This is a genomic window from Paenibacillus sp. JDR-2 (assembly GCF_000023585.1).
Taxonomy (GTDB): Bacteria; Bacillota; Bacilli; order Paenibacillales; family Paenibacillaceae; genus Pristimantibacillus.
Genome location: NC_012914.1, coordinates 556,027 through 613,697, shown reverse-complemented (window position 1 = coordinate 613,697; position 57,671 = coordinate 556,027). Strand labels below are relative to the sequence as shown.

General features: G+C 51.9%; 47 protein-coding genes (1 of these 47 running past the window's edge). 12 read left to right on the top strand and 35 right to left on the bottom strand.

Features of this window, described 5'->3' with window-relative positions; genetic code table 11:
- The 4 genes from PJDR2_RS02750 to PJDR2_RS02735 form a co-directional block, all read right to left on the bottom strand.
- Positions 1-1,507, bottom strand: partial view of a chitinase gene (locus PJDR2_RS02750; RefSeq protein WP_012772519.1) — the 5' portion only. The gene continues 92 nt to the left of window position 1, outside the view; only the first 1,507 of its 1,599 coding nucleotides appear in the window; the start codon lies at positions 1,505-1,507; its stop codon lies off the left edge, out of view.
- Complete coding sequence (locus PJDR2_RS02745; protein ID WP_012772518.1) at positions 1,504-3,819, bottom strand: glycosyltransferase family 2 protein; 2,316 nt, start codon at positions 3,817-3,819, stop codon at positions 1,504-1,506. The genes PJDR2_RS02750 and PJDR2_RS02745 overlap by 4 nt, the downstream gene beginning before the upstream one ends.
- A gap of 254 nt (positions 3,820-4,073) precedes the next feature.
- Entirely contained in the window at positions 4,074-5,432 is a 1,359-nt protein-coding gene (locus PJDR2_RS02740) for a YheC/YheD family protein (protein ID WP_012772517.1), read from the bottom strand.
- A 2-nt stretch (positions 5,433-5,434) separates the two neighbouring features.
- Positions 5,435-6,775 carry a YheC/YheD family protein gene (locus PJDR2_RS02735; RefSeq protein ID WP_012772516.1) on the bottom strand — a complete coding sequence of 447 codons (1,341 nt, stop codon included), beginning with the start codon at positions 6,773-6,775 and terminating at the stop codon, positions 5,435-5,437.
- A 153-nt stretch (positions 6,776-6,928) separates the two neighbouring features.
- On the opposite strand from PJDR2_RS02735, the gene PJDR2_RS02730 reads away from it, so the two are divergent.
- On the top strand, positions 6,929-7,999 hold the full coding sequence (locus tag PJDR2_RS02730; protein WP_012772515.1) for a YheC/YheD family protein: 1,071 nt from the start codon (positions 6,929-6,931) through the stop codon (positions 7,997-7,999).
- A 65-nt stretch (positions 8,000-8,064) separates the two neighbouring features.
- Here PJDR2_RS02730 and PJDR2_RS02725 read toward each other — a convergent pair whose 3' ends face one another.
- Both PJDR2_RS02725 and PJDR2_RS02720 read right to left on the bottom strand, forming a co-directional pair.
- A complete protein-coding gene (locus tag PJDR2_RS02725; protein WP_012772514.1) occupies positions 8,065-9,105 on the bottom strand; it encodes an NADH:flavin oxidoreductase in 1,041 nt (346 codons plus the stop codon).
- A gap of 147 nt (positions 9,106-9,252) precedes the next feature.
- The gene (locus PJDR2_RS02720; protein WP_012772513.1) at positions 9,253-10,146 is read right to left on the bottom strand and encodes an AraC family transcriptional regulator; all 894 of its coding nucleotides are present in this window, start codon (positions 10,144-10,146) and stop codon (positions 9,253-9,255) included.
- Positions 10,147-10,326: 180 nt separating this feature from the next.
- Between PJDR2_RS02720 and PJDR2_RS02715 the strand changes: the two genes are divergently transcribed.
- Positions 10,327-11,160, top strand: a complete 834-nt coding sequence (locus tag PJDR2_RS02715) for a phytanoyl-CoA dioxygenase family protein (protein WP_012772512.1) — start codon at positions 10,327-10,329, stop codon at positions 11,158-11,160.
- Between the two features lie 263 nt (positions 11,161-11,423).
- Here the strand turns inward: PJDR2_RS02715 and PJDR2_RS02710 are convergent, their stop codons facing one another.
- Entirely contained in the window at positions 11,424-11,987 is a 564-nt protein-coding gene (locus PJDR2_RS02710; RefSeq protein WP_012772511.1) for a hypothetical protein, read from the bottom strand.
- Positions 11,988-12,967: 980 nt separating this feature from the next.
- On the opposite strand from PJDR2_RS02710, the gene PJDR2_RS02700 reads away from it, so the two are divergent.
- From PJDR2_RS02700 to PJDR2_RS02690, 3 genes are read left to right on the top strand one after another with little or no spacing between them, the layout of a single operon-like run.
- Positions 12,968-13,858 carry a ParA family protein gene (locus PJDR2_RS02700; RefSeq protein ID WP_012772509.1) on the top strand — a complete coding sequence of 297 codons (891 nt, stop codon included), beginning with the start codon at positions 12,968-12,970 and terminating at the stop codon, positions 13,856-13,858.
- Between the two features lie 4 nt (positions 13,859-13,862).
- Positions 13,863-14,282 (top strand): hypothetical protein, encoded by a 420-nt coding sequence (locus PJDR2_RS02695; protein ID WP_041613263.1) that lies wholly within the window; start codon positions 13,863-13,865, stop codon positions 14,280-14,282.
- Positions 14,283-14,297: 15 nt separating this feature from the next.
- A complete protein-coding gene (locus PJDR2_RS02690) occupies positions 14,298-16,097 on the top strand; it encodes a hypothetical protein (protein ID WP_012772508.1) in 1,800 nt (599 codons plus the stop codon).
- A 559-nt stretch (positions 16,098-16,656) separates the two neighbouring features.
- On the opposite strand, the gene PJDR2_RS02685 is transcribed toward PJDR2_RS02690, so the two are convergent.
- Positions 16,657-17,493 (bottom strand): sulfurtransferase, encoded by an 837-nt coding sequence (locus tag PJDR2_RS02685; protein WP_012772507.1) that lies wholly within the window; start codon positions 17,491-17,493, stop codon positions 16,657-16,659.
- 185 nt (positions 17,494-17,678) lie between these two features.
- Between PJDR2_RS02685 and PJDR2_RS02680 the strand changes: the two genes are divergently transcribed.
- From PJDR2_RS02680 to PJDR2_RS02665, 4 genes are all read left to right on the top strand, one after another.
- The gene (locus PJDR2_RS02680) at positions 17,679-18,542 is read left to right on the top strand and encodes a hypothetical protein (protein WP_012772506.1); all 864 of its coding nucleotides are present in this window, start codon (positions 17,679-17,681) and stop codon (positions 18,540-18,542) included.
- A gap of 181 nt (positions 18,543-18,723) precedes the next feature.
- Entirely contained in the window at positions 18,724-19,170 is a 447-nt protein-coding gene (locus PJDR2_RS02675) for a hypothetical protein (protein ID WP_012772505.1), read from the top strand.
- 1 nt (position 19,171) lies between these two features.
- Positions 19,172-19,396, top strand: coding sequence for a helix-turn-helix transcriptional regulator (locus PJDR2_RS02670; protein WP_012772504.1), 225 nt, complete (start codon positions 19,172-19,174; stop codon positions 19,394-19,396).
- Between the two features lie 17 nt (positions 19,397-19,413).
- Positions 19,414-20,094, top strand: a complete 681-nt coding sequence (locus tag PJDR2_RS02665) for a DUF4386 domain-containing protein (protein WP_012772503.1) — start codon at positions 19,414-19,416, stop codon at positions 20,092-20,094.
- A gap of 60 nt (positions 20,095-20,154) precedes the next feature.
- Here PJDR2_RS02665 and PJDR2_RS33050 read toward each other — a convergent pair whose 3' ends face one another.
- The 13 genes from PJDR2_RS33050 to PJDR2_RS02600 all read right to left on the bottom strand — a co-directional run bounded on the left by PJDR2_RS33050 (position 20,155) and on the right by PJDR2_RS02600 (position 36,582).
- Positions 20,155-21,165: a collagen-like triple helix repeat-containing protein gene (locus PJDR2_RS33050; RefSeq protein ID WP_012772502.1), complete on the bottom strand. Its 1,011-nt coding sequence runs from the start codon at positions 21,163-21,165 to the stop codon at positions 20,155-20,157.
- Positions 21,166-21,276: 111 nt separating this feature from the next.
- A complete protein-coding gene (locus tag PJDR2_RS02655) occupies positions 21,277-22,527 on the bottom strand; it encodes a molybdopterin-dependent oxidoreductase (protein WP_012772501.1) in 1,251 nt (416 codons plus the stop codon).
- Between the two features lie 17 nt (positions 22,528-22,544).
- Positions 22,545-23,594 carry a sensor histidine kinase gene (locus tag PJDR2_RS02650; RefSeq protein ID WP_012772500.1) on the bottom strand — a complete coding sequence of 350 codons (1,050 nt, stop codon included), beginning with the start codon at positions 23,592-23,594 and terminating at the stop codon, positions 22,545-22,547.
- Complete coding sequence (locus PJDR2_RS02645) at positions 23,591-24,331, bottom strand: response regulator transcription factor (RefSeq protein ID WP_012772499.1); 741 nt, start codon at positions 24,329-24,331, stop codon at positions 23,591-23,593. The genes PJDR2_RS02650 and PJDR2_RS02645 overlap by 4 nt, the downstream gene beginning before the upstream one ends.
- A 131-nt stretch (positions 24,332-24,462) precedes the next feature.
- On the bottom strand, positions 24,463-24,678 hold the full coding sequence (locus PJDR2_RS02640) for a lipoprotein (protein ID WP_012772498.1): 216 nt from the start codon (positions 24,676-24,678) through the stop codon (positions 24,463-24,465).
- Between the two features lie 207 nt (positions 24,679-24,885).
- Complete coding sequence (locus PJDR2_RS02635; RefSeq protein WP_012772497.1) at positions 24,886-25,074, bottom strand: hypothetical protein; 189 nt, start codon at positions 25,072-25,074, stop codon at positions 24,886-24,888.
- A gap of 181 nt (positions 25,075-25,255) precedes the next feature.
- Complete coding sequence (locus PJDR2_RS02630; protein WP_012772496.1) at positions 25,256-25,468, bottom strand: hypothetical protein; 213 nt, start codon at positions 25,466-25,468, stop codon at positions 25,256-25,258.
- Between the two features lie 147 nt (positions 25,469-25,615).
- A complete protein-coding gene (locus PJDR2_RS02625; protein ID WP_265525099.1) occupies positions 25,616-26,047 on the bottom strand; it encodes a PaaI family thioesterase in 432 nt (143 codons plus the stop codon).
- Positions 26,048-26,069: 22 nt separating this feature from the next.
- Complete coding sequence (locus tag PJDR2_RS02620; RefSeq protein ID WP_012772494.1) at positions 26,070-28,034, bottom strand: long-chain-fatty-acid--CoA ligase; 1,965 nt, start codon at positions 28,032-28,034, stop codon at positions 26,070-26,072.
- 15 nt (positions 28,035-28,049) lie between these two features.
- Positions 28,050-29,825: an acyl-CoA dehydrogenase family protein gene (locus PJDR2_RS02615; protein ID WP_012772493.1), complete on the bottom strand. Its 1,776-nt coding sequence runs from the start codon at positions 29,823-29,825 to the stop codon at positions 28,050-28,052.
- A gap of 54 nt (positions 29,826-29,879) precedes the next feature.
- Positions 29,880-31,091: an acetyl-CoA C-acyltransferase gene (locus PJDR2_RS02610; RefSeq protein ID WP_012772492.1), complete on the bottom strand. Its 1,212-nt coding sequence runs from the start codon at positions 31,089-31,091 to the stop codon at positions 29,880-29,882.
- A gap of 736 nt (positions 31,092-31,827) precedes the next feature.
- A complete protein-coding gene (locus tag PJDR2_RS02605) occupies positions 31,828-34,245 on the bottom strand; it encodes a 3-hydroxyacyl-CoA dehydrogenase/enoyl-CoA hydratase family protein (protein ID WP_012772491.1) in 2,418 nt (805 codons plus the stop codon).
- A 102-nt stretch (positions 34,246-34,347) separates the two neighbouring features.
- Positions 34,348-36,582, bottom strand: coding sequence for a (Fe-S)-binding protein (locus PJDR2_RS02600; RefSeq protein ID WP_012772490.1), 2,235 nt, complete (start codon positions 36,580-36,582; stop codon positions 34,348-34,350).
- A gap of 419 nt (positions 36,583-37,001) precedes the next feature.
- Between PJDR2_RS02600 and PJDR2_RS02595 the strand changes: the two genes are divergently transcribed.
- Positions 37,002-37,820: an electron transfer flavoprotein subunit beta/FixA family protein gene (locus PJDR2_RS02595; protein ID WP_041613847.1), complete on the top strand. Its 819-nt coding sequence runs from the start codon at positions 37,002-37,004 to the stop codon at positions 37,818-37,820.
- An 863-nt stretch (positions 37,821-38,683) separates the two neighbouring features.
- Positions 38,684-39,667 (top strand): electron transfer flavoprotein subunit alpha/FixB family protein, encoded by a 984-nt coding sequence (locus tag PJDR2_RS02590; protein ID WP_012772488.1) that lies wholly within the window; start codon positions 38,684-38,686, stop codon positions 39,665-39,667.
- A gap of 614 nt (positions 39,668-40,281) precedes the next feature.
- Here PJDR2_RS02590 and PJDR2_RS02580 read toward each other — a convergent pair.
- The 7 genes from PJDR2_RS02580 to PJDR2_RS02550 form a co-directional block, all read right to left on the bottom strand.
- Positions 40,282-40,953 (bottom strand): SOS response-associated peptidase, encoded by a 672-nt coding sequence (locus PJDR2_RS02580; protein WP_012772487.1) that lies wholly within the window; start codon positions 40,951-40,953, stop codon positions 40,282-40,284.
- 70 nt (positions 40,954-41,023) lie between these two features.
- Positions 41,024-41,872 carry an AraC family transcriptional regulator gene (locus tag PJDR2_RS02575; protein ID WP_012772486.1) on the bottom strand — a complete coding sequence of 283 codons (849 nt, stop codon included), beginning with the start codon at positions 41,870-41,872 and terminating at the stop codon, positions 41,024-41,026.
- A 174-nt stretch (positions 41,873-42,046) separates the two neighbouring features.
- Positions 42,047-42,826 carry a hypothetical protein gene (locus tag PJDR2_RS02570; protein WP_012772485.1) on the bottom strand — a complete coding sequence of 260 codons (780 nt, stop codon included), beginning with the start codon at positions 42,824-42,826 and terminating at the stop codon, positions 42,047-42,049.
- Positions 42,827-42,857: 31 nt separating this feature from the next.
- Positions 42,858-43,307, bottom strand: a complete 450-nt coding sequence (locus PJDR2_RS02565) for a flavodoxin (protein ID WP_012772484.1) — start codon at positions 43,305-43,307, stop codon at positions 42,858-42,860.
- A gap of 68 nt (positions 43,308-43,375) precedes the next feature.
- Positions 43,376-44,227: a hypothetical protein gene (locus tag PJDR2_RS02560; RefSeq protein WP_012772483.1), complete on the bottom strand. Its 852-nt coding sequence runs from the start codon at positions 44,225-44,227 to the stop codon at positions 43,376-43,378.
- 42 nt (positions 44,228-44,269) lie between these two features.
- Positions 44,270-44,419 carry a hypothetical protein gene (locus PJDR2_RS33045; protein WP_190276176.1) on the bottom strand — a complete coding sequence of 50 codons (150 nt, stop codon included), beginning with the start codon at positions 44,417-44,419 and terminating at the stop codon, positions 44,270-44,272.
- Positions 44,420-45,182: 763 nt separating this feature from the next.
- Complete coding sequence (locus PJDR2_RS02550) at positions 45,183-46,088, bottom strand: AraC family transcriptional regulator (protein ID WP_012772481.1); 906 nt, start codon at positions 46,086-46,088, stop codon at positions 45,183-45,185.
- Positions 46,089-46,283: 195 nt separating this feature from the next.
- On the opposite strand from PJDR2_RS02550, the gene PJDR2_RS02545 reads away from it, so the two are divergent.
- Entirely contained in the window at positions 46,284-47,267 is a 984-nt protein-coding gene (locus tag PJDR2_RS02545) for an oxidoreductase (RefSeq protein WP_012772480.1), read from the top strand.
- A gap of 58 nt (positions 47,268-47,325) precedes the next feature.
- On the opposite strand, the gene PJDR2_RS02540 is transcribed toward PJDR2_RS02545, so the two are convergent.
- From PJDR2_RS02540 to PJDR2_RS02510, 7 genes are all read right to left on the bottom strand, one after another.
- The gene (locus PJDR2_RS02540) at positions 47,326-48,717 is read right to left on the bottom strand and encodes a glycoside hydrolase family 30 protein (RefSeq protein ID WP_012772479.1); all 1,392 of its coding nucleotides are present in this window, start codon (positions 48,715-48,717) and stop codon (positions 47,326-47,328) included.
- Between the two features lie 32 nt (positions 48,718-48,749).
- Entirely contained in the window at positions 48,750-50,210 is a 1,461-nt protein-coding gene (locus tag PJDR2_RS02535; protein WP_012772478.1) for a glycoside hydrolase family 30 protein, read from the bottom strand.
- On the bottom strand, positions 50,197-52,179 hold the full coding sequence (locus PJDR2_RS02530; protein WP_012772477.1) for a glycoside hydrolase family 2: 1,983 nt from the start codon (positions 52,177-52,179) through the stop codon (positions 50,197-50,199). The genes PJDR2_RS02535 and PJDR2_RS02530 overlap by 14 nt, the downstream gene beginning before the upstream one ends.
- Before the next feature lie 116 nt (positions 52,180-52,295).
- On the bottom strand, positions 52,296-53,894 hold the full coding sequence (locus PJDR2_RS02525) for an extracellular solute-binding protein (RefSeq protein WP_012772476.1): 1,599 nt from the start codon (positions 53,892-53,894) through the stop codon (positions 52,296-52,298).
- Positions 53,895-53,954: 60 nt separating this feature from the next.
- The gene (locus tag PJDR2_RS02520) at positions 53,955-54,842 is read right to left on the bottom strand and encodes a carbohydrate ABC transporter permease (RefSeq protein ID WP_012772475.1); all 888 of its coding nucleotides are present in this window, start codon (positions 54,840-54,842) and stop codon (positions 53,955-53,957) included.
- Between the two features lie 13 nt (positions 54,843-54,855).
- On the bottom strand, positions 54,856-55,767 hold the full coding sequence (locus PJDR2_RS02515) for an ABC transporter permease (RefSeq protein WP_012772474.1): 912 nt from the start codon (positions 55,765-55,767) through the stop codon (positions 54,856-54,858).
- Between the two features lie 82 nt (positions 55,768-55,849).
- Positions 55,850-56,890: a LacI family DNA-binding transcriptional regulator gene (locus PJDR2_RS02510; protein ID WP_012772473.1), complete on the bottom strand. Its 1,041-nt coding sequence runs from the start codon at positions 56,888-56,890 to the stop codon at positions 55,850-55,852.
- Positions 56,891-57,671 lie beyond the last annotated feature (781 nt).

Below are 57,671 nucleotides of genomic sequence, written 5' to 3'. Positions count from 1 at the left end.
ATGCCGAGGCGGGGCCTTCCCCTTGATTCCACCACTTGGCCTGATAAGGTATTCCCTCGAACATTACCCGCTTACCCGCTTCATAAATAGCCGAGTCCGACCAGGAAGGATAGGTGCCTTTCGGCACTGTAGGCTGTGGAATCGGTTTTTCGCCGGGCAATACGGGTCCAATGAGGTTCCATGGCGTTTCCCATGATTGCAGCACCGGATTGTCGGGAACATCGCCTTTTGTCCACCACTTGACCTCATAGACATTATGGTGCCAGACGACTTTATCGCCGGCAAGGTAGGTAGTCGTTGGCGACCATATCTGATAGGGGCTCGTCGCCGGGTTATCGGGCTGCTGCTGATCGGACGACACTTGATCTGGCGTTGTTACGAGACCAGCGCTCATGGATATGTTCCCTTTAAAGCCCATGCCGAGTAAATCGGAATAGCCGTATTGCGTTTGCTTCACGCCGCTGCAAGCGTCGGAAACCAGACTGACGTCAGCATAATTACTGCCGCACATGATATCCCGATTTGCCGACCACATGGACATCCGGCCAACGCCATGAGAAAGCGCAAACTTGTTTAGGGCCTCTGCATCCTTCAAAGTGAAAACTTCGTTCTTATAATCGTTTTGGCCAATCATTGGCGTTGCGCCAATCTTCGACCATACGGTAGTATCATCAAGATGCGTACCTGCCTGTTGGTAAAGAATCTTAAGTTGGCGTGCAGTCTGTATTAACGCGCTTTCCGAAGCGGTTAGCATCGTCTGATCCGAAGATAGACTTGAGCCGTAATCCATCGTCATCACGTTTACTCCCGCCAGGTCGACATCATGCTGAAGCAGCTGTGCTACGGCATTCGTACCATCCTGGCTCAACCCTTGGGGAGACACAGGCAGCGTCACCCATACCGCCAATTGTTTGCCTGCATCCCTTCTTTCCGATTGCAGCTTGGCAATCGCGGCGGCACGGCGGTTGCCGGCAGCCGTATCCGTAAGTCCGGCATTCTCGAGATCCAAATCGATTGTATTCAGGTTATAACGGTCAACAACCGATCGATACGCGGATGCCAGTTCACCGGCGTCCGCACACCCGACTGCCAGCTCCCTATTTTTCTGGCCGCCGAAGGAAGCCGCAATACTGCCCCCCTGTTGTTGTAGCCGGGCAATACGACGATCAAGGTCGAGACTGTCCCTAGCTTGATTCAACGTGTAAGCACCACCCCAGGATGGCGTACAAGGATTGGCCGGATCAGAAACAATAAAGGCAAGAACCACGTCCTTATTCTCGGTAGAGCCCAGATTCTGAAAGGTGAATTGGGGAGTAGCCGTAACGTCGACGTATGGCGCGAACCACTGGTTCTGCACGTCGGCCCGAGCGGCCCATATATTGCCTATACGTCCGGTAGCGCCTAAGATACCGCTAGTGATAAGACCAATAAGTACAAGGCATAGAAAGATTAACCGCCATGGCGATAATCGCCGCCCCCCTATTAGACTCTTCGTCGCGCTAGTCATGACGTCATCACTTCTTTTTCTTCAAGATAGGATGTTCGGCTGGTTGATGCCAGATGATTGAGCGCACTTTCGGGCAGCCGCATCTCCGTATCGCCATGATAAAGAATCGTTTGCCAGTTGGCGCGCTCGGTATGCTCTTTCTCCTGATCCTTCTGCTTCTTCTTCACTGGAACGTACAACCAATTCAAGATGCTGAGCCATACGTCTACGATTGTATTCTTAATGCCGATAAATTCCACAACGGCCCATGAAGCGGTGATGGCATTAAAAGCTGCGAAAGCGGCATTCCCCCAGTTATGCTGCACTTTGTTATGCCAGAAAATAAACAATGAGAATCCAATTACGATAAGCGGCGAAATTACGTACAGCATTGGCGATACCGTACGTTCCTTCACTTTGGGAGTCCGCGCGAACGGGATTTTTTTAGCGCTTAAGGCCTGCTGCATGGACTTCAATACGCCAGCCAAATTTACGGGCAAGAGAATTAAATTGAAACCGTAAATTCGGAAGACGTCGCTCCGTTTGTATCCGCTGTATTTCAGATCGCTGGACATTGCTATAAAATACGGCAGCGCCGCCAGAAGAACAAAGGGACTGAGCAGCCGCCCGTCAATGGGGTAAGCCAACAGAAATATCAGCCCAAAGCTTGCCCACGCAATAGAGGCAAGGTAATTCAAACGAAGCAAGATCTCGGCATTCGACATCGCGTTTCCTTGCCGTTTACGATCCCGGACCAACGACCAGAGCTTGGGCAGGATGATGAGACCGCCATTTGCCCACCGGCGCCGTTGTACGATAAGTGACCCGAAATCAGGCGGCGTGGCGCTGTAACTTAGACGTTCCGGATAGTTGAACAGCGTCCAATTATGCCTGGCAAGATCGACGCTGGATTCCGTATCTTCAATAACCGTGCGGTCTTGAATAAACCTGCGTATTTCAAAGCCGCCCACCCACTCCGTCTCGCCGATTTCCTCCAGGGCGGATTTTCGGATAATAGCATTAGCTCCGACCCAAAATGTTGCGTTATAGCGACTCATCCCCTGGTGCAAAATATGCTGAATGTCTGTTGTAGCGCCGGCAATCCGCTCAATGCGGGTAGCTGCCCCGCGAAAGGAAGAATACGGGGTCTGGACTACCGCCACACGGGCATTGTCCGGCTGCTGCAGGAAATAAACCAGGCGCAAGCAGTAACCGGAACGCAGAATGGAATCCGCATCGAGGGTAAGTACGAAATCGCTATCCGGGAAAGCGACGCTCTTGCCTTTCCGAATTCCGGACGCGGGCACCAGTATGGGACCATCCGGCGTATCCACCTGATTGCACGTGCGGCCCATAAGTCCGATATAGGAATTGAGGTTCATGGCTTTATTCGGTTCATGGGAAAGGGAAGCGAATTTCTTCCGTTCAAAGACATCAAGCTCCGAATTAAAGATCCAGGTCAAGCGTTGATAGAGCTGACTGATTCTAGCAAAGGGAAGCCTCACCTCGTCGTCGCAAGAGGCAATCAAAGCTTTATGCACCAAGCGCAGCTCTCCGGATAAACTTCCCACCACATCGTTCACAAAAAATTCCCCGACATGGTCATCTTTCGCTTCCTTGCTGCCGAGCTGATCTAACCAATCCGCCGCCCAGGCATAGTGTTCGGCTAGTTCCTTCGTAACCGCCGGACTGACATGCGAGGACAAGGCCTGTTCGCCTGTAAATTCTACAAGCTTGGCCTCAAAGAGCCGGCGGGGTTCGGCAAATAAGTCCGTAATCTCCTTAGCCAGCTGCCTGGTCGCGTTGAGGCGGGCTAACGTCTCAGGGTCGGTCGGGTATGGGGCATCATCCAGAAGGAGTACAATCCGAATATGGGGATACTCTTGTAGAGCAGCAGACAGCAAAGTCTTTCTAACTACTCCAGGCTCTTCGTCATAGGACGGTACCAATACGGTGATAGAGGGCTGGTTCTTCTCGAAGTATCTATCAATTTCAGCGCGAGGCACGCGCACATGTTTGCTAAACCGCTGCAAGGCACCCTGCCTTGCCAGAAGATACATGAGGGCCGAAAAAGTCAGAAGCGTGACAATCACTAGATAGGCAAGAGACTCCATGACGAACGGGAACGTATTCGGTCCTTTGAAATACTGCTTAATAATTGTCGTTATGACATATGTACCCCAGAAACCGATAGTCAAAATAATAGCTAAACGGCTGTATACCATTTTCCGGGTGGATGGTTTGTCATGAACAATCGACAGCGGCGTTGAATCATGCTCAGTCCCCCACTGCCGTTTCCGTGCCAGTTTCCTAGTGCGTCGTAAACGTGGCATATCCCGTGTCAGGCCTCCTTCAACTTTATATCTACACCAAGAATTCCATGACTAACCGCGGCAGAAAACAGTCTATTGTTATAAGGAAGCAAGACTAGTCATGCTTGACCAACTCCTTATTTTTTAATATTAAAGAATATGACCAAAGAACTAATTCTATTCTAGATTCCAAACTGACTTTCGGCGTACAAAAAAACAGAGCAGCGGCATCCCTCTGCCGTGCCCTGTATAGAAATCTATCTCGTATGATCTCTTTAATTAGAGTTTTTAAAGCCGGATAGCGCATTGGCGTACAGCAACGGCTTAGCCACTTGCTTCAGGTATAGGCTCCTTTGCTTGGCGTACAACGCCAGATGGTGATCGGGCAAAATGTTCACTTCCAGCACGTAAATATGACCGTTCTTATCCACCATCACATCGACGCCGATATCGGCGTAATTCCCGCCTTTTGCATCAAATACTTTGCAGGCCTTGGTGCAGATCTCTATCATTCGTTGCTGCGTCAGAAGCGACTGACTTCGGCTATAGCCGTAAGTGCCTTGCAGCGCATTTAAGCCTTTGCTTGCAAAGCCGGCGGAGGTAAAGTTTGTAACAATGCCGTTTTTCTTGCCGAACCTTGCAATGACCCCCGTGCAGGACCACTGAAGCTGTTCGTTTTTTTGCATAATGACCCTAAAGTCGATGCCCCTGCTATCTGAACGCTTCATCTCTATCCCTTGCTGGACGATATACTGATGCTCCCGCAGGAGATTCGCCAAATAGCCAGCTACCTCATTGGTCCCTACGGACACTACTCTATAAGGACTGGCCTTTTTATTATTTTCGGGGTAGATGAACTGATAACCCGCTCCTGAACGAACCGCTTTTATAATCCCCCTGGCCATAGATTCCATCGTGGGTTTCAGATAAACGGCGGTATACCGGGATAACATTTGATCCAGATCCTTGCGACTCTGCAGCTTCTTTGTATGGGGCAAATGCTTGCGGATCGCCGGATGCGGAGAAAGCCATCTCCATAACTTCCATTTGTTGAAATGATCGCCAAGGAAATAACCGTTAAACAGACGCGGGCCAAGTACCCGTTTGAGGGCTTTGTAAGTAGGCGGATTCAGTGCTGCTCTTCTATATAAAGCGGATGGATACGGAAAAGTGCCAAGAGTCCACTTGGGCTTCGCGTCTCCCGGAGAATAATAGTACCCTCGAATCTTTTTCGCTTGCAAGGAAATATCGTCGGCCCGGCAAATATAGATTAATCCCTGTATCTGAGAATAGGGACGTAAGTAATCGTTGTAATTCTTTATTTTCTCCATGGTAATAGCAGCCCCGGGTTTAAACGCGACGATCCCTAGCACGGGACCGATGTGGACGTTATTCCCTTTGACCAACACTTTATATTTCAAAGGCGGAAGGCTATATCCCCCCAGCGATTGCGATGAAATCCCGATTGTATCGCTTGGCAGGCTTTGAGATACTCTCACCTTTAATTGTCTGTTCCAGGCTCCGAAATGCACCTTGACGGTGGATGGCCTGCTTGCGAATTTCCGCAAAAAAGCCTGATTTACGAGTAAGCTGTCCTTCTCTGCATGATTCAGCTTTTTAACATGCATCGCCATGATCACGGCCTTCTCCCTTTCGACGGATGGCTTGTGCCGAAGCCGGCTAGTTTTTGGGCATACAGCATATTCGCCCTAATCGTCCGATGGAACATTTGCGTCTCCCCCGCGTCCAAAGCGATCGTGTGATTGGGGTCGTTATGATTAACCTCGATAATCCATAATTTATTCCGTGTATCAAGAGCAAAGTCAAAGCCCAAATTTGCGGCATGATAGCCCGATGACACCAGCTGCTTAGCGATATTCCGAGCGATCTTTTCCATCCTGAGACAGACGGCTCCAGCTTCGGCTTCTCCCTTATGCAGAATCCTTCGAAGAGCTCGTTTACCCTCCATGGCTGTTCCGCCTTTGGATATGTTGCTGACAATGGACCTCCGGGGTCCCTGCCTTGCGATAATCCCCATCCGCTGCCAATTGCCTTGCCCGTCCTTCACCAGGATTAACCGGAAATCGATGAGACGCTCTTTGGAGGAGACCAGCTTTATTCTGTCTTGAATCAAATACCCCGAATGATGATTTTGTTTCCGAAGGAATTGACCCAGCTCCTGCACATGGCGAAAAACCTTCTTTAATGAACCTTTATGCGTAACCGCGATTTTATGATTTTGTTTGGACAGCTTGAGAATATGGCTCCCAAATGATCCTTGAACCGGTTTCATATATACCTCATTGCTTTGCTCCAGCATTCGGGCAATATCCTGCGGACTCTGATACAGAATGGTTCTAGGCAGATGGGTTCTGACGCTTCCGTTCCGGGAGAGAAGCTTGTGCATGCTCCATTTATCCAGCCGAAAATTATTAAAGACGGCTCTTCCCAGGCTGTTTTGAAAATGGGGCATTAACGGCGTACTGGTTAACGATTTGTTCATGATGGACGAGGGATATCGGTATTGACCGTAGATCCATGTCTTCTTTACAGGTGAATACATAAACCCGTGAATCGTCTTTGTCCGAAGATTAACGGCATCCGGGGAAAAAGCCAGCAGCGCCCCATTCACGTGACGGTGCGTCTTCGCGTAATGGAGTAGATTCTTAAAGGGCAGACTGCCTTTTATTTTATCAACAAGAATACCGATATAGGGTCCTACGCTTAGCGTATTTCCAGTCTTTCGGACTTGAAATTGTCCCTCTGCCGGTATCTTTAATGTAGTCATGCATGCATGAGAGACGAGCATTTGGCCTAGCGGCACCTTCTCTGAGGCCATCAATTTAATCGGATGGGTTGTAATGCCGAATTGGAGAAGGAGACTTTGATTTTGGGATAAACTCCAATTCTTCAGGAATGCCGGGGCAACCAGGACCGTATCGGACGGCAGAGAGGAACGACTGCGTATCTTGATCATGGTTAGAATCCTTTCCTCCCCTAAGAAATCAGCTATTCATTAGTCTATTATTCGCGTTCCGCAGTGTTACTTCGTTGATCATAATTGGGCCTTGTGTCCTTTCCCCCCTTCATTCATACACTGTGATTAGATCAAGGAGGGGAGGCTTTATTTGTGGCAACTCTCGGAATCATGTGGGACCGGATGAACACAGCAGTTTTCAAGTGGCAGGCCAAGGCCATTCGGGCGGCTGGGTTTGACAGGTTATTATTGTTTAAGCCCGACCATGTCGATCGCAAATACCGAACCATTGCCGGATGGGTATACGAGAATAATCATTGGCGCTATGAGCCAAGTTCCCCGTATCCTTCTATCATCTATGACCGCGGCATCTATAGCGGCCGAATGCTGAGGGAAGCCAGACAAATGAAAGAAAACTCCGGCATTCCTTTTGCGGGGGATTGGCTGGGAAACGATAAATGGAGCATCCATAAACATCTCTTGGTAAACAGCAGGCTTCGCCCCTACCTCATCCCTACTCTGCTGTTAAGCCATAATCAAGCCGTGCATACGATGCTGCATAAATATAACAAAGTCATTATCAAACCTCTTGGCACCCATAAAGGAACGGGGATATTGAAGCTGTCCTATAGGAACGGGAAATATGTGATAGAGGAAAATAAAAAGCAAAGACTCCCCTTATCCAAAGAGGGTTTACAGAGGAAGCTTGCCCAGCTGCGCAGCAAACGGAATTATCTCGTTCAGAAATGGGTGGATATAACGGATGCTGCGAACAGAGTCTACGATATCCGCGTACTCATTCAGAAGAATGAACTTGGTCAATGGCATCTAACCGGGATGGGTGTACGGCTAGGGAAAGCAGGCAATATTACTTCGAATCTAGCTACTGAAGGCAGCGCAAAGGAGATTATCTCTTTCTTAACCAAGCAATTCGGCCATGCGCGGGCATTACGACTGGAGCAAAAGCTTCGGGAGCTAGCCTTTGAAATGGCCGCACAGCTGGAACGATCCTTTCAAAAACGGCTGGTCGAGCTTGGCCTTGATTTCGGGATTGACCGTCAGTCCCATATCTGGATCATCGAGGCTAACGCCATACCCGGCAAAGAGGTGTTTAAGCGGGCCGCTTCTCCAAAAGTGTTCAAACAAAGCCTGCAGCTTCCGATTTATTATGCGGGCTTCCTGCATAGAAGGCTGTCGGGAGGAAGAGTACGGCGAAGGCAATAAAATCGCTCAACAGAGCAAAAGCGGCTCCACAAGGAGCCGCTTTTACTCTAATAAAAGGTATTTGTTTAGAATAGTGTCTTCAGCGCTTCAGGCGTGAACGGCACCAATTCAGTCAATTTACCTTCACGGATTTTGCTGGCCCATGCCGGATCAACCAGTAGTGCCCTGCCGATCGCCACCAGATCACATTCATCTTTTTCGAGCTTTTGCACAAGCCCATCAATTCCTGTATTGGCAGAGCTTTTTCCTTCCGTGAAGAAGGTCATGAAATCACTGTCGAGTCCAACCGAGCCGACGGTAATCGTTGGTTTGCCGGTGATCCGTTTCACCCAGCCCGCAAGATTCAAATCCGATCCGGCAAATTCAGGCTCCCAGTACCGGCGGGTCGAGCAATGGAAAATATCCACGCCTGCATCCACCAGCGGTTGTAGAAATTGCTCCAGCTCTTCAGGATTATAAGCCAGCTTCACGGTGTACTCCCTTTCTTTCCACTGCGAAATTCGCAGCACAATCGGGAAATCCGGCCCAACAGCTTCGCGGCAAGCCCGGACGACCTCTTCGGCGAATCGGGTGCGGGCTAGCAGACTGCCCCCGTAACGATCCGTACGCTGGTTGCTTTTCTCCCAGAAGAACTGGTCGATCAGATAGCCGTGCGCGCCGTGAAGCTCTATGCCGTCGAAGCCGATCCGCTTTGCTTCAGAGGCCGCGTCGGCGAAGGCTTGAACAATAGCGGTAATCTCGGCTTCGGTATAGTCATTCACTTGCTTCTTCGTGCCCATATGCCAGATTTGCGGCATAATTTTTCCGCCTGCGGCATGAACCTCGGCTGCGACGTTAGCCCAGCCTTTCAAAGCTTCTTCGCCGTAAAAGTGAGGCACATCCTTCGAGTTAGAGGAATCGGGATGATTCACCACCGTTCCCTCGGTTATGATAAGACCGACATGATTCTCGGCTCTCCGGCGGTAATAAGCGGCTACGTTCGTTCCGGGCACCCCATTCGGAGACATAGCGCGCGTCATAGGCGCCATCACAATGCGATTGGCCAGTGTAAGCTGCCCAAGAGTAAACGGACGGAACAAGGATTGTACGGCTGTAGAAGTGGACAAGGTTTTAACCTCCGATCAAGAGTTAGATGTTATTACAATTAGCAAACCGACAAGCGTAAACGGATTCTCGTTATAGGAAATCCAATCGATATAGTTTTAGAATAACATAGGATACCGTAAGCCGATAATCGATGCATCGAGATTGGACTATCCATTTTTGAATTCCGTAGGCGTCAGACCCGTCTCCTCTTTGAAATTGCGGGAGAAATAATGGACGCTGGCGTAGCCAAGCCGCTCCGCGATCACATCCATTTTCTCCCCGCTCAGCAGGTAATATTTCGCTTTACGGATACGTTCGTTGATGAGATATTGCTTCGGGCTATCTCCGGTACATTTGCGAAACAGCGATGAGAAATAAATGACGTGATAACCGCACAGAGCTGCAAGCTCATTGACGGTCCAATTCTTCTCCGGCTGCTCATTGATGGCCTGAAGGGCAGGATCAATCTTGTCCTGCTCCGGCGACTTTTGCCGCTTCGTCAGCTGACTGCGAACGATGGTGGTGATCAAATCTGTCATTAATGAACGCAGCACGATGCGGTAGCCCGGCTGCTCGTTCATGTATTCTTTTACAATCCGCATCAGGATCGGCTTGAGGTCGGGCTTGGTGAAGAAAGGCGGCAGCTCCAACAGTTGTTTGTTTGCTAGCTCAAGCTTGTAGCTGGGGCGGATACTGGTTTTAAGCTTCTCCTCGCTGCATGCTTCTATCGAGAATGCGGGATGGACAAGCTCTAGCGACGACTGCCGATAAGCAAAATGGATGCCGATGAAGACTGCTCCCGTTCGAGCGATAATTCGGTGCGGACAATGGGGTCCGTACAGCGCGCTGTCTCCTGCTGCCAGCGTATATTGCTCCTGGCCAATACTTATCTCGGCTTCCCCCGAGAGTAGACAGAATAGCTGATAGTCCGGGATGATGCGAGGCCCCCACTGTTCGGAGGCAGGCACTTCGGCCCGGCTCGCAAAGTTAACCGTTGGCTGAAGGTCATCGATCGCGCCAAGGACAATATCCGGATAGGAATGCGGCGGGTCTTGGATCATACGGCGAAATCACCTCATGGCAGGAATGATCAAGGATATTTGAAAAGTGCAAAGACCTGTTTCGTATCTGTAAATACACCGCTTGCAAACTCCGCTATGCTTAACACATCAAGCCATCACGCAAGTTCGAACCGCAAAACGGTTCTTAAACAATCCAATGATTATTAAGGAGTTGTTGTTATGTTAAGTCAAGCACAAATCGCGGAGTTTGAAAACAACGGTTTTCTAAAAGGTGGGGTTGTGTTAAGCGACGACCAAGTAGAGGAGCTTCGCGAGGAGCTGGACAAGGTGATGAACGGCGAGACCGTCAATAAGCCTGTCTTGAATCGCAACATGCTGGATTCGGATTCCCCCTATGACAATATGAAAATGATCACGAGCGAGAGTGTCGTCCAGATCGTTAATATCTGGCTCGCCAGCGATCGTTTCCTCCAGCATGCCGCGCATTCGGTCATCTGCGAGGAAGTGGCGCAGCTATGCCATTCCAATTCGCTTCGCATCTGGCATGACCAAGTGCAATATAAGCCTCCGATTACAGGCGGATCTACGAATTGGCACCAGGATCATCCGCTATGGCCGATCATCCAGCCTGCCGATCTCGTCAGTGCATGGGTTGCGCTTGACGACGCCGTGATCGAGAACGGCTGCATGTGGATGGTACCGGGCAGCCACAAGTGGGGCAATCAACAGCGTTATCTGGCGAACACGCCGGACTTCATGCCGTACCATCAACAGCCGGAGATGCTGCCGAACAACGCGGCGGTAAATGCCTTGCCGTTCGAGATCAAGAAAGGCCAAGTGGGCTACCACCACTGCCTGACTTGGCACGGCAGCCCGCACAACCGCTCCGAGATGAAGCGCCGCGCCATCGCCGTGCACTACATGCCGGGCCACACCCGCTACGAGCCCGTAGGCGAGCACGTCATGCTCTCCTACGTCAACGTAAAGCCGGGCGAACTGCTCGTGGGCGATCATTTTCCGGAGGTGTACCGGAAGCAAGGGGTACAGGTTTAATGATTTTCGGGAGCCGCGCGGAATGCGCGGCTTTTTGTTTTGTCCGGCGATGTCAACAAAACATAAAAAATACAGAGCAGCGGCATCCACCTCGCCGTGCTCTGTATAGATCATAATCTTCAGTTCTTGCCTTACTCTTCCCCAACCATCAATCCATGGACCGCTAAACACCACACCCACTGACAAACAAACATCACGGAGATGTGCAGTACAAGCCGCGTACTTCATAGGTAAAGTACTGTTATGCTATTCTCGACTTTGTCTCAGTTAGAGCTATTATCCTTTGCTTTATTCCCAATAATACTGACCATTGAGTTTAACTTGAATAGAATTGCATCTATAGAAAATCCCACAATGAAGCTTAAGCTAATTTGAAAATTAATACTTCCAGATTCCTTTATTTGATCCATACTCTTAAAATTAATAAAACCTGAATTCAACATGAGTACAATAACTAGAGCTATTGTGCCACCTAAAAATGGTCTAAAAAATAACGTCAAAACAAAGACGATATACTCTTCTGCCGCACTTCTTTCACTCATTGAGGCACTTTCTTTCATTTTATTTAATATTGAAGTTACGGAGAAAACACAACCGCCTAGGAATCCTCCCCAGAAAATATATCCCGACATCATTTGGTAAGTTTGGACATTTATCCATGATTCAGGTCTTAAAAGAGAAGGAACAATGATCTGGCCGGCAGGGAAAAATAAAATAAACATACTCCCTATCATAAAATAAAAAAGTAAAGCAATAACAATACCTACGGTTAGGTTCTCATGCCATTTAAATAGTTTTGTTTTAGTTTCCTGTTTTAATTTAGTCACATATGTTCCTCCAACATAGTATAGAAGCAGTTGAGGCTGAAAGGTTTTTATTCAATACCTGCGCCTTCTAAGTTAGCATTGCAATTTCAGTATTAACTCCAAGCGAACAATAACAATTAACAAATTAATGTCTCTTTAATAGTCGTAGCACAAGCAAACTATAATCTTAACATCCCTTAATTATTATTTCGACATCTTTCCACGAACACATTAGCCCATAGGCCTGAAAACCCGAACACTAACTAACTAATTTATAACTTATTTGTAGAATGATGGGTTTCAAACGATGCTGGGTCGAATGGGTCTGACTGATCTGGAAATCAAAAAAAATGGTCTTTGGTCACGAAATCACAAAAGAAGCTATGAGAACAAAGTCGCTTGGGAAGATGATGTACGATCTGCACAAAGAACTGAAAATCTACAAGTAAATTCAATCCTCTTTCAGAAAAAGAAATTGGTATCTAAGCATAGGCATTTCTATTATGTTATCAACAATGCCATAATCTCTACATGTGTTGTGACTGGTTTAGAATTTTTTGTAGACATCTTATATACAAAAATTCATCCCTCTCCTGCTATTTCCTTGGCTACAATCGGTCTACATTTTTGGACAAAACAAAATCCCGACCTCATGTGGTCGGGATTTTAATGGTGGAGCCGTATTTATGACCGTATTGACTCTTCGCGAGCTAACTTCCCATTTCCACTTTCAATACCTTGGATAGCCTCTTCTTGAGTTATACCTAATCTGGTTCCGTTAATATTCTTACCACCGACATGCGTAATTCTCTCATGCGGATTGTAACGATGCAGTAGAATTGGAAAAGCTAATTATTGAGCACATTTTATTATGCTATAATAAAGAAATAGATTTTAGGGACTAAGCAATTTCTTTGTATTCATGGATGCTCATTAGGTCATAATATTACTGCGAGTAGTCAATCCAAGCTACTCGTTTGATACAGGAGGTATTTAGGTTTATGTCTGCAAAAATTATTAGTTTCATTAGTGAAAAAGGCGGGGTGGGAAAAACAACTTGTTGTTATCACATAGCTATAGGATTAGAGAGGTTCCATAAAAAGAAGGTTCTTGTCGTGGATACAGACTATCAAAGAGGTGGAATAACATGCAGGCTTATTCCCTCAATGTTAGAACATTTTAAAAAAGGAAAAGTACCAAATAAAACATTATATACAGTCTTCAGGGGTTTATATAGTGATATGGACTTAGAGGAAATTCCACAACCAGAGGTTATTATTGGAAATTATAACACTCCACTAATTCCTAGTGATCCGAGATTAACTGAAGTAACAATCGATAAATTGCCCGGACGAACCAATGTTCTTGAAAGAAGTATGCTTGATTATAATCATCTTTCAGCTATATCTAATGCTCTTGCTCCCTACAAGGATAAATACGATTATATTTTAATAGATACACACCCTGAGATTTCACATCTCTTAAGAAGTGTTATTTTTGCTTCTCACTTTAGTGTGTCCCCAGTAAAACTTGATCTTCAATCAAGTGTAGGTGTTCCCTCAGCAATTGAAGCAATTCGCGGGGTAAATAAAGATAGAGAAATTTTGGAGAGAACTTTGGATCTCCCAACAACACCTGAAACTATTTTTGCCGGTGCAATAGGAATGATGACAAAGGAATATAACGGTGACTTGATATTCACAATGAAAAAGCAGTACGTTCGCCTAAAAAAGACTGATAGCATTTTCAATAATTACGTTACAGAAGGTGATGGCTTACGTGTTGCAGCAGAACAATACTTAGCCGTTTATGATTGTGATGGCACAACTGCTGATAAACAATCCTGGCAGTTTAGATCCATTGTAAATGAATTTATAGCGAGGTGTAATTAAGAGTATGAATCCACTTTTATTTAGGGAAATGTTTGACTGGCTGGGTGCTGATGGAGTGAGAGCTGGGCTGAGAAGCAGCAAACGTTTAACACTAAGTCAACTACAAAAAGTTGCACAGGAACTAGATATCCCATATAAAAACAAAGTGACTCGAAATAATCTTATAGAGCTAATAATTTTACAGTTTGATAGAAGAATCGAAAAAACTTTCAACGAGATGTCTAATATGCATGCTCCTGAACTTGCAGAATATTTAGATAAAACAGGATGTAGCAAAGAGGAACTTATGAATTTACTTTCCGACAACGAGATTCCTTTTAAGAAATCTGATACAAGAGCAGCACTTATAAGACACGCTGCTGATCAAATCAGTGGATTGGGAATTTTCAGAAGAATAGCTGGAAACTCTACGGAGGAAAAATAACTTAGGAGCATACAAATGTTCATTTTAAAAAAAAGAAATTGGCACTCAACACATACTGACTTAAGCAAATACTTCATTATGAAGTTTACTCAGTTAGTTGATAAATCGGAGTTTCTGACAAATAATCATACCAGCACAAACGGTCTCATTCTACTCGAGGAACTATGCGAAGTTTCATCTATTTGCCTGAAGAGATCAAAAAACCACAGAAGACTACAATCGTTATTAAATGAGTGCAGTGATGAATCGATTAACTCGTCAGTCGTTTCAGATGTAATTATAAACAAGTATTTTCGACCAGCAGCAAATAACATACGCGAATGGCAAAGGGACTTTAGTATTGAATTAATACAACAGATTTATAGCGGAACGTTGTTACATAAATCCTCTATAAAACCAGTTTATTTGACTTATGTTCAAAAGGAACTAAACGATATTGATTTTTCATCCCGTCATTTTGACACTTATTCAAAGAAAATTGATGAGCTTCTGTCATTGCTAATCCCTCAATTAGTTTACGACGGATACTCTCTTGCATTTCTTCAAATAGCACCAAAAAAGCTTATCCAACGTCCATTGAATTCTATGATCAAGCACTTGTTCACATTTTTTGACTATAGCATTGACAGAAAGTATCGATGCTTTATTCCAAAAACGGATAATATCTCCCGAAATCCGTTAATAGATATCCTCAACCCTATAAATATAACATTAAGGAATTCTGACTACTTCCCAAATGAAAAACCTGTACCTTTGGATGGATATTCTTTTGAAATATCTGGAAAGGATCCCTTTTCAGCATTGAGAAATCGTGTGACTTTAGCTTATCGAAAATATAGCTTGGAATATACTGATGCAACACCACACTTACTAGATCCTTTCTGGGAAGAAGCTTACTATTTTAACGGAAAAATCAACAAATTTACACGCTATAACTTTAGCAAAACAAACGACCCCCTAATCCCGTCGTTTAGAAAAAACACTCTCTCGCACTCTTTATCTAAGCATGAAGAATTCCTTGAGGCAGTGAATCTTGATAATCTTTCTATATTTGAAGAACCAATTTACTTTTATAACCTCGCAAGAACAGTACCTTCTGTTGAAAATTCATATATTCTTTTGTGGACTGCCCTCGAAGCATTAATGGGCCTTAGATCAAACAAAACTGATATTGAAATCATCAAAGACAATGTAGCACAATCAATTGCTCTCGGGGCAGTTGGAAGAAGACTTCTTTCATTTCACGAGAGGTATACAAAAGCTTCTGAAATTAATAAGTTAAAGTTATTATGCCCTAAAATCTACAAGCTAGAAGATAAATCATTATCGTCAGTAATGTCGTGGGCAATAGATAAAACATTTGAAAATAAGCCTAACGATCCCTTTAATGCGATTAAGACGGATCCTTTACTTGCAAAACAGTATCGGATAATCAATGAAAAGTGGGGAACACTTCAAGACCTACTTGATATTATTAATACATCGAGCAATACAATATCCTACCAGCTTGATAGATTGTATTTCACAAGAAATATGATTGTTCACGCTGCACAGCTCGGAAAAACTGGCGATCATCTATGGGTACATCTAGAATGGTATATTGGAAAACTACTGGCACAAGCTGTTGTAATTATGGATCAATTTAAAGGTTCGGCACTGAGTAGAGATTCTGACCCTAGAGATATTGTTTTCGGCAGTCTTCAAGGACAATATAAAGCCTCTATTGACTACTTAGAAAGACATAAAGACGCTAAAATCACAAGAGACCATTTAATAAATAGTGGTATCTTTAGGTTCCCTATGCTATGTTTTTAAATTTTCTTTAGAAAGTGCTTAAACCTTGACCGACAAGAGGGCTTTTGAAAAAAAAAAAACTTACTTGTGAGTCATTACGTTTTAACCGATACAAGATGGAAAGCACCCTAGGAGGAAACCTCATCTTTTGGCGGTTGCGGCTCTTAGAACCTCCCTTCCTTGCTCTTACACCACTTATCAGGGAACTGGTACTCATCTATTTTTTATCATTTTCCGTGTAAGTACGATATTATTCATCCGGACGATGATTATATGTTTTCACCATATTGTGTTTTTAAATTATGGAAGGTAGTATCTATTTGCGATTTTAAGGTTTGAATGAAGATAATACTGAAGCCTTTGTCCCAAAATTCTTCATTTGTTGATTCAAGTCATATCTCTGTATATGTTATACACCAAAAGGTATTAGGATATATTCTAAGGGATCACGATGTAACCACCATTAATTCTAGTCAATTGTTAACTCCTGTTGACTTCAGTGAATAAAAAAATACAGAGCAGCGGCATCCACCTCGCCCTGCTCTGTATCTCAAGATCACTTCTATTCAATTCTCTTACCTTACTCTTCCCCAACCTCAATCGGATTCCCCTCATAGGAGATCCAATCACTCCAGCTACCCGCATAAAGCCTTACCTTCGTAAAGCCCGCTTCTTGCAAAGCCAGCACGTTCGGGCATGCCGTTACGCCGGAACCGCAGTAGACGATGGTCTCCTGATCCTTCGGCAGATCTTCGAATCTTGCTGCCTGCTCGTCCGCGCTTTTCCACTTGCCGTCTTCTCCCTTGCCTTCCGACCAGAGACGGTTGATCGCCCCCGGAATATGGCCGGCAATCCGGTCTAATGGCTCAACCTCGCCGCGGTAACGCGCGCCGTCGCGGGAGTCGATCAGCGTGATATGCTCAGCGCCAAGCTTCTCTTTCACTTCGTCCATCTCGATCAGCATGTTGTGCTGCACCGTTGCAAGGTAACGCGCAGGAACAAGCGTCTTCTGCTCCGCGTTCACCGGGAAGCCGGCGTTTTGCCAAGCGGTAAAGCCTTCGTCCAGCACGAATACTTGCTCATGGCCCAAGTATTTCAGCAGCCACCACAGACGGGAAGCGAATGCTCCGCCTTGGTCGTCGTATGCGACAACGCGGGTTTCGTTGCTGATGCCAACCTTGCTGAGCGCAATGGTCAGATCCGTAATATCCGGCAGCGGATGGCGTCCGCCATGCTCGTCGATTGGAGCGGACAGGTCTTTTTCCAAATCCAAAAATACGGCCCCTGCAATATGGGAGGCTTCATAAGCCTCGCGGCCGAAGTCCGGCTTGCCAAGCTGGAACCGGCAGTCGACGATAACGAGGTCTGTCTCATATAAGCGGGCAAGAAGCCATTTTAACGATACGATATTGTTCATGAAGGAATAACCGCCTTTCTTATGTATGCTATACGAGCATTATACATGATTCCGGCCCCTATCTTCTAACCCTTAGAATCTCCATTTACAAATATTGCATACAAGCATAATCATGCGCGAATAATTCATAGATATTATCTTCTTCGGAATCATTATTCCAACATTTTATCAAAGGAGATGAATTTATGTTCAAACGTTTCATCGGTACGGCAGCTGTTATTATCGCACTTGGTTCTGCGCTCGTTACCGAAGCCGGCGTCGCCCCTTCCGAGGCTCATGCGGCAAGCAACATGGTTCCGGATTACGAGGTTAAGCTTCTTATGAATCCAAGCACAACGCTTGGCCCCGATTTCAAGCTGACCAGCTCGGTATTAAGCGCCTTCTCGATGCCGACTACGGTAACGAAGATGAACGTGGCCTTCCTTGATACCAACGCGAAAGACATCTACAACAACGGCTGGAGCACCCGCATCCGCAAGACGGAAGGCGAAGACAACTTCGAATTATCCTACAAGAAGCGTTACACCATTAACAATAACGATATTAACGCGGCGCTGACGCAAGCGAACAACGACGGTTTTAATTCCGGCGATACAAACTACGAAGCCCAAGTGGAATGGGGTTACCAAAAGAAAACGCTCAGCATTACCCGCAGCAAAAGCGGCAGCAAGTCCGGCTACAGCGGCATGGATCTCCCGTCGATCAGCGATGCCCGCAGCCTGATGATCAACAACGCGCCGGATAAATTCAATGATTGGCTGTCTAACAACTGGGGTACAACCAAACTGCAAACCTCCCGTTACTTCGGTCCGGTGCTCGCCAAACGTTCCATCGGCACTTGGAGCGGCATGCAGCTGTACATCGAAGTATGGCCGATCAAGAACGCTGCAGGCACCGGCACGGAATATGTGGTTGAGGCTTCCTTCAAAACAACCAGCGCAACAACCGCTTCAACCAAGCATGACGAGCTGGTCACTTACCTGCAAAACAAAGGCTGGTTCCTCGCCCAGGACTCGCTAAAAACGCAATTAATTATGGATCGTTACTAAACCGAATCTTATAAATCCTTATCCAAAAGCTCTCCCGCGCAAAGCTTCAGGTGTGGGAGGGCTTTTTTCATAAAAAAATAGGCCTGCCATTCGTGTATAGTTAACTTGACATTGAGTATAGTTTATATTACATTTTGTATATAGAACTTAACTTATTTTACCATTCAAGGAGGTACAACGCTTGACCTACCAGGAGAAGAAAAGCATTACCACATTAATTAGCGCCGTGCTTATTTTTGCCGTCTACTGCCTGTATAAGTACACGCAGTACCCGGAGGAAGGAATGGCGCTCGAAGAAAGCATCCGTTACTGGGGCTCCTTCGTGTTAGTCCTGACGCTGGTGTCTATTATCGCGCATATTGTGATCAGCATTATTTTCAACATCATCTTCCGGATCACAACTGGGGAGAAAGAACCCGCATTTGCCGATGAACTGGATAAACTCATTGAGTTAAAAGCTCACCGGAACTCTTTTTTCCTGTTTATTCTTGGTTTTCTGCTTGCCATGATCTCTCTTGCTGCCGATCAGCCACTGAACCAGATGTTCATCATCTTGATCGCCTCCGGGTTCCTGTCCGACGTTACCGGTTCGATCTCGAAGCTGTACCACTACCGGAAAGGAGTTTAACATGGTTAAAAATCTTGTCGGCAACCACATCCGCAAATTACGGTTTAATCTGAACGAAATGACGCAGCAGCAATTGGCTGACAAGGTCGGCGTAACGAGACAAACGATAGTCGCATTGGAAAAAGGCAACTACTCCCCGTCCCTCGAGCTAGCCTTCCGGATTTCCCACACTTTTGGACTGCCAATCGAAGAGATCTTCTTCTACGGGGATGATACGAGCCAATAAATAGGAGGAGGAAATCCATGATTTCCATCACTAAGACGCCCAAAGTAACCGGCACCTTGTTTATACTCGCAGCCGTATCATCCGTATTGGGGCTTCTGTTCTACGGCCCTATCCTTAACCACGCGAATTATCTGACGAACGGCTCTGAGCACGCAGACCAGATCATCCTCGGAGCCCTGATGGAGCTGATCCTTGTTGCTTCTGCCGTTGGCACTGCGGTCACGATGTATCCTTTTCTGAAAAAATATAACGAAAGCATTGCCCTCGGACATGTGTGCTTCCGCCTGCTCGAAGCCGTCGTTATTACGGTTGGCCTAGTTGGCATGCTGTCCCTCGTCACCTTAAGCCGGCAATATGTCTCCGCTGGCGCTCCCGATCCCGCTTCTTATGAAGCTGCCGGAACCTTGTTCCTGGCGGTACATGACTGGACCTTTATGCTTGGCCCTAACTTCTTACTCGGCATTAATACAATGCTGTACAGCTACATTTTCTACAAATCCGGGCTTGTCCCCCGCTTTATTCCGATCCTTGGCATGACTGGCGCCGTACTCGTGTTTAGCGCTTCTCTGTTCGAAATGTTTGGCGTATTCTCTCAATTGTCGGTATGGGGCGGTCTCCTCTCCCTGCCGGTCGCGGCAAATGAGATGATCCTGGCCGTTTGGCTGATTGTAAAAGGTTTTAATAAAGCGGCACTCTGAGGAGATGCATGCACGCCAAAAAGGCCGGGATTCCGTCGAGGAATTCCGGCCTTTTACTTTTTAAAGAGTCCCGTTCGTTGTGTTAATAACCGTAGCCGTTAAGCCCCGCGTATTGATCAATCCCCCAACAACTTGTTGTTGGGAGGTGGCAGATGCCGTTACGGTAAAAGAGTACGTATACGTTCCCGGACCCGGACTGTCTACCCAGGTGAGAGCGCTAGTCGCGGATACTTGGGAGAAATCCGCCTGATTCCCCTGCTGCGTTATCGCCTCGTTATCAGTTGCAATAACGTCTGCCGGGTTTCTCGAGAGGACACCGTTAACCGAATAGCTCTGCACTCCCGTAAAATTCGCATTCGCAAAAGCCTCCAGCATCACGACCTGGTCAGCCAGAAGAACAATCGGTGTTAACATCAGCTCTACCGTGGCCTGGTTGTTCACCAGATCAATCTGTTCCCGGCTGCCCGAGAAGCGGATGGCTGTCATGCTTAAAGGTCCGGATACGCCTGGCGCCCCCTGCGGTCCCTCCGCTCCAGCTACTCCTTGTGCCCCGACCGGACCCTGAACACCTTGCAGCCCTTGTGCGCCCTGAGCTCCTTGCGCACCTTGGGCTCCTTGCGCGCCCTGGACTCCTTGGGTTCCTTGTACATCCCGCTGTATCGCTTCTCTTTGTAAACCGGTAACATCCGGAGATGGCGTTACCTCAGCTCCTACGATATTCGCAGCCTGTATCGCCTGCACGAAAGCCGGACTGGATACAAGTCCCGGCAGTACGGAACGGATCGCATTATCGAACACGGGATGCTCGATCACTTGCGGAAGCACCGTACGGACAACCCTGTCAAAAGCAGGCGTTGCTAACACTTCCGGCAAAGCAGCCACAATGGAACGGTTAAAATTCGGATTCGCGATTAAAGCGGGAATAACATCCGAAGAAATTTTGCCCGAAGTCACTGCATTTCGCGCCAGCTTGGCAGCCGTTATTGCTCTTGGCGCAATCCGGCTTGCCGTAATAGGGCGCTCCAGCCTGTTGACCCGTTCCTCAATGGTAAGCCTTTTTGCTCTTGGCAAAGCCTCCATCCCTCCTGCCATATGACTGATCTTTGATCTGTATATGGTTAACAGTGTATTGGGTAGGAACCTGTCACGGCACGATGTTTGTTCCTGAGGAAAGCGTCTATTTTACACCCAAGCATCAATATCATAGCCGCGCTCTTCCCAATAGCCGATATGATCCTTGTCGATCAGCTCGATCCGGTTCAGCCATTTCACTGATTTGTACGCGTACATCTTGGGCACGATCAGCCGAACCGGGCCGCCGAGATCGCTTGGAATCAGATTGCCGTCATGCAGCATCGCGACCATAATGTCGTCCATCTGCGCCTGCTCGAGGGTGAGCGCATCGGTGTATACGCCGTCTCCCGAGTAGAACTTCACCATTTTTGCGTTTGTTTTGATCCCGGCCTCCTGCAGGAACTGCTTCAGCGGGATGCCTTCCCACGTATTCTTGTATACGGACCAACCCGTCACGCAGTGAAAATCACTCACCTGAACCTTGCGCGTCAGCTTCACGAATTGCTCCCAGTTCCACGTCATCGGCTTATCGACCAACCCGTCTATGGTGAAGGACCAAGTCTCATTGGAGAATGTCGGGATCGGCGTCACCGAATAGATCCGGAATTCACCCTTCGCGCCCCCGCCGAGCGGAGGCGCGGATGCAGGCATGGGCTGCGGCAGGGGTACAAGCTGATTGCCATCCCTCGTCACAATCTCCTCGTAAGAAGGACTGCCGATGCTGACGCCTAGCGTATTAACGGTCCATTTCAGAAAAGACGGCCCAACCGCGACGGCGATTCCGCCGCCAACCGCCCATTTTACGAAGGAACGCCGGGACATATACGATTGCGGGCTTGCCGCGGGATGAATCGGTGCAGCCCCCGTCTTCTCTTCGCGCTCGGTGTGTACCGTCCGGCGGTTCGGCTCCTTAAGCCATTTGGCCCGCGTAATGGAATGATAAATAATATAAGGTAGGCCAATCCAGGTTAAGAGATCATGTACCGTCAGTGCCTGGTTCGACACGCGCGGCCCTACGGCCCGAAATTGCCAGAGCAGCACGCCCGAGATGAACCATCCCACAAGCAGGCCAAGCACGACAAAGACATTAAACTTCTGCCATGCCTTCCCCCTCAGCTGCTTCCAGTGCTTGGCGGCGAGCAGGAGATAGAACACAACCGGGACTAGGGACAGCAAGCCAACAATGATGTGCAGCTCCTTCAGCCACACCCTTCCTTCTCCAAGCACGCCACGCCAGTAATTCATCACCAGCATGACCCCGGACAATGCCAGCACAACCACAATCCAACCGTTCCAAGTATGTAGAATTGCAAGCTTACGGCCAAAGCCTTTGCGCAGACGTTTCAGTAACTCGCCCACTTGCCTTCCTCCTCTGCTTAAAGATTGCCTTGCGCTTCGTTAACCGTGAACCAGAACCGGCTACCTTGTCCTTCCGCCTGCTCCACCCCGATTCTCCCACCGTATTGCTCGACTAGCAGCTTGGCGATCGATAATCCGATTCCCGCTCCGCCGCCTTCGCGGCTGCGGGAACGGTCCGTCCGGTAAAACCGCTCGAAGATACGCTCCCGTTCAGCTTCCGCGATGCCAACCCCTTCATCTGTAACGGAAACCCGGATCACGCCATCCTCCCGTTCCTCCGCCGCAATGACGATAATTCCGTTATGAGGAGAGTAGCGAATGGCGTTTTCGATCAGATTCTGAAGAATCCGCTGGAGATGTCTTGCCAGCATATTTACCCGCAAAGATCGCTCCGGCAGCCTGACCCGAAGCTGAAGCCCCTTGGCATCCAGCCCCATCGAGAATCTCGGGTGGAGCTCCAGGAGCACATCCTCCAGCACCGCCGGAACCTTCTCTACCTGGTCGTCCGTCCTTCTGTCCAGTGTCGACAGCTCGAATAAATCCTGGATGAGCTCGCTAAGCCTTACCGTCTCGGAGCGGATGGTGGCCAAGTAACGGCGATACGTCGCATCATCCTCGATAACCCCATCCTCCAGCGCTTCCGCATAAGACTGCATCGAAGCAAGCGGCGTCCGCAGATCATGCGCCATGTTCGCGACAAGCTCCCGCTGGGCCGATTCCGCCGCTTTTACCTGGCGAAAGCTTTGTTCGAGACTCGTCCCCATCTGATTGAACTGATCCGCCAGCAACCGGAATTCAGTCAAGCCCGTTCTATCCACTCTGGCCTCGAGCTCGCCTGCGGCAATCCGTCCCGCCCCTTCGCCAACCCGGCGGACCGATGCCTCAAGAGGACGAATAAGCAGGAAGAACAAGACGGCCGATACAATGCCGGCTACAACGGTAGCAAGTCCGAGCCAGATCAACTGCTCTCGCGTAACGAGCATATATTGAAAGAATACAAGCAGCAAAACGATAATAAACGCGATACTAATCGTATTGGCAAGCAGCAGATAAGATCGGAGCTTCATGTCGTATTCCCCTTGTTATCGAGCTTGTAGCCGATCCCCCACACCGTCTTGATCCAGGTCGGATCGGAAGGATTGGGTTCGATTTTCTCCCGCAGCCGCCGGACATGAACCGTCACCGTAGTCGTATCGCCATCAAAGGCAATATCCCATACCTGATTAAGCAGCTGGCTGCGAGAGAACACCTTGCCGGGATACATCGCCAGCAGATGCAGCAGATCGAATTCCTTCACCGTTAGCTCCACATCCGACTCCAGAACGGAAACCCTTCTCTCCTGCGGGTAGATCGACAAGCCCTCGAGATAAATCGCTTGACCCGACGCTTCCTCCGAGAGTTTTTCCGCATCCCGTTCCCCAGGCGATGCTTCGCTTCTCCAGCCCGCTCGCCGCAAAATATTATGGACTCGAAGCACAAGCTCTCTTGGACTGAAAGGTTTCGTCATGTAGTCGTCAGCGCCCATCGTGAGGCCAAGCAGCCGGTCCGGCTCCTCGCCTCGGGCCGTCAGCATAATAATAGGGGTATCGTCGGTCTGCCGGATAAGGTCGCAAACCTCAAGTCCGTCAACCTTCGGCATCATTAAATCCAGCACCAGCAGGTCCGGGCGATGTTCTTTCCATAGGCGGATCGCTTCTTCCCCGTTTTCCGCGACCCATACCTCATGCCCTTCCCGCTCCAAATACCGCCGGCACACATCCGTAATATTCCTCTCATCATCGGCTACTATTATGTTTGCGCCCATCCGCTGCCCTCCGTCCAACAACCTCTTGATGCTTCTATTATACGGCTTGTTTAAATCGGTTACGACTGTCCCCCCGGCAAAAGAAAGAGCATCCCCCTGCCGCCGGGCAGAGGGATTACGCGCAACGGACTTTATTTGCCGTCGCCCATCGACTTATCGTCGTTCATCATCTTGTCGTCGCTCATCGACTTGTCGTCGTTCATCATCTTGTCGTCGTTCATTGATTTGTCGTCGCCCATCTCCGTTGCCGGCTTATTGTTCATTTTGTCCTTGTTATTGTCTGCATTGCATGCGCTTAACAGCAGCACGATTCCCAGCACGACAATTGCCCAAACAGGTTTCTTCATTGTTCATCTCTCCTTCTAAGCCTATGAGTATCGGCTGGCTCTTCACAACTCATAGCTTACCGGACAAAGCTAACCATTGAAGAACGGAGCTCTTGCAAAAGCATTATCAAATCCTTACAAAAGAATTACAGCCCACCATCGCACTTTCTCAGCACAAAAAAGGCTTTGCACCTGTTTCGCACAGATGCAAAGCCATTTCGTATGTGCTCAACTGACCGAGGAGTTGATCTTACCCATCTCGTCTTCCACTAAAATTGTTAATTCATCCTCGTATCCGCCCGTTATCCTGTACTTCCGGATATAGTCCTTTACGAACTTGCGCGGATCCTTCGGCTGAAAAATTCTCGTGAGTTCCTTCAGGCTTTCCTTGACCTCATTCTGGCTATGCTTCGCCATGAAATCTCCTCCCCTATACGTTGGATGGTCGTCCTAAACAACAGATTCGAGAACGGATGCGGCATTACACCGCAAATTACCCCCCAGTGCAGGCAACTCCATGGTCAATGAGTCACAATGTTTGCATTTTTCTTACTATTATAACATTTCAGGCAAGATTGTAAAATAAACAAATGTTAATTTAACCTGTGCCCTCGTTCTCCCGAGGCGGCTTCACCGGAGGCTCTTCGTCCTTTGGTGGAGCGGCTTTCGGGGGAATTGTCGGAGGCGGAACGTCCATGGATGAATGATGCGTTTCGTTCCTGTTAAACATTCGTAAATAGGCAAAAACGCCAATTAGTGCCACTGCAATTCCAAATATCAATACGACCGCGGTAATCCATCCATCGACCATGCTCCCGCCTCCTCTCCTCTTATATTTATCGGCTGAAAGCTGATTTGGTTTCAGTTTAATCGCCCATAAATTTTTCTTCCATATATAGGATATATTATATCGAACCAACTGCCCCTCAGCAACTCGGACAAATTGACTAAATATTCGTTATCGCGACACAATCCGATAGGTTCCGCTTCCCCACGCGATCAATCTTCCTTCCTCATCTTTCACCGTTGCCTGCAGGGTAATCGTCCGTCCAATCCGGTGCATGATCTCGGCTTCGCATACCAGATTGCCGCTCTTCGCGCTCTCCAGAAAATGCGTGTTCAAGCCCGCGGTGACCGTCTTTTCCCGGCATGCAATCATCACGACCAGCCCCATTGCATTATCCAGCATAGACATCAATACACCGCCATGCACGATTCCAATCAGATTCAGATGACGCTGCTCCGCGCGCAGCTGGATCGCCGCTTTTTCCGCATGGGCAAAGACGACCTCGCAGCCAAGCTCGCTCCAAAAAGTCCCGCTGGCAAGCTCCTCCAGCTTCGCCAAATGCCTCTCAATATCCGCCTGCTCCGCGGCAAAATCCTCCGCCACGCGCATCACCGCCTCTTTGTGTTTATTGCTCCTTCTCCAGCTCCTCCATCAGCTTGCGCCTTAAGACCTTGCCGATCATCGTCTTCGGAAGAGACTCCCGGAATTCGTACAGATGCGGCACCTTAAACGCGGCAAGCCGCTGCCTGCACCAGACGTCGAGCTGGGCCGCCGATACGTAGGAGCCTTTTTTAAGTACAACGAAAGCCTTCACCGTCTCGCCGCGGTACGGATCCTTCACCCCAAGGACGGAGGCTTCCATTACGCCGGGATGCTCATACAGCACCTCTTCGACCTCTCGCGGATAAATATTGAAACCGCCCGCGATAATGACATCCTTAATCCGGTCTACAATCGTAAAAAAGCCGTCTTCGTCCATATAGCCAAGGTCGCCGGTATGCAGCCAGCCACCCCTCAGCACGATTTCGCTCTCTTCCGGATTGTTCCAGTATCCCTTCATCACTTGCGGACCGCGAATGACAAGCTCGCCAACCTCGCGAACGGGAAGCGGCTTGCCTTCCGGACTGAAGATCGCGGCTATCGTATCGGGAAAAGGCATGCCGATCGTGCCGATTTTGCGTTTGCCCCAGATCAGATTGGCATGCGTTACCGGTGAAGCTTCCGTCAGGCCATAGCCTTCGATCAGCTTGCCGCCGGTCATTTTCTCGAACTGCTCCTGCACCTCAAGCGGCAGCGCCGCCGATCCGCTGATACAGGCCTCGATCGAGGAAAGATCGGTGCTGGCTGAATTCTTATGATTGATCAGAGCCACATACATCGTTGGCGCGCCCGGGAACAGCGTTGGCTGCTGCCGGCTGATGGTATCGAGCACGGTTTCGGTCTCAAAACGCGGCAGAAGCACCAGTGAACCTGCGCGCATAATAGAAAAATTCATTAACACGGTTAAACCAAATACATGAAATAACGGCAGTGCCGCCAGAAATCTTTCGTAACCATCCTTCACCCTGTAGCACCAGGCTGAGGTCTGCATTGTATTGGCCACCAGATTCCGGTGCGTCAGCATCACCCCTTTCGGTGTTCCGGTCGTACCTCCGGTATATTGAAGCTGGGCGAGATCGCTGCCGTGAATATCGGTCAGAACGGGAAGATTGGAGCTGGAGGAAATAAGCTTCTTATAGGAAACGACTCCGTGACGGCCGTAAGGTATATCCGCTTTGAAGCCTTCTTTGCGCTGCTTGAGCGGGTAGAGGAGATTTTTCGGAAAAGGAAGTCCGTCCTTCAGCGACGTAATAACCGCATTCTTGAGCTGGGGAACAGCCCCCGCTTCCGGAAATTCGCCGCGTACGTTGGCAAGGCGCTGATAGAAAAGATCGACGGTAATGATGGTTGCGGCACCGCTGTCCTTCAACTGATGCTCCAGCTCCCGTTCCACATAGAGCGGATTGGTCTGAACTACCACGGCGCCAATCATTAGAGCGGCGTAGTAAGAGATTACCGCCTGCGGACAGTTCGGCAGCATAATCGCCACTCGGTCGCCGCGGTTAACGCCAAGCGAGATTAGACCGTTCGCCAATCGGCAGGTATGGTCGTACAGCTCGCGATAGGTGAGCGATTTGCCCAGAAAATGAACGGCTTCGTTCGCCGGGAATTTCTCCACGGCATTAATGAGGAACTGCGGAATGCCATGATTCGGGTAATCCAGGGAAGCCGGGATCTCCAGCGGATAGTGCCGCAGCCACGGCTTAGGAATCTCGACCGGAGCCTCGGGCCCCTCCGAAGTCGCGGAAGCAACGGCTTCCTCGGGAGCCGGCTCTTCGTCCGGGGCGGAGTCTGTCGCGGCAGCTGCTACGCTTGGCTCGGCCTCCGCGGACGGAGCCGCTGACTCCGCCGCCGGTGGCTCTGCTTCTACGAGCTGCGGGGCTGCGGCTTCCTCCTGCCGTGGCGATAGTGGCGTTTCGTTAGGTGCGGAATTGGGCGGCTTTTGCCGATCCTCGGGTACAAGCGGGTTTTCCGGATCTGCCTTATCCATATGGCGTTCCCCCTCCTACACAATATATTGCTCCCCGCTAATGACCCGTGCGGCAATATCCCGCTTGGCCGCAATCGTATCGACCAGCGGACCGCGCATCAGCTTCTTCAATACCGACAGCTGCATTTGCAAGGCATCTCCCTTCGCCAGCGCCGCCAGAGCAACCTTCGCAATCGATTCAATCTTCTCCAGCGCCTCCTGTACGAAGACTTCCGTCATTTGAATCGCGTTCCCCGCATCCGCACCGCTTTGAACAAGCTTTTGCGTGCGGAGCAGCGCGCTTTCCGCCGCGAAGAGCTGAATCATGATATCCGAAAGCGAGCAGAGCACTTCCTGCTCCTGGTCAAGCTTCATGCCAAGCTTTTGTACGGCAAGCCCGCCGACGGCAAGAAAAGCTTTTTTCCCCTGCGATACGCGGTATACCTCCCGGCTAAGCGGCTCGTCAAACGGCGGAACCGGCATTGGCTGCAGCAGCTCGGCCTGCAGGGACTGCGCTTTTTCAAGCAACGGAAGCTCGCCTTTCATTGCTTTTTTCAGCAAAGTTCCCGGAATGAGCATCCGGTTAATCTCGTTGGTCCCTTCGAAAATCCGGTTAATCCGCGAATCCCGGTAAATGCGCTCCACCTTGTATTCCTTGATATAGCCGTAGCCGCCGTGAATCTGGACGCCCTCGTCCGCGACAAAATCCAGCGTCTCAGACGCAAACACCTTATTAATCGAGCATTCCAGCGCGTACTCGCTGATCGCTTTCGCCGCCCGCATTCCGGCATCCGGCGCATCCGCTCCGGCCCCCTCCGCACTCAGCATGGCATCAATCCATCCCGCGGTCCGGTATACCATGGATTCCAGCACGAAGGTTCTAATATTCATATCCGCCAGCTTGGCGCCAATGAGCGGGTAAGAGGAGATGGCACGGCCGAACTGCTTGCGCGTGTTGGCGTATTTGGAAGCTAGCTCGATCGTTTCTTTGGACCCGCCAAGACAACCCGCTCCCAGCTTGAACCGCCCGATGTTCAGGATGTTAAACGCGATTTTATGCCCTTGGCCGATCTCGCCAAGCACGTTCTCCACCGGCACCGCGACATCTTCGAAAAATAACGGGCGCGTCGACGAGCCCTTAATGCCCATCTTGTGCTCCTCCGGCCCAAGACTGAAGCCAGGCATCCCTTTTTCCACGATAAACGCGCTGAACGCTTCCCCCTCCACCTTCGCGTAGACGATAAACACATCCGCAAAGCCCGCGTTGGTAATGTACAGCTTGGAGCCGTTCAGAATATAGTGGCTGCCGTCCTGCGACAGCTTTGCCGTTGTTTTGGCGCCTAAGGCATCCGATCCGGAGGCCGGTTCCGTTAAGCAATAGGCGGCGATCAGCTCACCGGTGGCAAGCTTCGGTAAGTATTTGCGCTTCTGGGCGGCTGTGCCGAAAAAGACGATTGGCAGCGTGCCGATCCCCGTATGCGCGCCAACGGACAGCGCGAAAGAGGAGGCGCGGGCAAGCGTCTCCGACAGCAGGGTTGTGCTTACTTTATCGAGTCCAAGACCGCCATAGGCTTCGGGCACATCCGCTCCAAGGAGGCCAAGCTCGCCTGCCTGGCGCATCAGCTTTACCGTCAGCTCATAGTCCAGCCCTTCAATCTGCTCATCAAGCGGAAAAATCTCTCCCTCCACAAACTGCCGCGCCGCATCCGCCATCATCCTCTGCTCTTCGTTGAAGTCTTCCGGCGTCACCGTCGCGGACGGCAGAGCATCCTCGATTACGAAACGACCGCCAAACCGAATGTTTTCCCCCATGCTTTACGTCCCCTTTCCCTCTTGCCTTCCTGCTTCCTCCACTTGCGCGCTGTGCTACGCGTATACCTCAAACACCCCTGCGGCTCCCATACCTCCGCCGACACACATCGTGACTACTCCGATTCCTCCGCCGCGCCTTTTCAATTCGTGAATAAGCGATACCGACAGCTTCGTCCCCGTACAGCCAAGCGGATGGCCAAGCGCAATCGCCCCGCCGTTTACGTTCACGCGTTCAGGGTCGATGCCAAGCTGCTCGATAATCGGCACGCATTGGGCGGCAAAAGCCTCATTCAGCTCTAAAACATCAATATCGCCAACCGTTAGGTTAGCGGCTTTAAGCGCTTTTGGAATAGCCTCGATAGGTCCAATGCCCATCACTTTCGGCGCTACTCCTGCAACCCGGTAGGTACGGAATGCGGCAAGAGGCGTCAGCCCAAGCTCCTTCGCCTTGGCGCGGCTCATCACAACAACCGCGGCCGCGCCGTCGCTCATCTGCGAGGAGTTGCCGGCCGTAACCGTACCTTCCCGGGCAAAAGACGGCTTCAGCGGCGCAAGCGTCTCCGGCGTCGTATCCGCGCGCACGCCTTCATCGGTGTCGAAGGTGAAGGTCCGCTCCACCGGCCGGCCGTATTCGTTCACATCGGACCTCGTTGCCGTCACCGGCACGATCTCGTCTTTGAAGCGGCCTTCCTGAATCGCAGCCGCCGCTTTGCGATGGCTGGACGCGGCAAACGCATCCTGCGCCGCGCGGGTAACGTTATAGCGGCGTGCCACTTCCTCGGCGGTGTGACCCATGCCCATGTACACCTCCGGCATAGCATCCACAATGCCCGGATGCGGAGCCAGCTTAAAGCCGGTCATCGGCACATGGCTCATGCTTTCCACGCCGCCTGCGACGAGGATGTCGGCATCGCCGAGACGTATGCGTTCAGCCGCGTAAGCGATCGCCTGCAGACCCGAAGCGCAGAACCGGTTAATCGTGACGGCCGGCGTTGTAACCGGGAAGCCCGAATAGAGCGAAATAATCCGCGCCATATTCAGCCCTTGCTCGCCCTCCGGCATGGCACAGCCGATAATGACATCCTCGACGTCAACCGCATCAAGCCCCGGAACCCGGCCAACAGCCGCGGTCAACACGGCCCGTCCAAGGTCCTCTGCCCTCGTCTCCGCGAGACTTCCCTTCTTCGCCTTGCCCACCGCGGTTCGTACCGCGGATACGATAACGGCATCGCGGTCATGGTCCGCAAATTTGCCCGCTGCTCCCATAAAGCGCCTCCTTCTTTTTGGCGCCGCCCGCACCTCATCGCGCAGGCGGCGCCTTTGTTGCAGTGCTTGCTCGCGAGTGCGATAAGACCCCGCGGGGGTCTTATCGCACTCCGTCTCCCGGTGAACGTGGCAGATAAGACCCTCGGAGGGCCTTATTTGCTGCTCAACCCTTGTTTTCGAGTAGCTTCTGGACTTGCTTCGACGTTAAGGCCCTTTAGGGATCTTATCCGGCCTCAATCGACATCTCGTAGGGTGGTTAAGGCCCATTAGGGACCCTAACCTTATGAAATCAACACGATACGCAACGTTTTCCACCTGAAATCTGAGTACTAAAGCCCTTTAGGGACCTTAATGCGCTTCATATTGCAAGTTCGTTTAACGTTAAGGCCCCTAAAAGGCCCTAACGGCTTAAGCGCAGCATCTTACAGTGAATTTCCTCCAACAGAACGCAAACAATTCGCGCCTCATAACGATTTACGTTAGAGCTTCTACAGTCAATTTCGTTGCAGTTGAGCTACACGCAGGCATTGCGCCGATTTTGTTGGATGTAATCCAACGTAGAGTTAGTTACTGGTCGATAATGCGTCATTAGGTTGGATGGAATCCATTCTGAGCGAGAGTTTGTGTTACCCGGATTGCACGGAGCCCCCGTGAAGCACCCTAGCGCCTAGCACCATAGACAGCTAATCACGCAGTCCCCGCCGACCGGCCTCGAACGAGCTGGCCCTGCTTCATCCTAATTCCGCAGCGGCTTGCCCGTGGAGAGCATGTGGCTCATGCGATCCTGCGTTTTGCGTTCGCCGCAGAGGCTGAGGAAGGCTTCGCATTCCAGGTCGAGCAGATACTGCTCGCTTACCTCCGCTCCCGGCGCGGCATCGCCGCCGGCCATCACATGCGCGAGCTTATTGCCAATCAGCGCGTCATGCTTGCTGATCTGCCCGCCCAGCAGCAGACTGTGCACGCCCATGCGAAGCACGGCTTTGCCCTCGCGGCCAGCCACGCGGACGCGAGCCTCGGGCTGCGGCGTATAGCCCGCCCGATCCAGCTCAAGCACCGCCCGCTTCGCTTCGGCAATCCGCGCGTCCTGCCGCATAATAACGCGGTCCTGCGGGCGCTTCAGCCCGATGCGGCCAACATCAAAGCCGCTGGTAGACGTTTTGGCCATCGCAACCGTCTCGAACAAGGCGTTCAAATGCGGCTGGATTTCGCCGCCTCCCGCCCTTGCCGCAGCCATAACGGCAGCTTCTTTCGAACCGCCGCCCGCCGGGATCAGGCCAACCCCGGTCTCGACGAGACCGAAGTACGTCTCCGGCGAGAAAATGATCTGGTCGGCAGGCAGGCAAGCTTCGACGCCTCCGCCAAGCGTCATCCGGTGAGGCGCGGCAACGACGGGACGGTCTAATTTTTTGATAGACAGCATGCTGCTCTGGAACATCCGGATGATGTCCTCGACTTCATCCCATTCGCCGTTTTGCGCCTCCATCAAAAGAAGCAGCAGATTTGCGCCTACGCAGAAGTTGCGTCCGTCGTTCGCGATAACAAGCCCGCGCCAGTTCTTGCTAACCTCCTCGGCCGTCCGCCGGATAGCCGTCAGAATCTCGCCGCCGATGGCGTTGTTCTGCGAATGGAATTCGAGGCAGACCACATCGTCTCCAAGATCGATAAGGCTGGCGTCCGAGGTGCGCAGCACCGCCCTGCCGGCTTCCTTCAGAGCAGCAAGCGAGATCTCATCCGGTGACGGCTCTTCGGCCGCATACCCTCCGCCCCCGCCGGCGTACACGGACCGTCTGCCCTCCTGTACCTTATAAAAACTTCCGTTCCCTTCCGCAATCCACGCCAGTACCCATTCCGGCACCGCGTCGCCTTCGGCCTTCATCCGGGCTACGGACTTCTCTAATCCAAGCGCATCCCACAGCTCGAACGGCCCAAGCTCCCAGCTGAAGCCCCATTTCATCGCTTTATCGATATCCGTGATGGAATCGGCGATAACGCCAGCCAGGGCTGCCGAATAAAGAAGCGTGCGCTTAACCGTCTGCCAGGCGAACTGGGCATATTTATGTTTCGGATCCGTGCCGATAAGCGCCCGGACCTTTGCGCCCGTGCCTTTTGCCGCCTTGGCCGCATCGATGATTGGTCCCTTTACCGAGCTCCGCGGCCGGTAAGCAAGCGATTCCAAATCAAGCGATTCGATCTCGCTGCCGCCCTTCTGCCCCCTGATTTTCCGGTAAAAGCCGCCCCCGCTCTTTTCGCCCAGCCGGCCCGATGCCACCAGCTGCCCCAAAAGCGGAGGCCTTGCAAACGTCTCGCGTTCAGCCGCATCCGTGCTTTTCTCCCGGACGTTGTCGACGACGTGAAGCAGCGTATCGAGGCCGACAAGATCCAGCATCCGGAACGTTGCCGTCTTGGGCCGCCCCATCGCAGGACCCGTCAGCGCATCCGCTTCCTCCACCGTAAGCCCAAACCTCAGACCCTCCTCCAGCGTCACCAGCATGCCGTATGTGCCGATCCGGTTGGCGATAAAGTTAGGCGTATCCTTCGCCACAACAACGCCTTTGCCAAGCCGTTCCTCGCATAACGCGGTCAATAGTGCCGTAACCTCGGGAGCCGTATCGCTCGTCGGCACTACCTCAACCAGCTTCATATAACGCGGAGGGTTGAAAAAATGCGTCACCGCAAAATGCTGCCGGAACGCATCGCTCCTGCCCTCCACCATCTCGGCTACCGATAAGCCCGATGTATTGGAGGACACAATCGTTCCCGGCTTCCACACGCTCTCCACCCGCTCGAACAGGCTTCGCTTTACGTCCAGCCGCTCGACAACCGCCTCCACAATCCAATCCACCTCGGATAATCCCGCCAGATGATCCTCGAGATTACCAGCCGTAATCCGCCCGGCAAAAGACGGCTCATACAGCGGAGCAGGCTGCGCCTTCGCCATACGGGCAACGGCAGCTTGCGCAAGGCGGCTGCGCACCTGCGGGGAAGCCAGCGTCAGCCCGCGTTTTTCCTCCTCCGGAAGCAAAGCCTGCGGCACGACATCGAGCAGCAGCACGCGCATGCCGGCATTCGCCAGATGCGCGGCAATTCCCGCGCCCATAACGCCGGAGCCAATGACGGCCGCGCGCCTCACCGTACCCGTTCGATTCATCGACATTGATTAGTCCCTCCTGAAAAAAAGTATCCTGCAAACAGCCTAGATAGGCGGTTCTTGATGGTTTTTGCTTTGACCGCATGAGCCGTCTTTTCAGCCGTGCCGTTAAGCCGTCTCCTTGCCAAACACGCTTGCCGCAAGCAGCTCCGCCACATCGCGTGCCGCCGTCTGCTCATCGGCCTCGAGAAGCTTCAGCCCGTCTTCCATCATCGTTAGGCAATACGGGCAGGCCGAGCCGATGACCGTAGGCCGCACCTCCAGCGCTTGCGATACTCTGGCGCGGTTAACGCGGACGCCGCTTTGCTCCTCCATCCACATGAGGCCGCCGCCCGCTCCGCAGCACATGCCGTTCTCGCGGTTCCTCGCCATCTCTTCGATCTCGATGCCCGGAATCGCCTTCAGCACCTCGCGCGGTGCATCGTAGATGCCGTTATAACGTCCGAGATAGCAGGAATCATGGTAGGTTACGCGTTCTTTGACGAGATGCTCGGGGGTTAACCGCCCATCCTTCAGCAGCCGGGCCAGCAGCTCCGTATGATGCTCGATCCTGACGTCCGACGGAAGCCCGAAGTCCGGGTACTCCTTGCGGAAAGTGTTAAGCGTATGCGGGCAGGCCGTTACGATACGGGTTATCCCGTAACGGACGATGGTCTCGATATTTTCACGGCACAACTCCTGGAAAAGCAGCTCGTTGCCAATCCTGCGAGGCGTGTCCCCCGAGTTCCGCTCCTCTGCCCCAAGCGTGGCAAACGACACTCCCGCCTGGTCGAGGAGCCGCACGAGATCGTACAGCACCTTCCGGCTTCGCGTATCGTATGAGCCCATGGAACCTGCCCACAGCAGAAAATGCGGCTTTGGCGCTCCCGCACGCTTGATTTCCTGCATCGTCTTAACCCGGACGCCGGTACGGCTCTCGCATTCGTCGATCCAAGCCGCGCGCTCGGCTCTCGGAAGTCCCCACGGGTTGCTTTGGCGTTCGATGTTTTGCAGAGCGCGCTGGCCGTCAGACGGCAGGCGGCCTTCCATCAGCACGAGATAACGGCGCATATCGATGATTTTGTCGACATGCTCGTTGCCAACCGGGCACATCTCCTCGCAATTGCGGCAGGTCGTGCATGCCCACAGCTCCTCCTCGCTCATGACGTCTCCGATCAGCTCCAGCTCATCCGGCTTTGTTCCCTCCCGGGCATTCCAAGCCTGCTTCTGCGCCGTCATGGTCGGAATAATGGAGGTTACGCTTCCTTCCGGACTATCCTCCCAGGACGGAATCAGCGCGCCCATCACATGCGCTCCTGCCGCCTGACCTCCCATAAACGTTGGAACCCACGGCGATTTGGACGTAATGGCGGCACCTTTTTCCGTAAGGTGATCCCGGAGCTTTGTCATGAGATGCATCGGCGACAGCAGCTTGCCGGTATTCGAAGCCGGGCAAACATTCGTGCAGCGGCCGCATTCCACGCAGGCGTACAGGTCAAGCAGCTGCTTTTGCGTAAAATGCTCGATTTTGCCCGCGCCGAAATACTCCGCGTCCTCATCCTCCAGATTAAGCGGTGCCAGCCGGCCAACCGGCGCATTGCGCCCAAGCCATAAATTCACGGGAGCCGTCAGCAGGTGAAAATGCTTCGACTGCGGCACGTACACAAGGAAAGACAGCAGCACCAAGAGATGCATCCACCAGAACAGCTCATAACCCGCTTCCGATGCAATGCTGCCTGCAGGCACGCCAAGCTTCCCGATCCAATCCGCAAGCACGGAGGAAACAGGCGCAAAACGGCCAGCTACGGCATGCGGATCTCCCGACAGCCGCTCGAAGGAAAGCGTCAGCAGGACAGTCAGCATCAGGCCGCCGATAAACCACAGGACAAGCGAAGGCTTCCAGCCGCGCTTCAGCCTTGGCAGCTGCTCGATATACCGGCGGAAGCCCCCGTACAGGACCGCAAGCAGGACAAGCGAGACCGTCAGCTCCTGCGACCAGGCGAACTGGCCGTAGAAGGGAAACGGAATCGGGCGACCGCTGAGTTTTTTCCAGATGATATCCGCCGCTCCAAACTGCAAAACGATAAAACCGTAAAAATAAATGAAATGCATGACGCCGCTCCGGATATCGCGCAGCAGCTTGCTGTGCCCGAGCACCTGTCCCGCTACCGAGGGACGTCCGGCTAATTCCCTCCGCTCATCCGATGGCATCGCCTCATGGGCGGCTGCCCGGCCAAGCTTGATATAGCCCACCCTGCGCAAGACGACCGTAATAAAAGCGACTGCGGCTACCCCCAATACCGCCGCGAACAAAATCCACCTGAGTGCAGCTGTCGCTACTTCTGCCGACCACCATTCCAGCAATGGCCACGCCCCCTTTTGCAGCCCTCGATTCGGACAAGCTTTTTAGCGTTGTGACAAAATGAAACGGCTGCTCCTTCCCGTGTCGGGAGAGCGCGTTTCAATCCGAAGAATTCCGAGCCATGTTTACAAGAGAAAACTTATAAACGCTTGGAATTCAAGGTGAACGGCTGCTCCGTCTTGAAGGAGGGGCAGCATTTTCAAAAAAACCGCGGTGCTCCAGTATATGAGCCCGAAAGCATGAACATGCCGCCCCTTTCGCCGGTGCGGACGGTCTATTTGGCCGAGTTGACTCATATCGTAGCACTGATGGAAAGCGGTTTAGCCGAGCCTTGCAGCCTGCCGCGGCCATGCTGCGGGAGAGGCGTGTCAGCCGGGCGAAATAGAGCATGGAATTATAGTCTGAGGAGGTTGCTGCAGTGCTGAACATTGTCGTTCTACTCAAGCAGACATTTGATACGGAAGAAAAAATTATCGTAAAGGATGGCTCCGTTGCGGAAGCGGACGCCAAGCTCGTCATTAATCCCTATGACGAATATGCCCTCGAGGAGGCGCTGCGCCAGCGCGAGGTGCATGGCGGCGAGGTACGGGTTGTCTCCTGCGGCGGCGACCGTTCGGAGGAGGCGCTGCGGACCGCGCTTGCGATGGGAGCGGACGAAGCGATCCGGCTCGACGCAGCTACCTTGGAGAGCGGCGACAGCTTCGCGCTGGCCGCTGCGCTCGCGAAGGTTATCGAGCCGCTCAAGCCGGATCTGCTGCTGGCGGGCTTGTTCGCCGTCGACAGCGGCTCCGGGAGCGTAGCGCTCCAGGTCGCGGAGCGGCTTGGTCTGCCTCATGCGTCCGCAGCGGTGAAGGTTGGCATAGCCCAGCCGGATGAAGCGAAGGCATCCGGCGAGCTGCCGCCTGGCGCAGCGTCGGCGGCGAGGTTTGCTGTCGTGGAGCGCGATGTCGAGGGCGACACGGAGACGGTTGTGATCCCGCTGCCAGCGCTGATCACCGCGCAGCAAGGGCTCAACGAGCCGCGGTATCCGTCGCTGCCGGGCATTATGAAGGCGAAGCGGAAGCCGCTCGCCCGTGTGTCGGCAGCCGCAGGCGGCGAGGAGGAAGGCGCGCGGACATCGCGCCTTGCGCTTTTTCCGCCGGCGCCGCGCGCAGCCGGCCGGCGCCTCGCCGGGACGCCCGGCGAGCAGGCGGCGGAGCTTGTCCGCCTGCTGCAGGCGGAGGGCCAGCTGCCGCAGTGAGGCGGCTGCACGGCGTTAAACGTTAAGGCGGTTAACGAGAGAGCTGCCTTAGGTTTTGGGCAGAACAGGTTAAGGCCCTAAGGGCTCTTAACTTGTGCGGATCCAACAACTTGGCGGCTGTTTGGCGATCGATTGCTGATTGTTAAGGTCCCTAAGGGACCTTAACTTGCCAGACTACTAGCTTATTTTGCTGGTTAAGAAACCTGAGGGACCTTAACCTTGTGCGGCCCCACCCACGTGGCGGCTGTTTGGCGATCGATTGCTGATTGTTAAGGTCCCTAAGGGACCTTAACTTGCCAGACTACTAGCTTATTTTGCTGGTTAAGATCCCTGAGGGACTTTAACCTTGTGCGGCCCCACCCACGTGGCGGCTTTTGCGCTCGCATGCTGGTTATTAAGGTCCCTAAGGGACCTTAAAGAGCCACACTACTAGCTTATTTAGATGGTTAAGTGCCCTGAGGGACCTTAACCTTGTGCGGCCCCACTCACATGGCGGCTTTTTGCGCTCTTTCGCTGGTTGTTAAGATCCCTAAGGGACCTTAACGTGCCAAGTAGCTTGCTCAGTGTGTACCTAATAAGACCCTCCCAGGGTCTTATCGAGGTATTTCATCTTCCTAATCGTTCAGATAAGACCCTGCCGGGGCCTTATCGTAACCGTAAAAGCCAGAAAAGCATTGAAAAGACCCGACTGCAACAGAAATAAGACCCTATGAGGGTCTTATCCTATACAATCGCAACCCAATCTAGTGCAATAAAGCCCTCTCAGGGTCTTATTGCCCCAACGACTACTCAGCAAGTTACTTCAGCAACTTTGGAGATCAAATTTCACTTGCAGCTCGACCTGCAACAAAGGAGGAAATAAGATGGGAAGAACGATACTCGTGTTCGCCGAGTGCCGGGACGGCAAGCTGCGCCGCGTAGCGCTTGAGGCGCTTGGCGCCGCGCGGCGGCTAGCCGGTGCGGACGGCTCGGTCCATGCCGTCCTCGCGGCTCCCGGCGGAGCGGCCGATGAAGCAGCCGCGCTGGCTGCGCGAGGGGCGGACGTCGTCCATGTAGCGGACGACCCGGCCCTTCGCGCCTTCGCGCCAGAGGCGTACATCGCCGCCTTGCGCGCAGCTATAGAGGCGGTAAGGCCGGACGCGCTGCTGCTCGGCCATACCGCCGTAGGGCGCGAGCTCGCGCCCCGCGTGGCCGCAGCCATCGGCGCCGGCCACGTCGCAGACGTGACCGCCATCGATGAAACCGATGGCGTGTTCACGCGGCCGCTCTACGCCGGCAAGGCGTTCGAGCGGCGCAGCTTCACCCCGGGCCGGCCGTGGGTCGTCACGGTCCGCCCGAACAACTTCGAGCCGGCCGAGACCCTGCCGGCCGGCGAGCCCCAAGGCACCGTGCAGGCGCTGCCGTTCACGGTGCCGCCAATTCTGACCGCGGTGCGCTCGCTTGTGCGCCGCGCCGGCGGTCAAATCGATCTCGCCGAGGCCGACGTGGTCGTCTCCGGCGGCAGGGGCGTGCGCAGCTCGGCCGGCTTCGAGCCGCTTCAAGAGCTCGCCGGCGTGCTCGGCGGCGCGGTTGGCGCCTCGCGCGGCGCCTGCGATGCCGGCTACTGCGGCTATGCCCTGCAGATCGGGCAGACCGGCAAAGTCGTTACGCCGCAGCTCTATATTGCCTGCGGCATTAGCGGCGCCATCCAGCATCTTGCCGGCATGAGCCAATCGCGTGTCATTATCGCGATCAACAAAGACCCCGACGCCCCTATCTTCAGCGTTGCTGACTACGGCATCGTCGGAGACCTATTCGAGGTTGTTCCGCTATTAACGGAGGAGTTCCGCAGAACGCAATCCGGTTAACTTAATGGATTTAAGCATTAACCAAGCTAATCATCGGTTCGGTTAATCCTGTTGATCCCCGCTAACGAAACTACAGATTCTTATTTCGCCAAAAAGAAGCCTCGCGCAATTCTAACGAAACTACATATCGCTATTGCGGCTAATTGACCCTCTAAACCAGTCAAAAGCACCAAATAGCGATACCAGGTTTCGTTAGATTCCGTAAACCGCTACTATCGGGCAAATAACGTTACCAAGTTTCGTTAGCGTAGTTTACCGTGATGGCCGGGGGTTCCGGGGTTCCGGGGTTCCGGGGTTCCGGGGTTCCGGGGTTCCGGGCTTCCGGGCTTCCGGGGTTCCGGGCTTCCGGGGTTCCGGGCTTCCGGGGTTCCGGGCTTCCGGGCTTCCGGGCTTCCGGGCTTCCGGGCTTCCGGGCTTCCGGATTTCCGGGCTTCCGGTTTTTCCGGTTTTTCCGGACTTCCGGTTTTCCTGCGTTACCCTGTTCTTGCCGGCTCATGGTTACCCGGTGCCGCTTTGGCTAATCCCCCCCTTTTGACCAATTGCCCGGTCAAGCACCGCCCCCGGCGTACAAAAAAGGGACTGCTCCCACTTGGGAGCAGTCCCTTTACTCGTTCCTATGCAAAATCCGGGCGGATCTCCCGGATACAATCCGGCGACTCGTAAGCTTCGTCGTTCACCGCGTTGGTGACCGGATAAGCTCTCATGCGGTAGCTGTCCATCGGCTCCAGATGCTTGCGCAGCGAACGGAAATCCGAGATGCTGGGATTCAGCCAATCCTCCATTCCCTCTTCGTCCATGATAACCGGCACGTTAGGCTGCCATTGCGACATCGTCCCGGTGGCCGGTGCGGTAATCATCGTAAAAGCGCGCACCTCTTGCCCGCTGTAATTCCGCCATACGTCGAAGAAGCCGGCAATTCCGAATACTCTATGGTTTGGCACCACGATATGCATCGCCCGCGAGTCCTTCTCCTTCTGTCCCTTCTGCCAGCCGAAAAATCCGCTGCAAGGCACAACGCAGCGCTGCTTGCGCAGCATCCGCTCGAAGAAAGGCTTGTTCGACAGCATGGAGCTATCCGCGTTTACGGAATCTTTTGCCCAGAACGGGAACAGTCCCCATCTAGCATCATGCATCGTCCGGAGTCCCCAGCGATCGTTCATCACAATGGACACCGTCTGCGTCGGCGCTACATTAAACCGGTTCGTGTAACAATTAATCAACTGCTCCACCTTAAAAGCCTCAATCATATCTCCAACATCCGCGGTAATGGAATAACGTTCAATCATGTGCAATAACCCCCAGCGCTTTTTAACCAAGTATTCTCTAAAGCGCGGGATGATTATGCGTACATTTCCATTAATTCGTGAATCGTTTGCGGAATTTAAGCGGCGGCATGCCGGTCTGCGCGGCAAAAAGCCTGGAGAAATGCGGCGTCTGACGGAATCCCGTCTCCTCCGCCACTCTTGCGATCGGCCAGTCTGTCTTGATAAGCAGCAGCTTCGCCTGGTCGAGGCGGTAATACAGCAAATATTGCTGCGGCGTACAGCCGAACACCTCCGTCATGCAGCGGGTAATGTAGTTCGTATGCAGCTGAAGCGCTTCGCTCAGCATCGTATTCGTAATCACGCTGCGGTAATTCATCTTCAGATAAGCGGCAGCGCGTTCCGCAACCGATACCCCGGCCTTCGCCGCATCCGAGCGCCAGCCCTCGTCAAGCATCTGCAGCAAATGGAGAAAACGCTGCTGGCGTTCCCAGAAGGCGCCATGCGAGGAGCTTTGCGCCGCTTCATGCAGCTGGGAGAACAGAAGCTTCGCTTCGTCCGGGAACGATAAATGCATTTTTTTCGGCAGGCGAATGGCATACGTGTAATAATCCCCGCGCAGCGATCCCTGGCTTGCCTCCGTTTCCTCCCAAGCTCCAACCGTCTGGAAATGCACCCAGTCGAATACGGTCTCCTCTTGGCAAGGCTTAAAAGAGTGATGCCAACGATCCGGCCGCAGAATGAGCACATCCCCGGCTTGAAGCGTCCAACGGTTGCCCTCCTCCGCGATGTAGAGCGAGCCCTGCTGAACGAACAGGAGATCAAATACGCCAAGATTCGTCCGGTTCGGATGCTCTTCCCCCGCTTGATAGGTTCTCCGATTCGATTCTATGAAAAATGGCAGCGGCGGTGACCGAAAGGTCAGCAGCAATTCCTCCGACACAATAAACCTCTCCTTGTTGTCTCAATGTTGTCTCAGTGGTGTGTATGTATGCAAAAACTTCATAAAAGCTATTGCCATGTTACCGAAATCATTGCCATTTGTCTACAATGTTCGACAGATCCAGCCTATGAAAAAAAAGCCCTATTCCTCTATTAGAAGAATAGGGCTTTCCTGTTACATGATGATAGCTTCGGCTGATTCCTCAACCGGGCTCAGACATTCTCCGAGAAACGGGCAGCGGCGGCATTCCGCGGACCCTTTCGATTTGCGCAGCCCTGCCGCGGACGATGCTTCCGGCATAAAGCTTGCAGCCAGCTTCATATAATCCAGCGATTGTTCAAGCGACTCCTTATCGGGATGCACAATGCGCCGATTGCCGCTTAAGACGGGCAGCACTTCAATTCGAAGCGGCAGCCGCCCAAAGGCGCTTGAGCAAAAAACCGCCGTCAAATGCTGAAACAAAGCGATGCTCTCTTCATCCTCGTCAATAATGTATTTGCGCACGATATAATCGGAAGGATCACCGTTCTCACTCTTCAACACCGCTTGAAAAATTTGCATCAGCTCCACCTGGAGCTCCGGCACAAAAACCTGATGCTGCTCGAACAGAATAATTGGAGTGTAGGATTTTTCGCTTATTAATAAGGAATGTAGACCGTCAATCAATTGCTGCCTGATGGACCAATAATGCTCCGGAGACTCGAATTTCGCTACCTTGTTGGTCCACCAGCGCTCCAGCCTATCCGGAATAGAGAAATTTGCCCGTTCTCCCTCAGGTGTCATAAAAAAAGCATTCACCACATGGCTGACAGCCACCTGGGCAAGCTGCATCCAATTGACCTCCGCCTTAGCCGATGACGCGGCTCCCTGCCGTTTGGCATACCGGTACGGACATCTCAGGAGCTCCTCCAGCTTATAATCTTCAATTACCGTCACCTTTGCCGCAGCATCCAAAGCCGGCCACCTCCCCCGGAACTTCATGCATCTATTTGACAGCAGGTACTGATCCCGCTATCAGCCAGCCTGCAGCCTTGCACTCGATAATCTGATCCTTGGACGGATCGAATTCAACCTTCAGGCCAGGCAGCACGAGCTCCGCTCCAATCTCCTTCAGCTTAGCTTCAATCGTATCCACTGCCCCGCAGAAGATCGGGTAAGAAGTATCTCCTGAGCCAAATACTACGGCCTTGCGTCCGCTTAAATCCAGATTGCTTAACGCTTCGTAAAAATCTATGAATTCATCGGGCAGCTCGCCGTCTCCCCAAGTGTATGCGCCAATCGCAATGCCCTCATATTGGTCCAGCTCGGATGCATCCGCATCATAAGCATCTCTTACGACAACTTCCGCTCCTGCTTCTCTTGCGCCAGCGGCAATGGCTTCCGCCATTTCCTCCGTATTTCCCGTCAAACTTGCATACGCCACAATGACCTTCATGAAGACCTCCTGAATAATGTGCGGGAAACTTAACCGCTCCTCTTAAGGAAGCAGCATCCCGCTTTTGCTTAGATATCTAAATATTGAATGCCTTGAAATAAGGTCGCCATGTACAGTCTGCCATCACGGAGCTCGACGTCCGTCACCGGATAACCAAGCTTAACCGACAGAAGCGCGAACTGGTTCTGAATCATGCTAAGCCGAAATAGACCATGGTCCGTACACACATAAGTATCAATGCCAATCGATACAACGGAGAAAACAAATTTGCCGCTGAAGCGGATCCGTTCGAACCGGCCTCTTTTATCCCCGACCAGCAGCTCTCCCTTATCGCTTGCTACAATCAGATGCCCGCGGAATACCGATAGGCTGGTGACCGCCCGGTTCAGCTCAAACTCGGCCCATTCGTCCATAAACCGGTCATACAGTGAAATTCCGCTCTCATGGCCAACAACGAGATATTGGGGAAGGTTCATGAAGTCGAATACCTTTTTGCCCGGGCATGCAAACTTTTGCCATTCGCCGCGCACTTCCGACCACAGCCCGTATTCGGTCGCCGCATAGCCGGTTCCGCCCAGAATGCGGTATTGGGAGCATGGAACAGCAAGCCCCGTATCCACCCACTCCTCATCCTCGTACAGGAATAACCCTTCACTCGTGCAGGCGTGCAAAATACCGCTATGAAGCTGAAGCCGGTTCACGCTCGCATGAGGCGGCAGCCCCGCCGCCAGCTTCGTCCACTCTCCGAATTCGTCAATCTCGTATACGCCATAACCAACCGAAGCAGCTATTATCGAATCTTGGCTAACCCGTACCGACGAAAAAGGAAACAGCATCCAGTTCCACGGCTTGCCTTCGTGATTGATCTGATCCGCCGTATTCCCCGGCTGACCGTTCTGATTAAACCGACTTTCCTTCACATTTTTCAGCTCCAATGCTATGTAAGGCCTGCCCGCGCAGGCTTACTTGTTGTGTTCTTTCCGGTCATCTGCCTTATGAATAATGATGGACTCGACCTGCCACGGCTTCGATTCCCGTTCTTCGCTCTCCGTCTGACGGACTGGATGTATTTGCTTCTTCTTCTTCAAGACCATTTCATACAATAAACCCAACGTTAGAACCTCCCTTTGCGCGAAGCCCGGACCTCTTGCCCGGTGGTGCGTATACAGCTGCTGCCCATCCCATGATTGATAATGATTATCAGTTTCGTTACATACATGATAACCATTCTCAATGGCACTGTCAACCGTACCCAAGTCCTTAATCTTCGCCTTCTTCTAAAGCTTTGGACGGCATGGTCAGCTGCGTTAAATTCGACACCAGTAGCAGCCATGCCGTACCCGCATGACTGCCTCGCTCGCAAATATTTGTGCATAATGTTACAAGGTATGCCCGCTCCCGCCAAAATATTTGTCTTGCTGACAAATTTTCCGTTCAGCTTGTCAGAACAGCTTGCCATTACATTGCACCTTATGCAGCATATTCCCATCCTATAAGCCAAATCCGCGTTTTACTCTGCCCGAAATGCAGTGTATTCCCCCGTGAGTCCCCCATATGAGCTTATTTAAGTGGAATATCCTGCATATCGTGTAACATAAACGGACAAAACAGGCGTTTAGGACCAATTATGCTGTAAAACGTGCAATGTAGCCTAGGAGTGATGTGCCGTACGAGTGGCGTGCAGCACGGGGTGGTGTTAATGTGCTATATGCGGAGTGCGGCGTGTGTTATACTGGCGCCGTCTGCGGGGCGCATGCGGAGTGCGGCGTGACGTGTTGGTGAGTCATATACGATGTCCTTGTGCGACCTGCCTCCCACCTCATAAAAACGCCCGACGGCTGCGGCCGTTGGGCGTCGTTGCGTTCCACACCAGAGTTAGGCGTCGAACGTTCTTAATCGTTTAATATCTTGAATCGGCGAAAGGCCGAACATTCTGGCATATTCCCGGCTGAATTGAGACGGGCTCTCGTAGCCTACCCGGAAAGCGACATCGGCGGCATTCACGGGCTCGGATAATAACAAGCTGCGTGCAGCCTGCAGGCGCAGATGCTTTTGGAACTGAATCGGACTCATGGCCGTGACTTCTTTAAAATGTCTATATAGCGTGGGAACGCTCATATTCGCGATTGCCGCAAGCTCATCGCTACGAATTGATTTTTCGTAATTTTTCTTGATATGGTCAATGACCTCTTTAATCCGAAAAGCTCCCCCGCCTTCAAGCGCCAGCTGCTCCAGGCTAACCCCATGCTTGCTTTGCAGGATGCGATACAGGATCTCTTTGATTAAAAGAGGCGCAAGCAGCGGAATATCATCCGGTTGTTCCAGCAGTTGAACTAACCGATGAATCGCATCCGTTAAAGAACGTTCCATCTGACCGATAAACAAGCCGCGTCTTGCGTGCTCCTGCGGCCGGGGCTGTATCCCCGATTCCTTCATGACTCCCAGAATTTGCTCCGGCGAGAATTCCAGCTTGAGTGCCAGATAAGGTCTCTCGGATGAAGCTTCAAGGATCCGGCTAATCACCGGCAGCTCGACGGAAGCCACAAGGTACTCATCCGGGCTGTACGGAAAACGCTCCTCGGCGAGCGATACTTCCTTCTTTCCTTGAAAGACAAAACAAATGGAACGACTGTGAACGCCATGCGAGGGTTCCGTCGGTTGATTTTGGCGAAATAAAAACAGGGATGAAATCGGAGTCTCGTGGACGCCGTTTTGTTGTCCGGCAAAACGATCAATAAGCTCAGCGGTTGCCTCATAATGCTCAAGCGTAGATTCAGCCATATCTTATCTTTCTCCTTGAACTGCCGATTAATGCTCCCATCATAATATACAAGCCATGCATGCGCAAATGGGTGTGATAAGATCGGGCAATCTTATGAGACGATCGTGATACCGGCTGCCCATTCAGCTGATGCATAATGAAGGAGCTCGAGCTAAGCCAACTACCATCCCACAACCATTCATTGGAGGAGATATATGATGTTAACCCCGCAAGCACCTATCGGCTCCGGATTCGGAGCTTCGTCAACTGCCGCCGAAGTCATTAAAGGCATCGATTTAACAGGTAAAATCGTTATGGTCACAGGCGGCTACGCCGGTATCGGATTGGAAACCGTTCGCGCGTTCCGCTCCGCCGGCGCCAAGGTCATCGTTCCTGCCCGCGATATGGAGAAGGCGAAAGCCGCTCTTGCCGACATGCCGGACGTCCTGCTGGATACCATGGACCTGCTGAACCCTGCATCCATCGATGCTTTTGCAGAGCGGTTCCTAAGCCAATTCGATAAACTCCACATTCTCGTTAACAACGCAGGTATTATGGCCGTGCCTCTGACACGCGACGAACGGGGCTATGAATCCCAGTTCGCAGCCAATCATCTTGGCCATTTCCAGCTTACATGCCGCCTGTGGCCGGCACTTGTCCGCGCGGAAGGAGCACGCGTAGTCGCGCTCTCCTCTTTCGCCCATCGGCGGGCGGGCATCGACTTCAACGACTTGAACTTCGAAAGACGCGAGTACGACACCTGGGCGGCTTACGGACAATCCAAAACCGCAAATGCCCTGTTCGCGGTCGCGCTTGACTCCATCGGCAAAAGCCAAGGCGTACGCGCCTTCTCCGTCCATCCGGGCGGTATCGCAACCGATCTGCAGCGTCACTTGTCGCAAGCACAGCTCAACTCCCTGGACATGTTCGACAAATCGGGCAAGCCGATTATCAGTCCGGAAAATAACCGGAAGACTCCTGAGCAGGGTGCCGCAACGAGCGTCTGGTGCGCAACCAATCCTAAGCTGGAAGGCATGGGCGGCGTCTATTGCGCGGACTGCGAAATTGCCATCGCGCTGCCAAGCGACGACTCAACCGAAATGCACGGCATCCGTCCTCGCGCAACCGACCAGGTTGCCGCCGGCCGTCTGTGGCAGCTCAGCGAGCAGCTTACCGGTGTTAAGCTTGATTTGAAGTAAGCGTAAGGTTAGAAAAAAAGGCTGTCTCCACGAATTGGAGACAGCCTTTTCCATATTCTTACCAGCGGTACGTACCGACGGTCCCGGCAGGAAGCGTCGCTACGAACTGCTTGCCGTCGCAAAGCACGCGGAACAACTGCTCTTCCGCCGTCTGATTGATAACGACCATAACAAGACTGCCGTCCGGATTGCGGAACGCCACATTGGTTACCGTCTCCGGCGAGCCGTAAGTGCTGCCGATCCGGTAAGCGCCGCGCTCGACAAAACGGGAGTATTGCGCAAGCAGGTTAAATTCCGGCGTACGCCAGAACCGGCTTGGCTCATCCGCATCCTGCACGAGCATCGTTGGGCCGGGCTGCCCAAGCCATTGATGCGTGCCGATCTTGCTGTCGAGCATCGTTACCCAGGCGTTATAGCTGCTGGCATAGTTGCGGAAATATTGCGCCATCCGGTCTGCGCCGGCCGTTCCCCATAGGGAACGCTCCGTCAGATATATCGGCTTCTCCGGATAAGCCGCATGAATCTCGCTCATGACTTCCGGAGAGCCGTCATAGTCGTGGAGAGCAATGCCGTCAACCGCCGCATAGCCTTCGGAGTCATTCAGAATCGGCGTGACATAACCCATCGCATCCGCAAAGTTGTGATCGAAGATCCATAGCTCCGTTGCTAGACCATGCTCCTCGAACTCGCGCTTGAGGGCAATCGCCAGTTCGCGCTGACGTTCAGGCGACATGTAGCAGCTTGGATAGTCGGTCTCGAGCAGAGGTTCGTTTTGCAGCGTCATCGCGCAAACCGGAATGCCATGCTCCTCGTACGCCTGAATAGCCAGGCGGTAATATTTCGCCAGCGCTTCCGTGTACTCGGCGCCTTCCTTCAGGCTTCCCCGCTTCAGATCGCCGTTTGTCTTCATCCAGGCCGGCGGGCTCCAAGGCGAAGCGAAAATTTTCGCATCCGGCACGGCCTTCAGCAGAAGCTGCACCACCCTGAAGATCGACAGATCGATATCCTTCTGAACACTGAAATGCTTCAGCTCGAAATCGGTCTCTCCCTCGGGAAGATCGTTATACGTATAGAACGGCTGCGCGGTGAAATCCGAGGTCCCGATCGTAATCCGGAACAGATTAAAGCCCAGACCCTTCTCCTTGTCCGCCAGCTGCTGAATAAAGCTCGCCTGCGAAGCAGCGTCCATCTTCAGCAGATTGTTGATCGTTGTCTCTTCCACCGAAGTCCCGATGCCCAGCATCTGTTGATACGAATGGGCAGGCGTTACCAGAATCGTAGTTTGATCCGAGACGGAAGGAGCGGTTAACGCCAGCTTCGGCTGCCCGCTCAACGCATAGGCCGGGTCCGTTGGCCCTTCAAACCAGCGGGTATTCCCCGGGGTCATTTCCGAGCTGAGCCACACCTCAACTTCTTTTGTGGTTACTGCCGTTTTGAGTATTGCAGACATTTGCGTCTCCTCCTCTATCCCACTTTGTTTTGTTATTTGCTGTTAGCCGTTCCCGGCCATACAAACGTAGCCACCGCGCCTGCCGGCATCGTGTAAGCAAACGATTTGCCGCCGAGCTTAACCTTCAGTTCTTTGTCTTCGCTTGCCGCGTTTAGCGCAACCAGTACGATCGTGCCGTCCGGATTCTTGAAGGCAACCTGCTCGATCTCCCCGCTCACCGATTCGCCGGATTCAATGCGGTATGCACCGGATTTCACGAATTTGCTCGCATGGCCAAACGAATAGTATTCCGAGTTAAACGCCACATCGCCGGAGCCTTGATTAATCGTTACGACGCCCATGCAATCCTTACAGCCGCCAATCGTGGGCCCATAATTCTCGTCGAGCGCTAGATTCCATTTCAAGACTACCTTCGACCAGTTGCGGGTTGCGCCGATAATCAGATTTTCCATATCCCATTTCAGGTTGCCGCCAAAGTCCGTTGACCAAGCGCCGCCGCTGCTTTCCGTGAAATAGAGATTTTTGTCCGGATGCGCGTCATGCACCTGCGCCTGATTGCCAACCTCTCCCGCATAACCGTGGAAGGCTGTTCCGTCTACGTATTTCGAGGCATCCGGATCGTTCAGAATGGTCAGCGGATAATACGGCTCATCCCAGTTATGATCCCAAACGACGATCTTGGACTTGATGCTGTTCTTCTCGAAGGCAGGACCAACAAAGTTCTTGATCAGCTCGGCCTGCTCGACCGGCTCCATCCTCATGCCCGGATAATCATCCGGCGTATAATGCGGTTCGTTCTGAAGGGTAATCGCATCAAACGGTACGCCTTCCGCTTCGTAGCCCTGAATCATTTTGACAAAATAATTCGCAAACGGCTCATAAGCATCGGGCTTCAGGCTCCCCCCGATCACGGAATCGGTTGTCTTCATCCAGCCCGGAGCGCTCCACGGACTACCCATCAGCTTCAGCTCCGGGTTAATCTTAAGCGCCTGTTGAAGCGTCGGAATGATGTATTCCTTATCGTGATCGATAGAGAAGTTTTTCAGCTCCGGATCGCTTTGACCGGCCGGCATATCGTCGAAGGTATAGTTCTTTACGGCAAAATCCGATGCCCCAAGCGGCACGCGCATATAGCTGATGCCAATTCCCTTATCATGGTCGAACAGCTTGTTCATCAGCTCTTCCCGCTGCGAATCGTTCAGCTTATTCGCAATAAGCCAAGCCGAGGAATCCGTCATGGAAGCGCCAAAGCCATCCATTTGCTGATAAACCTTCCGGTCATCGATCGTAATGACATTCTCTTCGGAATCCTTGGCCTTCGTCAGCTTCAGGCTTTCCTCCTGCTGCAGCAGCTTGCTCTTGTCCGGAGTCGTCAGCCAAACCTGAACCTGTCCGTCGGCAGAGCCTGAACGGCCTGAGTTCCCGTTGCTGCAGGCCGTGGCCAGCAAAGCTACCAGCAAGACGGGAAGTATAACCGTGCTAAACCTTCTCATTCGCCGCTCCCTCCAGCTTTTGACCCAAACCGCCCTTATGACGGGTAATTGCTCCATAATCGCGGCGGATGAGCGGTGCAACCGGCTTCTCCGTGCTGCGGTCCATATGAATAATGCCAAACGTATCGATCCAGTTGTTGTGGTTCACGTACCAGTCGTACATAATCCAGAAATCGATGCCGGCTACATAGCCGTCCGGATTGTCCTCTCCCTCTGCGCTCAAAGTCCCTTTCTCCATCAAGGCGCGAAGCGTTTCTTCATAAGTTAGGACCTGCTCGCCTTCATTGCCGCCGGAGGACCAATGGCCGAACTCGGTATTAAGGATGGGTTTATCCGGGAAGAAGCGGTTTGCTTCCTCTAGGAACTGCCGTGTTCCCTCGTAATACGTCCCGCCATGGAAAATGCCAAAGTACATCGTCCAGGCGGCAACATCCAGCGGCGCCATCGACGGATCATGCGGACCCGGCTGGTCGGCGGCAGAGCTTTGCGTCAGGAGGCGGCCATCGTTGTAATTCTCTCTTAAGTCACGGACAAGGCGTTCGTTGTAAGCGAGGCGAAGCCATACGTCCTTGGATTCGTTTTGCGTACTCCACATAAGCACGGACGGACGGTTATACTGGGAGAATACCATCTCGCGCCACATCTGATCGGCAAGACGTTTCTCGTTTTGCGCCTCATAATGCTCGGTCTCGAACTGCCAGAGCGGAATCTCGCTCATCGCCATAAAGCCCATCCGGTCAAGCAGCAGATACGTATACACATGGTTTGGATAATGTCCGGTTCTAACCATATTCACGTTTAACTCGCGAATCTGCTCCAGATCCGTGCGAATCCGCTCCCAAGCCGCCGTGCGTCCGGTATCCGGCCATTCCTCATGACGGGCGATACCGGCCATAAAGACGGATTGCTCATTGAGCAGAATTCGGGTCTTATCCGTCCGTACCGTCCGGATGCCGAATTGCGTGCTGAATGAGTCCTGCGCCAGAGTCGTGGATCCTGCCGCTGTCAGCCGGAAGGTAGCGACATACAGATATGGCTGCCAGACTGACCACAGCTTAGGATCCCGGACAGTGATTTCGAATTGCACAACCTTCGCTTCATCCGGCTGCAAGGTGAGTTCAGTATGCATCGGTTTATCCGTAACGGCCGGCACGCCAATAAGCGAGGAAGCCAGCGGGGATAGCAGGAAGTTAGGCGCTTCCGGGTCTGCCTCCAGCAGACTGCCTTCCAGTCCTACCTGAACCGCATCATTGCCGCGGTTATGCAGCACAACCTTCACATCCAACCTGCCGCTGACATCCAGCGGAACGATATCCGCCCGGACAATCGCGGCCTGAGGAGTGATTTCAATATAAAGATCATGAATAATGCCCGTATAATTGAAAAAATCCGTTCCCGCAACGGCCGGAATCGTATCATTCCGGCTTCCCCATGGCGGGTTATCGACGCGGATGCGGATCTCATTGTCTCCCGTGCGCAAATAGGCCGTTAGATCAAAGGCAAACGGAGTAAATCCGCCTTCATGGCAGCCCACCCATTCCCCGTTGATCCAAATATCCGCCACATAGCTGATGCCAAGCGATTTGAGCGTGTAAGCATAACCTTCATTTTTGCTTGCAATCGTGAACGCTCTGCGGTACCAGACGCCGTCCTCATACGTTTCCGCCGCATTCGCTTCAGGCAAGCCGGTCAGCTTGTTCTCCGGCGAAGGAACCGCATGCGGCTGCCACAGCTCGGACGCTGTACCGCGGACGTAATCCCCTTCCCGGCTCTCCAGTTCCTTCAGCCAGCTCTCGCTGCGGTCCGCCATCGAGAAATCGTGATCCATCGACAGGCGGCGCTTCTGCCACTCGCCGTTCAGCGTGATCTTGCCTCTTGTCTGGGGCTCGAAGGAAGGTACCGGAATACCGTTCTGAAACGGAACATTTACGCCATTTACTTTTTCCAGCGTTAAGGTTGTCTTCAGCATGATGTCTCTCCTGTCTCTCTTTAATTGAGTGAAAAATAAAAAGGAGGATGAGGACGAATGCGTACGCCGATCCCTTACGCACAGGTCACACATCCCCCTTGGTCATGCAAAACCTATTATTTTATTCCTTGCGCGTCAAACGATTTGTTCGCTTGCTCTTGTACGTATTTCAATACATCGTTCACGCCGGCTGCTTCCAGCTGTTTGCGGTAAGTCGCGAGCGCCTTATCCACGTCGGGAACAAGACCCATCATCAGAGGCATGCCGTATTGCTGAATAACCGAGTTAACGGCTGCTTGCTGCGATTTCACAGGAGCGTAGTCCATGATAACTTGCGCGAAGATGTTTGGTTTGCTTTGCGATTTGAACTCTTCAAGAAGAGCGTCGAACCCTTCCCATCCGCCGGCTTGCTTCACGCGTTCCATCGATTCCACGCGGTAGCCCCAGCTTGCGATACCATAGCCTTTGAAGTCTTTTGCCTCTACGCCGGCAGGAGGCGTAACGATATGCTTGCCGTCTGCATCCATCGAGTAGTCCGTGCCTTCAAGACCGTAGCTCATGAGATCATAGTACTTCGGATCGCTGCGCAGCTTGTCGAGAACCATCAGGGAACGCTCTGCGTTAGGCGCGCTCTTAGGAATAGCCATTGCGTTGTTAACCGACAGCGTAGGTACAGTCAGGTTGTGGAAACGGCTGAACGGGAAGTAGCCGAGCTTGATATCCGGATTGGATTTTTCCATACCCGTGATGAAGCCGCCTGCACCCGGAGCATTACGCCAGTACACAGCACCTTGACCGGTTTTGATTGCGTCGCCGGCTTCTTTTTGGTCAGACAGGGTATCGGATTTCCAGAAGCCCTTCTCCGACCAAGTCTTCATCTTCTTCACCCATTGCTCAAACTCCGGAGTGAACGGATAAGCTACGATATCGCGCGGAGTGTCGTACGATTTCGCTGCGATTACGCCGCTGTCGCCGCCGATTTGCTGGTAGCCTTCGAATGCTTTGAACATCGTGAATACTTCGTTGTAAGCTTTGCCGTTAATTGGAGTGATGCCTTTGGATTTCTTCACGCCGTCAAGGTAAGCCTCGATGGAGTCAACGTCCTTGATCTCGGGAAGACCAAGCTCTTGTCTCCAGTCGTCACGGTACACAAGTCCGTCCGGCGTATATTCCGGATAAGTTGCGGGAATCGCATAGATTTTGTCGTTAACCGTAGCTTCCTTCCAGTCCTGCTCCGATACGCTGCTCCAAGTTGTAGGAGCGTATGTTGGCAAGAGGTCGTTCAGAGGCATAAAGGCGCCTTGGTTTGCGAATTTATAAAAGTCCGCCCATGAGGAAGCGAAGATCATATCAACTTTCTCGCCGGAAGCAAGCAGCAGGTTGTATTTGGTCTGCCAGTCTGTCCACGTCGTGAAGTTCAGCTTAACGGTCGTATTCAAGTCTTGCTCAAGCATTTTGTTCCATTCCGCAACAACCTTCTCCTGGTCCGGAGCCGGATCGCCGAGCAGGTACCAAGTCAATTGAACCTTTTTCGAAGTGTCCGGAGTTTTTGCATCCGTGCCTGTGTTCGAGCTTGCTTCCGTACCCGGATTCGCGCTTGCATTCGAGGATTTGTTCGAATTGTTGTTGTTGTCGGAACCGCAGGCTGCAAGCATACTTGCCATAATAGCCGTCGAAACGAGCACAGTGCCCATTGTTTTTATCTTTCTTTTCATGCTTGATGACTCCTCCTTTTATTTAGTGAACCTATATGTTAGCCGGCCTTGGGACCGGTTCTAACCTTTCACGGCGCCGATCGTCAGCCCTTTTACGAAGAAGCGCTGAACGAACGGGTACAAGAATACGATAGGACCGGTCGCGATAACGGCTGCGGCCATCTTGAGCGTCTCGGCCGGAGGCTGGAACGTAGGAGACAGGTTGCCTGCCACGTTTGTCTTCAGGACGGCTGCGCTTGCGAGAATCTTGTACAACAGGAACTGCAGCGGGTAATGGGATTCGCTTGTAATGAACAAATTCGCCATGAACCAGTCATTCCAGTAACCGAGTGCCATAAACAAGCCGATTGTGGCAAGACCGGGACCGGAAAGCGGCAGGATCAGTCTCAGATAGATCGTAAACTCGCCCGCGCCGTCAATCTTGGCCGATTCAACGATCGAATCCGGAATCGACTTCATGAAGTTCTTCATGAGGATGATGTTCCATGCGCTCAGGAGCGACGGCACGATAAGCGCCATATAGGTATCTTTTAAATCAAGGTGCTTGGTGATCAGGATGTACCAAGGAATCAGGCCGCCGCTGAACAGCGTCGTGAAATAGATGAAGAACGACAGCTGATCACGGTATTTGAAATCTTTGCGGGACAGAACGAAGCCCGCCATGGAGGTCAGGAACAAGCCAATGGCCGTACCGGCAACCGTAATAAAGATCGTTACCTTGTAGCCTTCCAGAATTTGCTTCGGATTGCTGAATGCGGCTTTGTAGGCATCCAGGGAGAAGGTCTCCGGAATAAGGCTGAAGCCTTTCGATATAATCTGGATCTCCGGCGTAAACGAGCCGGAGACGATGAGCAGGAACGGCAGCAGGCACAGCACGGTCAGAATGGTGATCAACACGTAACCAATGATGTTAAAGACGATTGTTGCTCTTTCCATTTTAATTTTCATGTCGATTCCCTCCTTAGAACAGTGCGTAGTCCTTCTGCACTTTCCGAATGATATAGTTAACCAAGATAATTAACACGAAGCCAAAGAGCGATTGATAAAGACCGGCTGCCGTACCCATGCCGATATCGAAGTTAACCGCAAGCGAGCGGTATACGTACGTATCGATAATGTCGGTCGAGTTGTAAAGCATGCCGTTGTTGCCGATGATTTGGTAGAACAGGTCGAACTGGCCTTTCAGAATGCCGCCGAGGCTGAGCAGGATCAGCAGGATAAACGTCGGCACAAGCAGCGGAAGGGTAATATGCCTAACCCGCTTGAAGATGTTTGCTCCGTCGATCTTGGCCGCTTCGTGGTACTCATCGCTGACGCTCATAATCGCCGCCAGGTAGATAACCGTACCGTAGCCAAGCCCTTTCCATACATGGAAGAAGACGATGATGTATTTCCACGGCGCCGTATGCAGGTAGAAGTCGTAAGGCTGCAGGCCCAGCGACGTCAGCATCGTGTTCACAACGCCCGCATTCGAGAAAAGGTTAAATACGAAAGCGCCTACAAGGACGAACGAAACGAAGAACGGCAGGAACATAATGGACTGCGTCGATTTCTTGAACCATTTGCCCGGCAGCTCGCTTAGGAAGATCGCGCACGCCAGCTGCAGGACGTTGCTGATAATAATGAAGGCGATGTTGTAGAGCACCGTATTTTTCGTCAGATTCCACAACACCCCCGAGTTGAACAGGAATTCGAAGTTCTTGAATCCGATGAACTCCCCCCCGAACAACCCGCCGTCAAAGCTGAACCGGGTGAACGCGTAGTAGACCCCCACCATCGGAACGTAGGCAAAGACAATAAAGAATAACAAGGCAGGCGCAATCATGAGGAACAAAATTCGATTCCGTACGAGCTCCTGGAAAAAACCTTTCATACCGGCATTCCTCCGTGACTTCAAAATAAGCTGAATAAGTTGAAAATGTAATCGATTTCTTTCCTCTGCAAAAAAAGAGGCTTTACTGCGAAGCTTCGCTGCTCTTCACGGGATTTCTGTCGAACATGGACGATTCCCGGATCAGCAGTTTGGACTCGACCTTGAAGGTCCGTTTGTCCTTAAACTCATTGTTGTTCATCTGGTCAATCAGCTTCTCCGTGAGCAGCGCCCCCATCGTGTATTTGGGCTGATCCACCGTGCTGAGACGAGGCACAATGTACTTCGTAAGCCTGATATTATCAACGCCTACAATCGCCAGCTGATGCGGCACCTGGATCGATAACTGCTTGCAGGCTTTGTACACGCCTAAGGCCATCTCGTCGTTAGCCGTAAAGATCGCCGTAAAGTCATCATTCTTCTCGCGCAGCCGCATGAAGCTGAGATAACCGCCGTCTTCATTGAAATCTCCGTTGTCGATGAGATCCGGTACGAAGGGCATCCCTGCGTCCCGAAGCGCTTTCATATAACCTTCAAGACGTTCGTAGCTGTCGATGGCATCCGCGTATCCGCTCAGGAACGCGATCTTCTCATGCCCCTGCCCGATCAGATGATTAACAACGTCCCTGGCTATCTTCACGTTATCGGTGAAGGCGCAAGGAATTTGTTCATGGTCGATATTTCTCCCGATTACGCCAACGCTGTAGCCATCCTCCACCAGAGCGATGAGTTCCTTGCTCATCATCTCGGGGGTAACGAAGATCATGGCGTCAACGGTTCTGTTCTGCAGCAGGGAAACGTATTCGAGCTCCTTCTGCTTCTTGTTCTGCGCATCGCAGATAATGACGTTGTAGTCGAGAGAGTTTGCCATATTCTCGATGCCTTTAATAATCTCCGCGAAATAAGAAACCTCAATGTCCGCGACAACAACGCCAATCTTCATTGTCTTCTTGGACCGCAGGTTCTTCGCCATGGCATTCGGCGTGTAGTTCATCTCCTGAATGGCCTCGAGCACCCGCTTCTTCGTTTTCTCGCTTACTAGCTCGCTTCGATTCAGTACTCTTGATACCGTTGCTACGGACACTTTAGCGCGATTCGCTACGTCAATGATCTTACTGTCGTTCATTGCATCACTTTCTTTTTGCCTGACTTTTATAAACCGATATTAGCACGTGCTGAAATCGATTTCAATAACATTTTTCAAAGTTTGTCCGGATTTTTTTCAGAATACCGCGGAAACCGCGTAGTTATAGGCTTTCCTTTGTTTTAGTGAATGATGACGTAAATCAAATGTTTGTGAAATCGATAACAATGTTGAGGGGAAATTCGCTCGTTTTCTGAAAATAAGCTTGGATTTGCCCCGTTTTTGCGTTTCGATTACATTTTGCAACGCATTCTAGATGTCTGCTGATGTCGCACGGCAAAGTGCAGCATACATGCCAAGCTATTAATTAGTTGAGGGGCCGCCGCGCGCCTACGTTGTACGAAATGCACCATAATGCTGTAAATAGCCACAGTAACTCGAAATATCCTGCACGGAATGCAGGATATCGGGCAAAACCAGCCCTGATGAGCCCCTATCGGCGCAATATCCTGCACTCTGTGCAGCATAACTCACCCATTCTGCCCGTAATTGGCATATATCCTGCATTTCGTGCAGCATATAAATCGATCCGGCAGCAGCAGTATATGCTGGTGCGTACGAGCCAAGTAATAAGTTAGTTGAAAGTCCTGCCGCGCGCCTACGTTGTACGAAATGCACCATAATGCTGCAATTAGCCACGGCAATTCGAAATATCCTGCACGGAATGCAGGATATCAAGCAAAACCAGCCCCAATGAGCCCCTATTCGGCGCAATATCCTGCACTCTGTGCAGCATAACTCACCCATTCTGCCCGTTACGGGC

Bases quoted from the DNA above. Each gene is read 5' to 3' on its own strand.
- PJDR2_RS02745 (WP_012772518.1), bottom strand. From the start codon at position 3,819: ATGCCACGTTTACGACGCACTAGGAAACTGGCACGGAAACGGCAGTGG.
- PJDR2_RS02740 (WP_012772517.1), bottom strand. From the start codon at position 5,432: ATGGCGATGCATGTTAAAAAGCTGAATCATGCAGAGAAGGACAGCTTA.
- PJDR2_RS02735 (WP_012772516.1), bottom strand. From the start codon at position 6,775: ATGATCAAGATACGCAGTCGTTCCTCTCTGCCGTCCGATACGGTCCTG.
- PJDR2_RS02720 (WP_012772513.1), bottom strand. From the start codon at position 10,146: ATGATCCAAGACCCGCCGCATTCCTATCCGGATATTGTCCTTGGCGCG.
- PJDR2_RS02715 (WP_012772512.1), top strand. From the start codon at position 10,327: ATGTTAAGTCAAGCACAAATCGCGGAGTTTGAAAACAACGGTTTTCTA.
- PJDR2_RS02700 (WP_012772509.1), top strand. From the start codon at position 12,968: ATGTCTGCAAAAATTATTAGTTTCATTAGTGAAAAAGGCGGGGTGGGA.
- PJDR2_RS02695 (WP_041613263.1), top strand. From the start codon at position 13,863: ATGAATCCACTTTTATTTAGGGAAATGTTTGACTGGCTGGGTGCTGAT.
- PJDR2_RS02690 (WP_012772508.1), top strand. From the start codon at position 14,298: ATGTTCATTTTAAAAAAAAGAAATTGGCACTCAACACATACTGACTTA.
- PJDR2_RS02685 (WP_012772507.1), bottom strand. From the start codon at position 17,493: ATGAACAATATCGTATCGTTAAAATGGCTTCTTGCCCGCTTATATGAG.
- PJDR2_RS02680 (WP_012772506.1), top strand. From the start codon at position 17,679: ATGTTCAAACGTTTCATCGGTACGGCAGCTGTTATTATCGCACTTGGT.
- PJDR2_RS02670 (WP_012772504.1), top strand. From the start codon at position 19,172: ATGGTTAAAAATCTTGTCGGCAACCACATCCGCAAATTACGGTTTAAT.
- PJDR2_RS02665 (WP_012772503.1), top strand. From the start codon at position 19,414: ATGATTTCCATCACTAAGACGCCCAAAGTAACCGGCACCTTGTTTATA.
- PJDR2_RS02650 (WP_012772500.1), bottom strand. From the start codon at position 23,594: ATGAAGCTCCGATCTTATCTGCTGCTTGCCAATACGATTAGTATCGCG.
- PJDR2_RS02645 (WP_012772499.1), bottom strand. From the start codon at position 24,331: ATGGGCGCAAACATAATAGTAGCCGATGATGAGAGGAATATTACGGAT.
- PJDR2_RS02640 (WP_012772498.1), bottom strand. From the start codon at position 24,678: ATGAAGAAACCTGTTTGGGCAATTGTCGTGCTGGGAATCGTGCTGCTG.
- PJDR2_RS02635 (WP_012772497.1), bottom strand. From the start codon at position 25,074: ATGGCGAAGCATAGCCAGAATGAGGTCAAGGAAAGCCTGAAGGAACTC.
- PJDR2_RS02630 (WP_012772496.1), bottom strand. From the start codon at position 25,468: ATGGTCGATGGATGGATTACCGCGGTCGTATTGATATTTGGAATTGCA.
- PJDR2_RS02620 (WP_012772494.1), bottom strand. From the start codon at position 28,034: ATGGATAAGGCAGATCCGGAAAACCCGCTTGTACCCGAGGATCGGCAA.
- PJDR2_RS02615 (WP_012772493.1), bottom strand. From the start codon at position 29,825: ATGGGGGAAAACATTCGGTTTGGCGGTCGTTTCGTAATCGAGGATGCT.
- PJDR2_RS02610 (WP_012772492.1), bottom strand. From the start codon at position 31,091: ATGGGAGCAGCGGGCAAATTTGCGGACCATGACCGCGATGCCGTTATC.
- PJDR2_RS02605 (WP_012772491.1), bottom strand. From the start codon at position 34,245: ATGTCGATGAATCGAACGGGTACGGTGAGGCGCGCGGCCGTCATTGGC.
- PJDR2_RS02590 (WP_012772488.1), top strand. From the start codon at position 38,684: ATGGGAAGAACGATACTCGTGTTCGCCGAGTGCCGGGACGGCAAGCTG.
- PJDR2_RS02580 (WP_012772487.1), bottom strand. From the start codon at position 40,953: ATGATTGAACGTTATTCCATTACCGCGGATGTTGGAGATATGATTGAG.
- PJDR2_RS02565 (WP_012772484.1), bottom strand. From the start codon at position 43,307: ATGAAGGTCATTGTGGCGTATGCAAGTTTGACGGGAAATACGGAGGAA.
- PJDR2_RS02550 (WP_012772481.1), bottom strand. From the start codon at position 46,088: ATGGCTGAATCTACGCTTGAGCATTATGAGGCAACCGCTGAGCTTATT.
- PJDR2_RS02545 (WP_012772480.1), top strand. From the start codon at position 46,284: ATGATGTTAACCCCGCAAGCACCTATCGGCTCCGGATTCGGAGCTTCG.
- PJDR2_RS02540 (WP_012772479.1), bottom strand. From the start codon at position 48,717: ATGTCTGCAATACTCAAAACGGCAGTAACCACAAAAGAAGTTGAGGTG.
- PJDR2_RS02535 (WP_012772478.1), bottom strand. From the start codon at position 50,210: ATGAGAAGGTTTAGCACGGTTATACTTCCCGTCTTGCTGGTAGCTTTG.
- PJDR2_RS02530 (WP_012772477.1), bottom strand. From the start codon at position 52,179: ATGCTGAAGACAACCTTAACGCTGGAAAAAGTAAATGGCGTAAATGTT.
- PJDR2_RS02525 (WP_012772476.1), bottom strand. From the start codon at position 53,894: ATGAAAAGAAAGATAAAAACAATGGGCACTGTGCTCGTTTCGACGGCT.
- PJDR2_RS02520 (WP_012772475.1), bottom strand. From the start codon at position 54,842: ATGAAAATTAAAATGGAAAGAGCAACAATCGTCTTTAACATCATTGGT.
- PJDR2_RS02515 (WP_012772474.1), bottom strand. From the start codon at position 55,767: ATGAAAGGTTTTTTCCAGGAGCTCGTACGGAATCGAATTTTGTTCCTC.
- PJDR2_RS02510 (WP_012772473.1), bottom strand. From the start codon at position 56,890: ATGAACGACAGTAAGATCATTGACGTAGCGAATCGCGCTAAAGTGTCC.